Below are 55,589 nucleotides of genomic sequence, written 5' to 3' on the forward strand. Positions count from 1 at the left end.
TCCACCTCGACCATCAGGTGCACGATCCCGGACGGCGTCGGCATCGGCAGGAACGCCAGGCTGTGGTGGCGCGGGTTGCACCCGAAGAACCGCAGCCACGCGGGTGGCCCGTCGGCGGGCCTGCCGACCAGCTGCGGCGGCAGGCGCATCGAATCGCGCAGCCGGAAGCCGAGGACGTCGCGGTAGAACCGCAGCGACGCCTCGTCGTCCTTTGTGGACAAGACCACGTGCCCGAGACCCTGTTCGCCGGTGACGAACTTGTGGCCGTACGGGCTGACCACCCGCCGGTGCTGCAGCGCGACGCCGTGGAACACCTCCTGGGTGTTACCCGACGGGTCGTCGAAGCTGATCAGCTCGTCGACGCTGCGGTCGGCCAGCTCGTCGGGCGTGCCTTCCTTGTACGGCACCGACGCACTGTCCAATCGCGACCGCAGCTCGGCCAGCTCCCCCGCGTGGGCCACCTCCCAGCCGGTGACGGCCAAGCGATCCGCCGAACCGGGTGAGATGACCAAGCGGGCGGGGAAGTCGTCCATGCGCAGGTAGAGCGCGTCCGGGTCGGTGCCGCTGCCTTCGACCATGCCGAGCACCTTGAGCCCGTACTCGCGCCACGCGGCCATGTCGGTGGCTTCGATGCGGAGGTAGCCCAGTGACCGGATGCCCATCAGGAACTCCCGAGGAAGTCGAGGGCCAGCCGGTTGAACTCGTCGAACTTCTCCAGCTGGGCCCAGTGCCCGCAGCCGCCGAACACGTGCAGCTGCGCGCGCGGAATCGTCTTCAAAGCCACCAACGCGCCGTCCAAGGGATTGACGCGGTCCTCGCGGCCCCAGATCAGCAGCACGCGCTGGCGCAGCCGGTGGGCTTCGCGCCAGAGCATGCCTTCTTCGTAGCTGTCGGGCTGCGCGAACGACATCCCCATCGCCCGCATCGCGGCGAGCGACTCGGGGGTGTTCGCCGCCGCGAAGCGGTCGTCGATCAGCTCGTCGGTGATCAGCCCCTGGTCGTGGACCATGATGCGCAGGAAAGCTTCCATGCGTTCGCGCGACGGCTTGGCCGCGAACCGCCCGAGGTTCTTGACGCCTTCGGTCGGGTCCGGCGCGAACAGGTTGACGCTCAGCCCGCCCGGCCCCATCAGCACCAGCCGCCCGGCGCGCTTGCCGTGGTTCAGCGCCAGCCGGACCGCCGCGCCCCCGCCGAGCGAATTGCCGACGAAGTGCGCGCGTTCGATGCCCAGCGCGTCCATCAGCCCGACGACGGCGTCCGCGCTGTGCCGGAAGTACTGCGGGTGCTCGGTCGGCTTGTCCGACCGGCCGAACCCCGGCTGGTCGACGGCGATCGTCCGGTAGTGCTTGGCGAACTCCGGCAGGTTGCGCCCGAAGTTGCTCCACGCCGACGCGCCGGGCCCGCCGCCGTGCAGCAGGATCACCGTCTCGGCGTGCTCGGCGCCGGCTTCGTGGTAGTGCAGCTTCAGCGAGCCGGCCTGGACGTACTTCCCTTCCGGTGCGGCCATCAGTACATCGCGTTCTCGACGGGGAGCCCGAAGGCGCCGGTGCCGAACATGACGTACGCGCGCTCGGCGTCGTTCGCCGCGTGCACCCGGCCCGCGTGCGCGTCGCGCCAGAAGCGCTGGATCGGCGTGCCGCGCTGGATCGCGCGGCCGCCGGAGTTCTCGAAGAGCCGGTCGATCGCCGAGATCGCGCGCTCGGTGCCGCGCACCTGGTCGCGCCGGACGCGCAGCCGCAGGTCCGCCGGGAGCCGTTCCTCGCGCTTGGCAAGTTCGTACAGCTCCTCGATGTTGCGGGTCAGCTGCAGCCAGGCCGCGTCGATTTCGCTGGCCGCTTCGGCGATCCGCACCTTGGCGAACGGATCCTCTTTGGACTGCTCACCGGCGTACGCGGCCCGCACGCGCTTGCGCTGGTGCTCGACGTGGGCGTCGTAGGCGCCTTGCGCCATGCCGATGATCGGCGCGGTGATCGTGGACGGGTGCACCGAGCCGTAGGGCAGCCGGTACAGCGGGCCGGGGTTGACCGCCTGGCCCGGCACCTTGCACTTCGACGTCGCGATGAAGCTCAGCGCCCGGTGCTGCGGGATGAAGACGTCCTCGACCACGATGTCGTTCGACCCAGTGCCGCGCAGGCCGACGGTGTCCCAGACGTCCACGATGGTGTAGTCCGCGATCGGCAGCAGGTAGGTGCAGAAGTCGACCGGTTTCCCGTCCTTGAACGCCGGTCCCCCGAGCAGCACCCACGTGCAGTGGCCGGAGCCGGAGGAAAAGCTCCAGCGGCCGGACAGCCGGTAGCCGCCGTCGACGACCTCCGCCTTGCCCATCGGCGCGTACGACGACGAGATCCGCACGTCTTCGTCTTCGCCCCAGACCTCTTGCTGCGCCTGCGCGTCGAACAGCGCCACGTGCCACGGGTGGACGCCGAGGATGGAGGCGACCCAGCCGGTGGACCCGCACGCGCTCGCGATCAGCTTGACCGCGGTGTAGAAGCTCACCGGGTCGGTTTCGAGGCCGCCGAACGACTTCGGCTGCAGCATCTTGAAGAACCCGGTCTCCTGCAGGGCCTTGACGGACTCCTCGGGGACGTTCCGCGCGTCCTCGGTGTCCTGGGCCCGTTCCCGCAGGACCGGCAGGAGGTCCCGGACCCCGGCGATCACCTGCTCGCTCATGCGCAGTCCTCTCTCTGGCTCACTGCGCCAAGACTAGAACACGTTCTCGTTTTTGTCGAGAACACCCTGCGCCAGGGCGCTGTTGATCCCCGCCCTGCGGCCGGAAAACACGCAGTCGGCCAGCGACAGACCGCTCACGTAGGACCTGGAACAGATTCCCACGGCGGTGCGGCCGGCGGCGTACAGGCCGGGGATCGGCTCCCCCGCCGTGCTCCGGACCGCGCCGGAGTCTTCGTCCACGACCAGGCCGCCGAGGGTGAGCATCGGCGTGGGGTACCCCAGGTTGGGCCGCACCGAGATGTCGATGAGCGAGTACGGCGGCCGCTCGAGCCACCGGCGGAACTCGTCGGGCTTGCCCGCCGGATCGCGGTCGCCGTGGTAGGCCTCGACGCTCGCGCGCAGCCCCTGCGGATCGACGCCGGCCTTGCGCGCGACTTCCTCGACCGTCGCGCCCGTCACGCGGCCGCGGCGCAGCAGGTACCGCAGCTGCAACCCCTGGAACCACTGGCTTTGCGCCTTCGTGTCCCGCCGCGCCTCGGCGACGATCGGCGCGTCGACGAGCAGCCAGCCCTTGCTCCCGTGCTCCTCGATGAGCTTCTCCCCGACGGCGGCGCCGTACCGCGACTCGTCGATGACCCGGCGGCCCGCGGCGTCGACGATGATGCCGCCGAGGAACGCGCTGGGCGGCGTGATGAACCGCCACGCGGAGATCCGGCCCAGTTCGCCGGTCGCGGCCCCGGCCTCGACGCCAAGCCGGATGCCCGAGCCATTGTCGGCGGACGTGCCGAGCGGCAGCCCGCCGCGGTACTTCGGGGCGTGCTCGCGCACCATCTCGCGGTTCGCGATGAACCCGCCCGCGGCGAGCACGACCCCGCGCCGGGCGGAAATCCGCAGCTCACGGCCGTGCGTGCGCTCGAAGCGCTCGACCCGCCGGTGCAGCGACTTGCGCAGCGACGGCACGTAGATCCCGGGTTTCGCGGCGTACCGCGCGAACCGCTGGTGCCGGGCCCGCACCCGCGCGGGCGCGTCGCTCAGCGAGTCGGCGATGAGCCCGGTGACGCGCCCGTCCTCCTGGAGCAGGCTGCGGGCGTGCGTCTGCGTCAGCACCCGGATCCCCCGCTTGCGCACGGCCTCCTTCAGCCGGGTCATCAGCATCTTCCCCGAGGTCCCCGGCCCCTTGACGCGGTGGCCGCGCGGGGCCGGTTTCGCCGCGTCGCGGAAGCCGCCCGCCGCCTCACTGCCGGAGTAGTACAGGTAGTGGGCGTCGCTCGGGTACGACGTCTTGTACGGGCACAGGCTGCCTTCGAACGGCACGCCGTTGCCCTCCAGCCAGGTGATCATCTCGCGGCTGCCTTCGCAGAACCGCCGCAGCGTCTCCTCGGCGACGACGTCCCCGGTCTCGAGCCGCAGGTAGGCGTACATCGCGTCGACCGAGTCGTCGACGCCCGCGTCCAGCTGCTGGGCGGTCCCGCCGCCCGCGTAGACCACGCCCCCGCTGACCGCGCTGGCGCCACCGCCGTCGAACCGCTCGACGATGACGACGTCGGCGCCCGCGTCGGCCGCTTCGAGGGCCGCGCACGCGCCGGCCGCTCCGAACCCCACGATGATGACGTCCGCGACGAGTTCGTCCATGGTCGGTACCCTAGAACTGAAACACGTTCTCGTCTATGGTTGCCGAAGCGGCTCCCAACTGGATACTCATTTCGTGGAACACGTTACCGATTCGGCCCGGAAGAAGGCGGATGCGGGCAGGCGCGGACCCACTCGACGGCACCCGTTCCGCCGTGGCTGACGGCCGGATCGGTAACCATCAGCTCAGTACAGGTGAGGTGGCATGACGGAGCAGTTCGACGTCGTCGTCGTCGGCAGTGGCGCCGCCGGGATGACCGCCGCCTTGGCCGCGGCTCACCACGGTCTCAGCGTCGTCGTCCTCGAAAAGGCGGCCTGTTTCGGTGGCTCGACCGCCCGCTCCGGCGGCGGGGTCTGGCTGCCGGGCAACCACGCGCTGCGCGCCGCCGGGATCGACGAGCCCCCCGAGCGGGCCCGCGAGTACCTGGCCTCGATCGTCGGCGACGTCGTCCCGGCCGTCCGGCGCGACACGTTCCTCGACCACGGGCCCGAGGTGCTGAAGTTCGTCTGCGACCACACGCCGCTGAAGTTCCGGTGGGTCCGCGACTACAGCGACTACCACCCCGAAGCCCCCGGCGGGCGGCCCGGCGGCCGCTCGGTCGAGCCGATGGCCTTCGACGGCAAGCTGCTCGGCGCCGAACTGGCCCACCTCGAACCGCCGTACAGCGCTCCCCCGCTCGGGGTACCGATCACCCAGGCCGACTACCGCTGGCTGAGCCTCCTCGCGCGGCACCCGCGCGGGAGCGTCCGGCTGCTGTCGCTGGGGCTGCAGTGGCTCGCCGGAAAGCTGCGCGGACAGCGGCCGCTCAGCATGGGGCAAGCGCTTGCGGCCGGGCTGCGGGTGGGCCTGGCCGACGCCGGTGTCGAGGTCCGGCTGAACACGCCGCTGGTCGACCTGCGGCTCGAAGGCGACCGCGTCACCGGCGTCGTCACCCCGGACGGGGTCGTCGGGGCCCGGCGCGGGGTGATCCTCGCCAGCGGCGGGTTCGAGCAGAACCTCGAGATGCGCGAGAAGTACCAGCGCGCGCCGATCGGCGTCGACTGGACCGTCGGCGCGGCCGCCAACACCGGCGACGGCATCACCGCCGGCATCCAGCTCGGCGCGGCGCTCGACCTGATGGACGACGCCTGGTGGGGTCCGACGCTGCCGCTCACCGGCGGGCCGTGGTTCGCCCTGGCCGAGCGGTCGCGGCCGCGCTGCATCATGGTCGACGCGCGCGGGCAGCGGTTCGTCAACGAGTCGGCGCCCTACGTCGAGGCCGTGCACGCGATGTACGGCGAGGGCGACGGGCCCGGCGAGCACATCCCGACCTGGCTGGTGTTCGACCAGCGCTACAAGGACCGGTACATGTTCACCGGCATCGGGCCGCGCCAGCCGCTGCCCGGCCGCTGGTTCAAGGCCGGGATCGCGGCGAAGTCGTCGACGCTGGCGGGGCTGGCGCAGAAGATCGAGGTGCCGGCCGACGCGCTCGAAGCGACCGTCCAGCGGTTCAACGGCTTCGCGCGCAAGGGCGTCGACGAGGACTTCCACCGCGGGGTCAGCAAGTACGACCACTACTACGGCGATCCGCGCAACAAACCCAACCCCAGCCTCGGCCCGCTCGACAAAGCGCCGTACTACGCGGTCAAGATCGTGCCGGGCGACCTGGGCACCAAGGGCGGTCTGCGCACCGACGAACACGCGCGCGTGCTGCGCGAGGACGGCTCGGTGGTGCCCGGTCTGTACGCCGCGGGCAACGTCAGCGCGGCCGTGATGGGCCGGACCTACGCCGGGCCGGGCGCGACCATCGGGCCGGCCATGGTGTTCGGCTACCTTGCGGCGACGCGGCTGGCGAACGAAGATCAGGGCACCACGGGAGGCGAACGATGACGCAGGAGTCCGTACGCACGATCTACGCCGGCGAGCCGCCGACCAGGTTCGCCCGCGGCTGGCACTGCCTCGGCCTGGCCGAGCGATTCCGCGACGGGAAACCCCACGCGGTCACGGCGTTCGGCACGAAACTCGTCGTGTTCGCCGACTCGAAGGGCGGGCTGAACGTCCTCGACGGGTACTGCCGGCACATGGGCGGCGACCTCACCCAGGGCAGCGTCAAGGGCGACGAGGTCGCCTGCCCGTTCCACGACTGGCGCTGGAACGGCAAGGGCAAGTGCGTCTCGATCCCCTACGCCAAGCGGGTTCCGCTGCGCGCGCGGACGCGGGCCTGGACGACAGTGGAGCAGAACGGCCAGCTGATGGTCTGGCACGACCCGGAAGGCAACCCGCCGCCCGAAGAGCTGGCCATCCCGCGGATCGAGGCCGCCTACAGCGACGAGTGGAGCAACTGGACCTGGGACGAGATCTTCATCGACGGCTCCAACTGCCGGGAGATCATCGACAACGTCGTCGACATGGCCCACTTCTTCTACATCCACTACGCCTACCCGACGTACTTCAAGAACGTCTTCGAGGGCCACATCGCCACGCAGTACCTCAACACCAAGGGCCGCCCGGACATGGGCATGGCCTCGAACTACGGCGGCGAGGACAACCTGCTGCGCTCGGAGGCGTCGTACTTCGGGCCGTCCTACATGATCAACAAGCTGGTGAACTCGTTCCAGGGCTACGAAATCGAGAGCGTGCTCATCAACTGCCACTACCCCGTGACGCCGACGTCGTTCGTGCTGCAGTACGGCATGAAGGTCAAGAAGCAGCACGGGCTCACCGACGAGCACGCGGACAAGATCGCCGCGAAGCTGGCCCGCGGGATCGGCGCCGGGTTCCTGCAGGACGTCGAGATCTGGAAGCACAAGACGCAGATCGACAACCCGCTGCTGTGCGAAGAGGACGGTCCGGTCTACCAGCTTCGCCGCTGGTACCAGCAGTTCTACGTCGACGCCGCCGACGTCACCGAGGACATGACCCGGCGCTTCGAGTTCGAAGTGGACACCACGAAGGCGAACGAGGCGTGGGCGGCCGAGGTGGCGGAGAACCTGGCGCGGCAGAAGACCGAGGCGGAAGTGTGACCACCGCCGAACAGACCGAGTTCCTGACCGGCGGGCTGCGGCCGCACGAGTGCCGCAGCTGCGGGACGTGCGTGCTGGTCAAGAAGAACAGCATCCAGCACACGAGCATCCAGTGGACGTCCCGGCCCGCCGACACCTGCCCGGTGTTCGCCGACGCGGACGGCCCGTCGGCGCTGCTCGACACGTGCCCGAAGCTGGCCGACAGCATCGGCGACGCGGTGCGGGAGGGCTCGCTGGCGGTGGCCGATGGCTGAGCGGGTCTACACGCTGACGGTCGCCGACGTCGTCGTCGAGACGCCGGACGCGCGGTCGGTGGTCTTCGAGATCCCGCCCGAGCACGCTTCGGCTTTCACCTACCGGGCCGGGCAGTTCCTGACGCTGAAGATCCCCAGCGACCGGACCGGTTCGGTGGCGCGGTGCTACTCGCTCTCGAGCGCGCCGCACGAGAACCGCGTGCAGGTGACGGTCAAGCGCACGGACGGCGGGTACGGGTCCAGCTGGGTCTGCTCGTCGCTGGAGCCGGGCATGCAAGTGGACGTGCTCGCGCCGGCTGGCGTGTTCTGCCCGGCTTCGGTGGACGAGGACTTCCTGCTGTTCGCCGGCGGCAGCGGCATCACGCCGGTGATGGCGATCCTGAAAACGGCGCTGGAGACCGGATCCGGCCGGGTCGTGCTGGTCTACGCGAACCGGGACGAGAATTCGGTGATCTTCGCGGGCGAGCTGGCGTCGCTGGCGAAGCGGTACGGCGACCGCCTGGTCGTCGTGCACTGGCTGGAGAGCGTCCAGGGCCTGCCGGACGTCTCGCAGCTGCGCGGGCTGGCATCGGCGTACACCTCGCACGAGGCTTTCCTGTGCGGGCCGGCGCCGTTCATGGCGGCCGTGCGGGAGGCGCTCGGGCAGCTCGGGGTGCCCCGGGACCGGGTGCACGTCGAGAAGTTCACGTCGCTCACCGGGAACCCGTTCGAGGACGCCCCCGCCGAGGAGGCCCCGGAGTCGGACGCTGCACCGGCGTCGCTGACGGTTTCCCTGGACGGTTCGACGCGGACGATGTCCTGGCCGCGGCAGCGCAAGCTCCTCGACCACCTGCTGGACGCCGGGATGGACGCGCCCTACTCGTGTCGCGAGGGACAATGCAGCGCGTGCGCGTGCCGGGTCGTCTCGGGCGAGGTGAAGATGCTGCACAACGAGGTCCTCGACGCCGAGGACATGGCGGACGGCATCGTGCTGGCCTGCCAGTCGCTCCCGGTCACCGACGACGTCTCGATCAGCTACGAATAGGAGCCCGCGTGCCCATCAACCCCGACGTCGCGATCGGCGCCGAGATCGGCGAGGTGAGCTTCGCCTGGACGTCGTCGGACGTGCTGCTGTACCACCTGGCGCTGGGTGCGGGGCCCGACGAGCTGCGCTACACCTACGAGCAGGACCTGGTGGTGCTGCCGACGTTCGCGACGGTCGCGGCCAACCTGCGCGTGTTCGACCCGCCGGCGGTGTCGTTCCCCGGCGTGGAGATCGATCTGGCGAAGGTGCTGCACGGCAAGCAGGAGATCACCCTGCACGGGCCGATCCCGGCGTCGGGCAAGGCGGTGGCGAAGTCGCGGATCGCGGACGTGTACGACAAGGGCAAGGCCGCCGTGGTGATCCAGGAGGTCTCGGTCACGTCGTCGTCGGGTGATCCACTGTGGACGGCCCGGTCGAGCATCTTCGCCCGCGGCGAAGGCGGGTTCGGCGGCTCGCGGGGCCCGTCGGACCGCGTCGAGTGGCCATCGCGCGACCCGGACTTCGTCTTCGAGACGCCGACGCTGCCGCAGCAGGCGCTGCTGTACCGGCTGTGCGGCGACCGCAACCCGCTGCACGCGGATCCCGCGTTCGCCCGGGCGGCGGGCTTCGACCGGCCGATCCTGCACGGGCTGTGCACGTACGGCATCGTCGCGCGGGTGCTGGTGAACGAGTTCCTCGACGGCGACCCGGCCCGCGTGGCGTCGTTCGCGGCGAAGTTCGCCGGCGTGGTCTTCCCCGGCGAGACGCTGCGGATCCGGGTGTGGCGCGAGGACGGCCGGCTGCTGGTGACGACGTCGGCGGCCGACCGGGACGACGCCCCGGTGCTGGCGGACACGGTGCTGTCCACGCTCTGAACCCCGCCCGCGCGCCCGCTACCGTGGAGGGGAGCGACTCGGGAGGACGAACGCGATGCCGGAATACTTCGTGGTGCGGGGAACGGTCGAATCGGGCGACAAACGCGGCCGTGAGCTGGGCTTTCCCACGGCCAACATCGCACTGAGCGACCAGGACGGCTCCCTCGGCGACGGCGTGTGGGCGGGCTGGGCCGGCCGCCCCGACGGCACCCGCATCCCGGCCGCGATCTCGGTCGGCCGCCGCCCGACGTACTACGGCGCGGACGGCTACCGCCTGCTGGAGGCCCACCTGCTGGACTTCAGCGGCGACCTCTACGGCGAGACGCTGGTGGTGTGGCTGGGGTCGCACCTGCGGGACCAGGAGAAGTACTCCTCGGCGGAGGACCTGATCACGGCGCTGAAGAACGACATCGCGACGGCGACGCAGTGGACGCTCGCGCACCCGGCCGCTTCGCTGCCGGAACCGGGCGAAAGCCCCCTGGGCGAAGTCCGCCGGCTTACGACCTGACCCGCGCTCGGTGTCTTGAATGAGTCATTCAGGACCTCCGGTGACCTGAATGACTCATTCAAGACCTCCGAGCGGGGCGGCGAGCCGCGGCGACACCGATCCGACAGCGCGGAATCGGGGCGAGCGCGGCGGGCGCAGAGGGGAAGGCGCCCGGGCGAGGTCCGCCGCCTCACGAGCTGAAGAGGACGTCAGAGGGCCGAGGCGAGGAGCAGGTAGCCCATCCCGGCACCCATCGCCGCCCGGCAGAGGGCGCGGGACGCCTGGCCGGCGCCCGCCGTCAACGCCGTGCCGCGGAGCACCACGACTCCCGTGCGGGCCGCGTCGACCACGAAATACCCCGCCGCCGCCACCGCGAGCAGCGGCAGAGCCAGCCGGGAGTCCATTGTGGACATCGTCAGCCACGGGCCGTGCGCGCCCGCGTGGGGCATCGCCGTCACCATGTAGAACATCGCCGCCGCCGAGAGGGCGTGGTGGGCGCCGGAGCGGCCCCGCCACCAGGCCAGCGTGAACCAGCCCGCCGTCAGCACCAGCACCGCCTGCCAGCCCGCCGCCGGGATGGGGCCGCCGACCGGGGAGACCATCGCCACCATCGCCACCACCAGCAGCAGCTCGGCCAGGTCGCCGTGGCGGACGCCGTCGCCCAGCCGCGCGTAGTCGAGGCGGACCAGCCGCAGCACGCACGGCAGCGCCAGCGCCGCGAACACGGCCGTCAGCGCCCAGTCGACGACCATCGCCAGTCGGCCTCACTCTCCGTCGCGGGTGGTGCCTCCACCGTGACACCCGCGACGGCCGCGCACCAGCCGTCAATGAGGTGACGCCTCAGTCACCCGTCAGGACGAGCCCGCTCGTCGGCACGCCGGTCCCCGCCGTGACCAGCACCCGGGCCGCGCCGGCGACCTGGTTGACCGCCGTGCCGCGGATCTGCCGCACACCCTCCGCGATGCCGTTCATGCCGTGGATGTAGGCCTCGCCGAGCTGCCCGCCGTGCGGGTTGAGCGGCAGCGAGCCGTCGAGCTCCAGCGCGCCGCCGGCGATGAAGTCCTTCGCCTCGCCGCGGCCGCAGAACCCGAGCTCCTCCAGCTGCATCAGGACGTACGGAGTGAAGTGGTCGTACAGCACCGCGACGTCCACATCGGACGGTCCGAGCCCGGACTGGCCCCACAGCTGCCGCCCGACCACCCCCATCTCGGGCAGCGCGGCCAGGTCGTCGCGGTAGTAGCTGGTCATCACGTACTGGTCCGGCCCGCTCCCCTGCGCCGCCGCGGCGATCACCGCCGGCGCCTGAGCGAGATCCCGCGCCCGTTCCACGCTGGTCACGACCAGCGCGACACCGCCGTCGCTCTCCTGGCAGCAGTCGAGCAGGTGCAGCGGCTCGGCCACCCAGCGCGACGCCTGGTGCTCCTCGAGGGTGATCGGCCGTTCGTGGAACCACGCGTTCGGGTTGGTCGCCGCGTGCTTGCGGTCGAGCACCGCGACGCGGCCGAAGTCTTCGCTCGTCGCGCCGTAGTCGTGCAGGTACCGCCGCGCCACCATCGCCACGGTCGCCGCCGGGGTCGCGATCCCCATCGGGTAGTGGAACGCGTTGTCCACCCCGGACGAGTTCACCTGCCCGGCCGCGGCCGAGGACACCTGGCCGAACCGCATCCCCGAGCGCTCGTTGAACGCCCGGTACGCGACGACGACGTCCGCGACACCGGTCGCCACCGCCATCGCGGCCTGCTGCACGGTCGCCGCCGCCGCGCCACCGCCGTAGTGAATGCGGCTGAAGAACTTCAGCTCGGGGATGCCGAGTTCCCGCGCCACCGCGATTTCCGCGTTGCCATCCATGGTGAACGACACCAATCCGTCCACATCGGACGGCGACAGCCCGGCGTCAGCGAGGGCGTGGGAGACGCATTCGGCCGCCAGCCGCAGCTCGCTGCGCCCGGAGTCCTTCGAAAACTCCGTCGCGCCGATCCCGGCGATGGCCGCTTTTCCCGAGAGCGTCACGGCAACGTCACCTCCACGGTCCCGGCGACGTGCTCACCGAGACTGTCCACTCCGGACACCAACACGACGACGTCGTTGCCGTCGGCGGACACCACGCGGCCGGTGAAGGTCAAGGTGTCATAGGCGTAGCAGGGCACGCCGAGCCGGATCTTGACCGACCGGATGAGTGCCTCCGGCCCGGCCCAGTCCGAGACGAACCGCTGCACCAGGCCGGTGTCGGTGAGGATGTTGAGGAAGATGTCCTTCGAGCCGCGCGCCACCGCCGCGTCCCGGTCGTGGTGCACGTCCTGGAAGTCGCGGGTCGCCAGCGCCGTGCTGACGATGAACGTCGGGGTCGCCTCGATCGTCAGCGGCGGCAGTTCGGTCCCTTCGGCGACGGTCATCGGGCCACCTTCCACGCGGGCAGGGTCAGGTCGTCGTCGACCCGGACGAACGCGGCGGTCACCGGGAGTCCGATGTGGACTTCCTCCGGTGTCGCGTCCAAGAGCTCGGCCATCACCCGGACCCCTTCTTCCAGCTCCACCAGCGCCACGACGAACGGGAGGTCCTTGCCCGGCACGGGCGGGTGGTGGTGCACGACGTAGGAGAACACCGTGCCGCGGCCGCTCGCGACGACGTAGTCCGGCTTGGTGTCCAGCGCGCCGTCCGGCGGCATCGGGCCGGGCGGGTGCCGCAGCGTCTCGCCCCAGCGCTGGATGCGCAGTTCGCCCTGGCGGAGACCTTCCCAGAAGAACTCGGTGTCGCGACTGATCACCGGCCGCAGCACCGGCGCGGGCGGCGGCTTCGGCGCGGGGGGCGCGAACTTCAGCACCCGGAACATCATCTCCGCGACGGCTTCGCCCTCGACGTACCAGGTCATCCGCGTGGTGACGAACCAGCCCTCGCCGAGTGCCGTCCTTTTCGGACCGACGACGCTCTCCAGTTTCGTCCGCGCCTCGACCTGCTCGCCCGGCCGCAGGTAGCGGTGGTAGGTCTGCTCGGAGTTCGTGGCGACGACGGAGGTGAACCCGGCGTCATCGAGGAGTTCCATCATCAGGCCGAGCGGGTCGTCGCCCGCGCGCGGGACGTCGAGCCCGCCCATCGTCCACACCTGCGCCATGGCCGGCGGTGCGACGAGTCCTTTGTGCACACTGCGTGCGGCGAACTCCGGGTCGGTGTAGACGGGGTTGGTGTCCCCGATCGCTTCGACCCAGTTGTTCACCATGGCCTGGTTCACGGGGTCGCGCGCGAGACGCGGTGCGCACTCCCCGCGCGCGGCGATCTCCCGCGCCGTTTCTTCGATGGTCATCGCGGCACCCTCGGCAGGCCCAGGCCGATCGAAGCGATCAGCTCCCGTTGGATTTCGCTGACGCCGCCCCCGAACGTCAGCACGATGTTGCGCTTGGCGCAGACGTCCAGCCATTCGGCCAGCTCGGCGGTGTCCGGGTCGGCCGGATCGCCGTGGCGGGCGACGAGCTCTTCGAGGTTCCGGCCGATCCGCTGGATCACCTCGGAGCTGAACACCTTGGTCGCCGACGCGTCGCCGACCCCGACCGGCGCGGTCGCCGAAGAGACCGCGACCTGCCAGTTCAGCAGCTCGTTGACCCGCGTCACCGCCATCGCTTCGGCCAGCACGGCCCGCACGTCGGCCAGGTCGAGCAGGCCGTGGGCGGCAGCCCAGGCGCGCACGCGGTCGTACAGGCCGCCGACGCGCCCGGCCGGCCCGAGCATCACGCGCTCGTGGTTGAGCTGCGTCGTGATCAGCCGCCAGCCCTCGTTTTCCTTGCCCACCAAGCGGTTCACCGGCACGCGGACGTCCGAATAGTACGTCGCGTTGACGTGGTGGGCGCCGTCGCAGGTGATGATCGGCGTCCACGAATAGCCTGGGTCACTGGTGTCCATGATGAGAATCGAGATGCCCTTGTGCCGCGGCGCGTCGGGCGCGGTCCGGACGGCGAGCCAGATGTAGTCGGCGTCGTGGCCGCCGGTGGTGAAGATCTTCTGGCCGTTGACGACGTACTCGTCGCCGTCGCGAACCGCCGTCGTCCGCAGCGCCGCGAGGTCGGTGCCCGCCTCCGGTTCGGTGTAGCCGATCGCGAAGTGGATCTCCCCGGCCAGGATCTTGGGCAGGAAGAAGGACTTCTGCTCCTCGGTGCCGAACTGCTGCAGCGTCGGCCCGACGGTCTGCAGCGTCACCGACGGCAGCTGGACGTCGGCGCGCGCGGCCTCGTCGACGAACAGGTGCTGCTCGATCTCGCCGAAGCCCTGCCCGCCGAACTCCTTCGGCCAGCCGACGCCGAGCCGGCCGTCCCGGCCCATCCGGCGGACGATCTCGCGGAACACCGGCCCGTGCCGTTCGCGCCGCATTTCCCGGCGTTCTCCGGGGCTGATGAGCCCGGCGAAGTACTCCCGGAGCTCCGCGCGCAGGTCCTTCTGCGCCGCGGTCAGTTCGACGTGCATCCGCCTCACCCCGCCACTCGTTCGCCGAGCCTGCCGAGCCGGTGCGCGGCGCCGCCGAGCGCCCGGCCGAGATCCTTGACCGCCGACGAATACCGGTGCAGCGGGTACGTTTCGTCGACGCCGACGCCGCCGTGCAGGTGGTGGCAGGTCGCGAGCGCCTTCGGGGCTTCCTCGGCGAGCCAGTAGGCGGCGACGTCCAGTTCGGCGTCCGCGTCGAGCCCGGAAGCCAGCCGCCACACCGCGGACGTCACGGCGAGGTGCACGGTCCGCGCGGCGACGTAGACGTCGGCGATCTGGCCCGCCACGGCCTGGAAGGTCGCCAGCGGCCGGCCGAACTGGGTGCGTTCGCCGACGTGCTTGACGGTGAGCGCGAGCGCGCCGGCCAGCAGCCCGTCGCCCAGCGCGAGCGCGCCGGCCACGGCGAACCGGTGCAGCGCCGCGACCGCACCCCGGTCGAAGAGGAGGTCGGTCTCTTCGACGGCGACGTCGTCGAGCCGCACGGTGCACTCCGGCGTCCCGGCCGAGTTCCGCGTGGGGACGAGCGTGACGCCGTCGGCGTGCGGGTCGACCAGGTAGACCGCGGTGCCGTGCGGAGTGGTCACCGGGGTGAGGATCCGGCTGGCTTCGGCGGCGTACGGGACGGCGGTCTTCACGCCGCTGAGCAGCCACTTCCCGTTAGCCGCGCGCGCGGAGGCGGCGGGCTCGGCGGTCAACGGCGCGGATGGCTCGTGCAGCGCCGCGGTGAGCAGCGCTTCCCCGGCCGCGACCGGCGGCAGGAACTCCGCGCGCTGGGCGGGCGTACCGAGCGTCTCGACCGGCAGGACGCCCAGTGCCAGCGCGGCGTACGCGGGCACCGGCGCGGCGGCGCGGCCGGCCTCGGTCAGGACCTGCGCGACTTCGGCGACGCCCAGGCCGTCGCCGTCGAGGTCCGCGGGCAGCGCGAGCGCCAGCAGGCCCGCGTCGGCGAGCGCGCGCCACGGATCGTCTCCCGCGCCGAGCACTTTCGCGGCGAGAGCGGCGATCTCGCTCTGCGTATCGTCAAGGGTGAAGTCCACGCCCGACCTCCGGCTCGGCGCAATACTGAAACATGTTCTAGTCTTAACCGGAAACAACCGGCGCGGCAACCCCGGAGGAGGAGTCGGATGGCGGCGACGCGGCGGCTGATCACCGTGCCGCCGACGGCCGGCGTGCCCGACCCGGTCCCCCTCGACCTGCCCGGCCGCGGGCGGACGGTCGTCACCGACGTCGGCCCGCGCGACGCGCCGGCGCTCCTGCTGCTGCATTCCGTGGCGTGCACCGGCCTGCTGACCTGGTACCCGGCCCTGGCCGGGCTCGCGCGGGACCATCGCGTCGTCGTGTTCGACCAGCGGTGGCACGGCCGGGGCATCCGCTCGCCGGAGTTCCGGCTCGCCGACTGCGCCGGGGACGTGCCCGCGGTGGCGGACGCGCTGGGCATCGAGCGGTTCGCCCTCGCGGGGTACTCGATGGGCGGGATGGTCGCCCAGCTGGTCGCCCGCGCCGAGCCAGAACGTGTTACCGGTTTGGTGCTGTGTTCGACCGCGAGCACCTTCCGCCGCGGGCTGCGGCAGCGCGTCGCGCTCGACGTCTTCGGCCGGACGGTGCGACAGCTGCGCGAGCGCGTGAAGCTGCCCGTCGCACCCGCGGCGCCGCTGCGGCGCGTCGAGGATCACCGGTGGGGGCTGCGGGAGTTCCGGTCGACCCGGCCGTGGGAGATCGCGGTCGCCGTCGACGAGATCGGCCGGTTCGACTCGACGCCGTGGCTCCACACGTTGCGACTGCCGGCGGCGGTCGTCGTGACCGCGCGGGACCGCTTCATCGCGCCCGACCACCAGCGTTCCCTGGCCCGCCGCATCCCGGGCGCGGCGACCTACGAGGTCGACGCCGGGCACGCGGCCTGCGTCCTGGCCGCCGACCGGTGGGTGCCCGCCCTGCTCGCCGCCGTCCACTCCCTCTGAGGAAGGAACCCACGATGGGACGCTTCAGCCTGCCGGAGCAGAAACCCGACGGCCTGGACTCGCCGGTGACGGCGAAGGTCATGAAGTACGGCGCGAAGGCCCAGGTCGCGGTCTTCCGGCTGACCGGCGGCCGGATCGGCAGCACCTGGCGGGTCGGGGCCGGGTTCCGCAAGCCGGTGCCGACGCTGCTGCTGGAGCACCGGGGCCGCAAGTCCGGGCGCCGGTTCACCACGCCGCTGCTGTACCTGCGCTCCGGCGAGGACGTCGTCATCGTCGCTTCGCAGGGCGGGCTGCCGCGGCATCCGCAGTGGTACTTCAACCTACGGGCGCACCCCGAGACGCGCATCCACCTGAAGGGCCGCCGGGACGTCCCGGTGACGGCTCGCGTCGCGGGGCCGGAGGAGCGCGCCGAACTGTGGCCACGGCTGGTCGAGCTGTACGCGGACTTCGCGAAGTACCAGGCGTGGACCGAGCGGGAGATCCCGGTCGTGGTGCTCAGCCCGCGGCTTTGAGCAGCTGGTCGAGGGCCTCCGGCAGCGCGTCGGCCAGCGGCCAGAGGTCCTTGACCAGCTCGCGCGCGCCCAGCAGGCCGACGTGCACCTTGCCCGCGTTGGACAGCACGGTGACGTTCAGGCCCGCGCCGTGGAAGACCGGCCCGAGCGGGTAGAAGCCGGTGACGAGCGCACCGAGGAAGTACAGCGGCATCGGCGGGCCGGGCACGTTCGAGACGACCAGGTTGTGCACCACCGGGTGCTTTTCGGCCAGGCGCAGCGCCGAATACGCGCGGACGGCGAGGCCGAACGCCGTCGCGCCCGAGAACTGCGCCCAGTCCTGCAGCATGTCGGCGTCGATGTCGTAGTGGTGGTCCTTCGAGAGCCGGTTGGCCTCGGCGAGGAAGAACACGCGCGCGGCCGGGTCGGCCAGGTGCGTCGGCAGCGAGGCGAAGAACGCCGAAACCTTGTTGCTGCCGTGCTCGCGCTCGGTCCGGTCGTGGACGGAGACCGGGACGGTCGCGACCAGCGGGTCGTCCGGCAGTTCGCCGCGCGCGCCGAGGAACTCGCGCAGCGCCCCGGCGACGAGCGCGAGGACGACGTCGTTCACCGTGACCCCGAAGGCGTTCTTGACCTCCTTGATCCGGTCGAGGTCCAGCTGGGCGAACGCGACGCTGCGGTGCCCGGTGATCGTGCCGTTCAGCGAAGTCCGCGGCGCGGTGAACGGGACCGGCATCCCCTTGCCCTGCAACGCTTTGCCGACCCAGCGCGGCACCAGTTCCAGCAGGTCGGGCAGCAGCCGCACGACTTCGGCGGGGCGTTTCACGACGGTCTCGACACCCGAGCGCAGCAGGTCCAGCGCCGACGGCACGCCCGGGTTGCCGGGCTGCTCGATCACCGGTGCGGGCGCGTCGGGCTCCAGCCCGGAGAGGTAGGTGATCAGGCTGGCGCCGCTCACCCCGTCGACGCTGGCGTGGTGCATCTTCAGCAGCACGGCGATCTGGCCGTCGGCCAGGCCTTCGATGACGTAGAGCTGCCACAGCGGCCGCGCGCGGTCGAGCTGCTGCCCGGCGATGTGCGCGCACAGCTCCGCCAGCTCGGTGCGGTCGCCGGGCGCGGGCACGCCGATGCGGTGCACGTGGTGGTCGAGGTCGAAGTCCTCGTCTTCGATCCACACGGGATGGCCGAGGTTCCACAGCGGATTGTGCAGTTTGCGGCGGAATGCCGGGATCAGCCGGACCCGTTCGTCGAGCTTTTCCTTGAGCTTCGCGAAGGTGTAGCCACCGGGGACGGTCGAGCCGTCGAGGGTGAGCAGCCCGCAGACGTGCAGGACCTGGGACGGCGTCTCGAGGTACAGGAAGCTCGCGTCGAGGCCGCTCAGTCTCTGCATGCCCGCCAGGGTAAGCCACTTCCGAGGAGCGGCGCGTCACCCTACTCACCGGTATCATCGCGCTGGTGCAGCCGAACTTCCTGATCCGCCGTGCGATCCAGCTCGGCCTGACGGCGAACGCGCTCCGCCCGCTGCGGGCCCGCTCGACGACCATCCCGGTGTTCTTCGCCGGGTGGCTGACCGGCGAGCTGGCGCCCCAGCTGCTGGCCCTGACCGCGGCCGACACCGCGGTCCACCTGGCCCGCCACGGCGTGCGTGACCGCTCGACGCAGGCGGGCCTGGCCATGGCCGCGGCGTCGGCCGCCGGCCTGGGCGCGCTGATCCGCACCGGCCACGGCGCCCGCGACGAGATCGAGGGCGCGCTGACTTCGGCGCTCGGCGAGGACTACGCGGCCGAGCTGGGCCGCTCCGACCTCGGCCTGCCGTGGAGCGAGCTGGCGCTGCCGTTCCGGATGGGCGCCCCGGACGTCCGGGTGGATCGCAACATCGCTTACGCCCCAGGCGGCAAGCGCTTCTTGCTGGACGTCTACCGGCCCGCTTCGCCGGTGTCCGGCGCGCCGGTGCTGCTGCAGGTCCACGGCGGCGCGTGGGTGATCGGCAACAAGGAGGAGCAGGGCCGCCCGCTGATGCGCTACCTCGCCCGCCGCGGCTGGGTGTGCGTGGCGATCAACTACCCACTCTCCCCTGCCCACCGCTGGCCGGCCCACATCGTGGCGGCGAAGCAGTCGCTGGCGTGGATCCGTTCGCAGATCACGTCGTACGGCGGCGACCCCCGTTTCGTCGCGGTGACCGGCGGTTCCGCGGGCGGCCACCTGTCGGCGCTGCTGGCGTTGTCGCAGAACGATCCGGCGCTGCAGCCGGAGTTCGAGGACGCGGACACGAGCGTCCAGGCCTGCGTCCCGCACTACGGCGTGTACGACTTCGCGGCCACTTCGGGCTCCCGGGCCAGCAAGTACCGGCTGGAGAGCCTGATCGCGCGCCGGGTGTTCGCGGCGGACCGGGACCCGGTCAACCACCTGGACGACTACATCGCGGCCTCACCGCTGGACCGGATCAGTTCGGACGCCCCGCCGTTCTTCGTGATCCACGGCCGCGACGATTCCCTGGTCCCGGTCCGCGAGGCGCGGGAGTTCGTGCGGCGGTTGCGGGAGAAGTCCCGGCAGCCGGTGGCGTACGCGGAACTGGCGGGGCGCAGCACGCGTTCGACGTGTTCACGTCGGTGCGGAGCGCGCACGTGGTCCGCGGCGTCGGGCGGTTCCTGGACCACACGTACAACACCTGGAAAGCATCGAACCGGTAGCCGGTCAGTAGGCGAGGTCCACCGGGCTCGCCGAGGGCGGGCCGTCCAAGCGCCACTCCGTTCCGGAGCGGGTGAAGCGGTACCAGCGGGCGTCGCGGCCGTAGCGCAGCTGCAAGCCGCCCTGGGTGAGGCGGTTGCGCCAGATCTTCGGCCGGCCCGGGAGGCCCGCTTCGGCCAGGATCGCTTGCGCCTCCGCCAGGGGGCCGGGGCCGGGTTGCCAGGTGTCGCGCAGGGCCGCCAGGCCGCCGCGGCCGGCTTCGCGCCAGGCTTCGGCCCAGCGGGCCAGGTCGCGGGCTGGTACGCCCGCCGCCGCGGCGAGGGTGGTGATTTCCGGGGCGGTGCGGGCGGCCGCGCGGCGGGCCAAGTCCTCTTCGAACGTCAGCTCGGCCGCCGTCACGCCACCGATCAGGAGGTCGCGGGCCAGGGAAGCCGCGTCCGCCGCGAGTGCCGACAGGCCGGCCGCCGTCCAGCCGGTGGCCGGCGGCGGGTCGAGGTCCAGGACCGCAGGGGGTCCGGCGACGCGCGGCGGGGGCGGCAGGTCCGGGATCGGGCCCGGGCGCCGGGTGTAGGCCGCTCGCGGCGTCAGGCCTTCGTCCACCTTCTTCGGCAGTTTCGGCTTGTCCGCGCGGGCCGGCGACCGGCGGGCACGCAGCTCGGCCAGGACGTCCGCCCGCGGGCGGCCGCGCAGCAGGAACAGCGTGAACGGGTCGCGGTCCACCTCGTCGGCGACCAGGTAGTACACCGCGGCGACGTGCTTGCACGGGTTCGCCGAGTCCGGGCACGAGCACCGCGGCCGCAGGTCGCCGGGCCCCGGCAGGAGGTCGGCGCCCGCCTCGCGGGCCTGCTCGGCGAGCGCGCCGGGCAGCTCGCCGTCGAGCAGCGCCGCCGCGTGCCCGAGCTGCGTGCCGACCACGCCGAGCAGGGTGTCCCACTCGCCGCCGGTGAAGGTGCGCATGGTGATGGTGACTTTGTACGGCTGCGGCCGGCTGCCGCGCACCCGCGCCGTCATCTCCCCGGCACCGAAGTGCAGCTCGGTGACCGTGCCCTGGCGCGCGTACGTGCGGCCGCGGGGCAGCCGGTTCGGATCGAGCTTCGCCCGCTGCTCCAGCGCGTCGACCCAGGCGCGGCCCCACCAGGTGGTGCCGAAGTTCCGCCGCGGCGGCATCACCCGCTCCCGAGCCGGACCAGGTCGGCGAGCGCGTCGTCGGACAGTTCGGTGATCCAGTCCTCCCCCGCGCCGACGATCGACTCGGCCAGCCCGCGCTTCTTCTCGAGCACCTCGGCGATCCGCTCCTCGAGGGTGCCTTCGGCGATCAGCCGGTGCACCTGGACGGGCCGGTCCTGCCCGATGCGGTAGGCGCGGTCGGTGGCCTGGTCTTCGACCGCGGGGTTCCACCAGCGGTCGTAGTGGATGACGTGGGTGGCGCGGGTCAGGTTGAGCCCGACCCCGCCCGCCTTCAGCGAAAGCAGGAACACGGGGATCTCGCCGGCCTGGAACCGGTCGACCATGTCCTGCCGCTTCGCCGGCGAGCTGTCCCCCGAGAGGACTTCGGTGGGCAGGCCGCGGTCCTTGAGGCGGCGTTCGAGCAGGCGGCAGAGCTGGACGTACTGGCTGAAGACGAGGACGCTCTCGCCTTCGTCGAGGATGACGTCCAGGAGTTCTTCGAAGGCGGCGAGCTTGCCGGACCGGCCGGTGAGCGCGCCGTGCGGTTCTTTGAGGAACTGCGCCGGGTGGTTGCAGATCTGCTTGAGTTCGGTGAGCAGCTGGAGCACTTGCCCGCGCCGCTTGATGCCTTGCGACTCCCGGATTTCGGCGAGGTTCTCGCGCACGACGGCTTCGTACAGCGTGGTCTGCTCGGCGGTGAGCGGGACGAACCGGTCGGTCTCGGTCTTGGGCGGCAGCTCCGGGGCGATGTCGGGATCGGTTTTGCGGCGCCGCAGGAGGAACGGCCGGACGGTGGCGGCGAGCCGTTCGGTGACCTCCTTGTCGCGGTCGCGTTCGATCGGCTTCGCGACGGTGCGGCGGAAGCGGTCGAGCGGGCCGAGCAGCCCAGGGGTCGTCCAGTCCACAATGGACCATAGTTCGGTGAGGCGGTTTTCGACTGGGGTGCCGGTCAGGGCGACTTTCGCTCGCGCGGGAACCTTGCGGAGTTCCTTGGCGGTGGCCGACAGCGGGTTCTTGACGTGCTGCGCCTCGTCGGCGGCGACCAGGCCCCAGTCCACTTCGGACAGCGTTTCGCGGTCGCGGCGGAGGACACCGTAGGTGGCGAGGACGACTTCGTCGGGGGCGAGGTCGTCGAGGTGGCGGCTGCCGCCGTGGAACCGGCGGACCGGGATTTCGGGGGCGAAGCGGGCGAACTCGCGCTCCCAGTTGCCGAGGAGCGAGGTGGGGCAGAGAACGAGGGTGGGGCCACCGGCAGCGGGAGATTCACCGTCGGCGAGCGCGAGTTCCGCCACCGGCCGCGGGGCAGACCGGGCAAGGTCGCGCCGATGCAGGTGCAGGGCGATCAGCTGGATCGTCTTCCCCAGCCCCATGTCGTCGGCCAGGCACGCACCCAGCCCCAGCTCCGTCATCGTGGCCAGCCAGGACAGGCCCGCCTGCTGGTACGGCCGCAGCGTCGCCTGCAGCCCCGGTGGCGCCGGGATCTCGACGCCCGCCCGGTCGCGGATGCGGGCAGCCAGGCCGCCCAGCACCGGGGGCGCCGCGAACTCGACGCGCTCGCCGTCCAGTTCCAGCTCGCCCGTCAGGGCCGCCGCCAGTGCCTCGCCCGCCTCCAGTTTGCGGGTGCGGCCGCGGACGCGCGCGAGCAACTGCGGGTCTACCCGCACCCACTGCCCGCGCAGCCGGACCAGCGGGCGCTTCGCCTCGGCGAGCGCGGTCACCTCCGCCTCCGTCAGCTGCTCGCCGCCCAGGCTGAGCTGCCAGCGGAACTCCAGGAGGCTGCGCAGCGCGAACTCCGGGCCGGCCACGCTCGCCGGGGCCTGGGTCGCACTCGCCTTCGCCTTCACCTCGCCCGCGAACAGCCCCTTCGACCAGAGCACCTCGATCCCCGCGCCGCCCAGCTCGCGGGCGCCGTCGGTGAGCAGGTCGACGACCTCTTCGTCGGACAGGACCAGCGAGGACGGCGCGGGCTCGGCCAGCACCTTGCCCAGCGGCGCCCACGCCCGTGCGCCGCGGCGCAAGCCGAGCAGCAGCTGGGTTTCGACCTGGTCGCCGAGGCGGTTCAGGACCGCGTCCGGGGCGTCCCAGAGCGTGGCCGCCTCCACCACCAGGCTCGGCTCGGCCATGCTGCGGACCGCCAGCACCCCGGCGAACGTGTCGTCGTCCAAGCCCTCGACGCGCAGCAGCACCTGCACGCCCCGCGGCTCGCGGGCCTCCAGCTCGGCCAGCCAGGCCGCGCCGTCCGGGCCCAGCAGCGCCGGTTCGCGGGCCGCGAACGCCGGGTCGCCGGCGCCGACCGGGGCGGCCGGGCTGCGGACCAGCAGGTCGGCCGTCGCGTCCCAAAGGGCGCGGACCAGGGAATCCGGCGAGTGCAGCCGGATGCGTTTCAGCCCGGTCAGCGGCAGCGCGTACGCCTCCGGTGGCAACGCGCCGGCGAGCCCGCGCAGCAGCTCCTCGTCCGCGGCGTCGAGCGGGCCGATCCGCCACGCCGCCGCCCCGGCCGGGGACACCGCGGGGCGCAGCCGTCCCCGAGCGACGAGGTTCACCCCCGCGTTGACCGCGGCCGACCACGCCGCCACGGCCGGGCTGGCCTCCTCCCCCACCGCCAGGAGCCGGGGCAGCGCGCGCTCCAGCGGCACCAGCTCCGCGTCGACCTTCGTCCGCGCGAACTTGGCGCCCCGGGGCAGGACGAGCTCGATCGTGGTCCCGCCGGCCACGTCGTCGCCCCACAGGGCCAGCACGCCTTCCCGCGGGGGATCCGCGGGAAGGTAGGTGGCTTGGGTGTCTGCGCTGAACTCCACGACCGCAACGCTAGAACACGCCACCGACACTTTCGGGCCGGGCGGCACGAACGGTCCTTTCGCGCCGCCCGATCGGTCAGCGCGGCAGGCCGAGAAGCCGTTCGGCCGTCAGCGAAAGCAGCACCTGGGTGGTCCCGCCGGCGATCGACAGGCACCGCGTCAGCAGGAACTCGCGCTGCGCCGCCCCCTCCGCCAGCAGCGCCCCGGCCCCGGCCAGCTCGACGGCGAACTCGGCCACGTCCTGCCGGTGCCGCACCCCGAGCAGCTTCCGCACGCTCGACCCGGCACCGGGATCCTGCCCCTCGAGCCGCCGCAACGCCGCCCGCAGGTCCAGCACCGACCCCGCGACCCCGTCCGCCACCAGGGAACCGAGCCGGTCGAGCGCGACGTCGTCGAGCGCCGAAGCATCCACTGTGGACACCAGCGTCTGCACGCTCTCCCCCACCGCGGACCCGCTCCCGAGGGCCACCCGCTCGTTCGCCAGCGTCGTGCGCGCGAGCCGCCAACCACCATCCGGCGGGCCGACCACGTCCGAGTCCGGGACGAACACGTCGTCCAGGAACACCTCGTTGAACACGGCCTCGCCGGTGATCTCGCGCAACGGCCGCGTCGTGATGCCCTCGGCGCGCATGTCGACCAGGAAGTACGTGATGCCCTTGTGCTTGGGCGCGTCCGGGTCGGTGCGGGCCAGGCAGATCCCCCAGTCGGCTTCGCGGGCGAGCGACGTCCACACCTTCTGGCCGGTCAGCCGCCACCCGCCGTCGACGCGCCGGGCCGCCGTCCGCAGCGCGGCCAGGTCGGAGCCCGCGCCGGGCTCGCTGAACAGCTGGCACCACGTGAGCTCACCCCGGAGGGTGGGCCGGGCGAACCGGTCACGCTGCTCGTCATTGCCGTGTTCGAGGATCGTCGGCACCGCCCAGGCGCCGATCACCAGGTCCGGCCGTCGGACGCCGGCTTCGGCGAGCGCGCTGTCGATGCGCAGTTGCTCCGCGGCGTCCGCACCCCGGCCGTAGGGCGCGGGCCAGTGCGGAGTCAGCAGCCCGGCGTCGGCCAGCGCGACCCGCTGCTCGCCCGCGGGCAGCGCCGCGATCCGCGCCACCTCCTCGCGCAGGGCGGGATCGTCGCCGACGTCGATGTCCAGGGTGCGCTCGGACCCCTCCAGCGCCAGCGACGCCGCCCGCCGCCGCCACTTCCCGGCGCCGCCGAGCCACTGCCGCAGCGCGACCGCGCGGCGCAGGTACAGGTGCGCGTCGTGCTCCCAGGTGAACCCGATCCCGCCGAGGACCTGGACGCAGTCCTTCGCGTTGGCGACGGCGGCGTCGAGGGCGACGACGGCCGCGCTCGCCACCGACAGCGGGTGCTGCCCGGACGCCGCGTCCCAGGCCAGCGCTTCGGCCGCTTCGGCGCGGCAGAGCATCTCGGCGCAGAGGTGCTTGACCGCCTGGAACGCGCCGATCGGCTTGCCGAACTGCTCGCGGACCTTGGCGTACTCGACGGCGACGGTCAGGCACCGCCGCGCCACCCCGGCCGCTTCGGCCGCGGCCAGCGTCGCCGCGAGGGGCCCGACCGGTGGCAGGGTGAGGACGTCGGCGCGGACGCCGGAGAAGCGGACGCGCGCGAGCGCACGCGAGAAGTCGAACGGGGCCAGCGGTTCGACCGTGACACCCGGCGTGCCTGGCGCGAGCAGCACGTGCCCGCCGCCGGCGGGCACCAGGAGCCACGTCCCGGCGTCGACGCCGGGCACCGGGCCGGTGACACCGTCGTCGAGCGACGGCGCGTCCAGCAGCACGGCGAGCGTCGCCTCCCCCTCGGCCAGCGCGGGGAGCAGTTCCTTGGCGGCGGGGACCCCGGCGAGCAGGAGGCCGCCGAGCGCGGTGCCGAGCAGCGGGCCCGGAACCAGTTCTTCGGCCGCGGCGGCGAGGCCGGCGGCCAGATCGGCGATACTGCCGTCGGCGCCGCCCGCCTCCCCGGGCAACGCGACCCCGAGCAGGCCGAGCTCGGCGAACCCGGCGGGAAGCCCGGCCCCGGTTTCGGCCGCGCGCACCCCCTCCCGCGGGTGGTGCGCCGCGGACCAGGCGTGGATCGCCTCGGCCAGCGCGGCCTGTTCGTCGGTGAGCGCGACCGGCATCGGGCCTCCTCGCGGGACGGGACACTACTCGCGAGTGTAGAACGTGTTACAGTTTTTCGGCCAGTGGGTCGATTGTTGAACGTTTCGCCAGGACAGGTACGCTATGCGATGAAGTGGAACAAGTTCCGACGGACGGGGGAACTCCGATGCCCGGCAAGACCAAGGCGCGTGGCAACGGCCTGAGCGCGATCGGCGCTGACGAGCTCGGCTCGGCCGCCCAGCGCGACCGGCGCCGCCGGATCATCGACGCGACCCTCGCCCTGGCCTCGAAGGGCGGCTACGACGCCGTCCAGATGCGGGCCGTCGCCGAGAAGGCGGACGTCGCGCTCGGCACGCTGTACCGGTACTTCCCGTCGAAGATCCACCTGCTCGTCTCCGGGCTGGCGCGCGAATTCGAGCGCGCGCAGGAGAAGCTCGAGCGGCAGGCCATCCCGGGCGAGACGCCCGCCGAGCGGCTGATGTTCGTGCTCGGCCGCAACACCCGCCTGATGCAGCGCGACCCGCACCTGACCGAAGCCATGGTGCGGGCCTTCATGTTCGCCGACACGTCCGCGGCCGCCGAGGTCGAGCAGGTCGGGCTGCTGATGGAGAACATGTTCGCCAAGGCGATGGGCATCGACGAGCCCACCGAGGCCGACCGGGACATCTTCCACGTCGTCGCCGACGTCTGGATGGCGAACCTGGTGGCCTGGGTGACCCGCCGCGCCTCGGCGGCCGACGTCGCGAACCGCCTCGAGCTGTCGGTCCACCTGCTGCTGGACAAGTAGCCACGCCTCACCGGTGCGCGGCGGCCACCTCCGCCAGCTCGTCGAGCGCCTTGAGCGTCTCCGCTTCCGGCATCGTGTCGAGCAGGAACGTGTACCGCTCGACGCCGGCCTCGCGGAAGCCGTCGATCACCTTCGGGATCGTCGGTCCGCCGAAGACCGCGAACTGGACGTCTTCCCGGCCCTGCTCGGCCAGCCAGCCGCGGACGCGCTGCGCCTCCTGGTACTTCGTGTAGCCCCGGAGCAGCCAGCCGTCGCCGTACTTGGCGAGCCGGTTCAGCGCCGCCTCGCTCTCGCCGCCGATGTAGATCGGGACGTGCGGCTTCTGCACCGGCTTCGGCCAGCTGAAGATCGGGTCGAGGTCGACGTGCTCGCCGTGGAACTCGGCTTCGTCCTTCGTCCAGATCTCCTTGAGCGCGGCCAGCTGCTCGTCCATGAGCGCGCCGCGGGTCTTCGGGTCGGTGCCGTGGTTGCGCATCTCCTCGCGGTTCCAGCCCACGCCGACGCCGAACAGCGCGCGCCCGTCGGAGAGCAGGTCCAGCGACGCGACCTCCTTCGCGGTGTGGATCAGGTCACGCTGGATCAGCAGCGCGATCCCGGTGCCGAGCAGCAGCTCCGACGTCGCCGTGGCCGCGGCGGTGAGCGCCAGGAACGGGTCGAGGGTGCGGTAGTACACGCGCGGCAGCTCGCCCCCGCCGGGGTAAGGGGTTTCCCGGCTCACGGGGATGTGCGAGTGCTCGGCCAGGAACAGCGAGTCGAAGCCGCGCTCCTCCAGCGCCGCACCCAGCACGTCGGGGCGGATGCCCTCGTCGGTCACGAACGTCGAGATCCCGAATTTCATGCTCCAGGAGTACCACCGCCTTGACACGGGGTGCACGATGGAATCATCTCATCACACGTTGAATAAGGGGGCTGTCATGGACGTACAGGACATCGACTTCGAGGAGCTTTACCAGGGCTCGACGCCGATGGGCCGGAAGATGCCCTGGGACCTCGGCGCGCCGCAGCCCGCGGTCGTCGAGCTGGCCGACGCCGGCGAGTTCCGCGGCGACGTGCTCGACATCGGCTGCGGCCTCGGCGACAACTCCGCGTTCCTCGCCTCACGCGGCTTGCACGTGACCGGGCTGGACGGCGCCCGGTCGGCGATCGAGCAGGCCCGCGCCCGTGCCGCCGAGAAGGGCCTCGACATCGAGTTCGCCGTCGCCGACGCGACGAAGCTCGAAGGGTACGAAGGCCGGTTCGACACGGTTCTCGACAGCGCGCTGTACCACTGCTTGAGCGAGGAGCAGCGGCACCGGTACCTCGCGGCGCTGACCCGCGCGACCCGCCCGGGCGCGACGCTGCACCTGTTCTGCTTCTCGCCGGAGATCCCCGAGGCGTTCCCGGCGCCGTACCTGATCAGCGAGGCCAACCTGCGGGGGACGGTCGGGAAGGACTGGACGATCGAGCTGCTCGAGCCACGGCTGTACACGACGTCCATGACCCCGGAGGAGCTGCGGCAGAGCGTCCGGGTGGTGCTGGACGCGGACCCGGCCGGGCTGACGTCGCTGGAGACCGACACAGACGGGCGCGTGCTGGTCCCGGTCTGGCAGCTGAAGGCGGTCCGTCCGGCCGGGTGATCGGGGCGCGCAACGGATGGGCCTGCCGTCAGCCTGACGCTACGATCGTCGAATGCTTTCGCAGACCAGTGGCCTACTGCGCCAGCTCGCCGACAGCATGGTCGCCGACAATTCCTTGAGCGCGAACGTGCAGCAGCACGAGGACCAGGTTCGCTCGGCCGCCGAAATGGATCACCAGGTACGCGCGGCAAACCTGACTGATCTGCTGGGCGAAAGCGGAAATCCGCTGATCATGGTCACCCGCACGTTCTCGGCTGCTCCGCACATCGCGAACTGGACGCGTGGTCTCGACGCGACGTCCGTGACTTCGGACCTCACCACGGGTCGCTCGGTCGCCGAGGTGGCACTCCGGTACGGATTCGCTTCGATCGAGGCGGCGACCGAGGGACGGCCGGGTTTTCCGATCGAGATGATGACCAAAACACTGCGGGCCGAGCTCTCGCTCCCCCGGGCGTCAGCGGAGCGGGTGGCTGCCCACTTTGTCGCCGCCTACCTGCTTCTTCATTTCATCACGACCGCCAAGGAGAGTTTCTCGGCCGTGGCACTGCGCGAGAGTTGCGCGCAACTGGCGGGCGACGACGACCCGGTCACTCGTCTGGTGACGGCTCTGTGGGCATGATCATCGAATCGGGGCTCGTGCCGCGGTCCGCGGCGGAACCCTGTGCCGATCGGCTGATCGAGGGCCGGTACTTGGTGGGCGTCGCGGACGGAGCCACGCGGAAGTCCTGGGACACCGGCCCCGACGGGGCTACCCTGGCCGAAGCGATCGCAGGGCACCTGGCCGGCATCGCGCGAACCTGCTCCGCTCGTGAAGCCGTCGATTCGGCGACGGAAGTCGTGGAGAAACTGCTGGCCGCCGACGGAGTCGCGCCAGGATCGGGCTCGGCCGTGTCCTTCTGCGTACTGCACACCGAACGCCAGGAGGTGTGGCGAGTCGGCGAGGCGCGGATCATGCTGGATGGCGAGCCGGTGCGACCACGACGTTCCGGCGAGCGGATCGTCGCCGAGGCCCGCGCCCTCGTCCTCAGAGACAGATTGGCCGCAGGCGCCGCCGTAGCCGACCTGTGCGCTGAAGATCCCGGCCGCGCCGCCGTGCAGGAACTGCTCAAGGCACTGACCGGCTTGCGCAACCACCGAGACGACCCCGCGGGCTTCGGAGCGCTGGACGGCCGCCTGGTGCCGGACCGCTTCGTCGAAGTGATCCCCCTCCCGCGGGGCATCCGGGAAGTCGTGCTCACGACCGACGGCTACCCGGCGCCCGCACCCACATTGGCCGAGGCCGAGCGCCTGCTGGCCGAGCGTCTGGCGCGAGACCCGCTGATGATCGATCCGCCGGAGACGAAGGGGCTGCGCCCGGCCGCCAACTCGTTCGACGACCGGGCCTACGTGCGGCTCGGCCGCGTCACCCCAGCTTGAGCCACGCCGCCGCGGCCGGCGCGTCCCGGTGCAACCATTGGCGCAGCAACTGAATGGTGATGTAAAGCGGAAACGCCAGCTCACCATTGCTGCCGTAGCGGCGCTCGACGGCGTCCAGCGCTCTCAAGAGCCCAGGGACGCCGTCTTTCGGGTCGAAGCGTTCAGCTAGCTGGTCGTCGACGTAGCGCCGCTCCATTCCCCTCACCTTGGGCTCGACCGGCCCGAGCGAAGCCACCCCGTAGAACTGGGGTTTGCCACCCCAAGCGGTAACCCGGCAGTAGCCGATGATCTTGATGTTCTCGGGTCCGTGACGCTGGTCGCCACGGAGTCCCATCTCCTCGACCATCTCGCGCCACATCGTGTACTTCACGAAAGAACACAGGTCGCGGCACCGAGGCGGCGGCTCCGGCCGGCTCCGCCGCCGTCCCTCTTCGGCCACCAGGTCCTGCCAGTCGGCCGAACCACTACCGGAACCGATGATCAGGCCCCCGTTCATGATGTTCTTGTTGGCCTGCCGCTGCAGCAACAACCGCCCCTCGGAGATGGCCAAGACATCGGCGCCGATGTGGTTGGAGCAGGTGCTCAGCGGGAGCCGGGGAAGCGGCCCTCGGCCATCCGGGCCCAGATCCGGGAACTCCAGGTACTCGTGCGCCGCGTGGTGCTCGCGGTATTCATAAAGCGCCAGGCGGTTGGTCACGAGAAACGCCGAGTAAGTGGTCCGCCGGACTTTGGCTGTCGTGACGCCCACCTCAAGGTCCGACTCCAGGCGGACCTTGTCCTCGTCGAAGTCGAGGGTGGGAACCTTGAGCTTGCGCACCGTCTCGTGCTCCGCCGAAGGCGGACGCCACATCTTGTGCTGTTTCTCCAGCGTGATGAACGGGTCGGTCGTCAACTCGGCGTCCAGCAAGGGGTCGTGGACCGCTTGAGAACCTTCGCACTCGATCTTCTCCCACGAGTCATAAGGACTCTTGTAAGGGAGCTGCAAAGGTCTCTGCCGGAGCTTCGACTCGATGGTGAGGATCTTCTTGAGGTCCTTGTACACCTTCTCGGAGATGTCAATCAGCTCCTTGGCGGCAACGGCGATGGTCAGCCCGACAAGGATCCAGAACGAAGCCGAGCGCGGCACCAGTATCTCAACAATCAGGAGGAAGATGCCCACCGTCAGTTTCAACGGCCGCTGTTGCACGAAGGCCCATGCTCGCCACAGGCCGATCCGCAGTTGGATCATGCATACCTCCACCCCGCCCTCGCGCAGTTGCCGTCACAGTCGCCGAAACTGTCCAGCACGTTACGCAAAGGCGAACTTCAGGTATACAAACAAGGAATAGTCGCGGTTGTGCGGCGTCTTGGCAGCGGAGCAGCGACGTTCGACGGCCGCACAGCGCTAGACGTTGCGCCGGTACTGGCCCCCGACCTCGAAGAACGCCTCCGTGATCTGCCCCAGCGAGCACACCCGCGCGGCGTCCATCAGCACCCCGAACAAGTTGCCGCCGCGAGTCGCCGCCTCGCGCAGCGCCTTCAGGGCCTGCTGGGCTTCCTCGTGGTGGCGGTGCTGGAAGTCCGCCAGGCGGTCCAGCTGGGACTTCTTCTCGTCCTCCGTGGCCCGCGCGAGCTCGACCTCGACCTCGTCCTCCCCCGAACGCGGGTTGCGGAACGTGTTGACGCCGATGATCGGCAGCGAGCCGTCGTGCTTCTTGCGCTCGTACAGGATGGACTCGTCCTGGATCCTGCCGCGCTGGTAGCCCGTCTCCATCGCGCCGAGGACGCCGCCGCGCTCGGAGATGCGGTCGAACTCCGCCAGGACCGCTTCCTCGACCAGGTCGGTCAGCTCGTCGATGATGAACGAGCCCTGCAGCGGGTTCTCGTTCTTCGACAGGCCCCATTCCTTGTTGATGATCATCTGGATGGCCATCGCGCGGCGCACCGACGACTCCGACGGCGTCGTGATCGCCTCGTCGAACGCGTTGGTGTGCAACGAGTTCGCGTTGTCGTACAGCGCGCAGAGGGCCTGCAGCGTGGTGCGGATGTCGTTGAAGCTCATCTCCTGCGCGTGCAGCGACCGGCCGGACGTCTGCACGTGGTACTTCAGCTTCTGCGACCGCTCGTTCGCGCCGTAGCGGTCGCGCATCGCCACCGACCAGATCCGGCGAGCCACCCGGCCGAGGACCGAGTACTCGGCGTCCATGCCGTTGGAGAAGAAGAACGACAGGTTCGGCGCGAAGCAGTCGACGTCCATGCCGCGGGCGAGGTACGACTCGACGTAGGTGAAGCCGTTCGCCAGCGTGAAAGCCAGCTGCGAGATGGGGTTCGCGCCGGCCTCGGCGATGTGGTAGCCGGAGATCGAGACCGAGTAGAAGTTCCGCAGGTGGTGCTCGATGAACCACTCCTGGATGTCGGCCATCATCCGGAGGCTGAACTCGGTGGAGAAGATGCAGGTGTTCTGCCCCTGGTCTTCCTTGAGGATGTCGGCCTGCACCGTGCCGCGCACGTTCTGCAGCGTCCACGAGCGCAGCTCGGCGGCCTCGGCGTCGGACGGGTCGCGGCCGTGCTCGGCCTTGAACGCGTCGATCTTCTGGTCGATCGCGGTGTTGAGGAAGAAGGCCAGGATCGTCGGCGCGGGGCCGTTGATCGTCATCGACACCGACGTGTTCGGCGCGGTCAGGTCGAACCCGTCGTAGAGGGCCTTCATGTCCTCGACCGTCGCGATGGACACGCCCGAGGTGCCGACCTTGCCGTAGATGTCGGGGCGGGTGTCGGGGTCGTGGCCGTAGAGGGTCACGGAGTCGAACGCCGTCGAGAGCCGCTTGGCCTCGGAGTCGGCCGAGAGCAGTTTGAAGCGGCGGTTGGTGCGGAACGCGTCACCCTCGCCGGCGAACATCCGCGCCGGGTCCTCGCCCTCGCGCTTGAACGGGAAAACGCCCGCGGTGTAGGGGAAGTAGCCCGGCAGGTTCTCGCGGCGCAGGAACGACAGCAGCTCGCCGTCCTCGCCGTAGCGCGGCAGGGCGACGCGCGGGATCCGGTTGCCGGACAGCGTGTCGCGCCACAGCTGCGTGCGCAGCTCCTTGTCGCGGATCTTCACGACCAGCTCGTCCTGGCGGTATTCCTCGGCCAGCTCCCGGAAGCGCTCGAGGAGTTTTGTCGACTCGCCGTCCACATCGGACTCGGCCGCGGCGAGCAGCCCGTCGAGCGCGTCGGTGGACGCGTCTGCCTTGGACAGTTCCTCGCGCGCGAGCGACAGCGCGTTCCGCTTGCGGACCGCGGCGACCTGCTGCTCGGTCTTCGCGTGGTAGCCGCGTACGGTGTCGGAGATCTCGGCCAGGTAGCGGGACCGGTTGCCCGGGATGATCGTCGACGCGTCGGTCGAGACCTTGCCCTCCACCCGCGGCAGCGTCCCCGCGGACACGCCGAGGCCCCGCTCGGCGAGCATGCCGCGCAGGTGCTGGTACAGCGCGGTGACGCCGTCGTCGTTGAACTTCGCCGCGCTCGTGCCGTACACCGGCATGTCTTCCGGCGCCGAAGAGAAGGCCTCGCGGTTGCGCACCAGCTGGCGCGCGACGTCGCGGCGGGCGTCCTCGGCGCCGCGGCGCTCGAACTTGTTGATCGCGACGACGTCGGCGAAGTCGAGCATGTCGATCTTCTCCAGCTGCGACGCGGCGCCGAACTCCGGCGTCATCACGTACAGCGACTCGTCCACGAAGTCGACGATCCCGGCGTCACCCTGGCCGATGCCCGGCGTCTCGACGATCACCAGGTCGTAGCCGGCGGCCTTGCAGGCCAGGATCGATTCGCGCAGCCCGGCCGGGATCTCCCCCGACGTCGTGCGCGTGGCCAGCGAGCGGAAGTACACTGGCGAGCCGTCGAGGCAGTTCATCCGGATGCGGTCGCCGAGCAGCGCGCCGCCGCCCTTGCGCCGCGACGGGTCGACCGCGAGCACCGCGATCCGCAGCTTGTCCTCCTGGTCGAGGCGGAAGCGGCGGACCAGCTCGTCGGTGAGCGACGACTTGCCCGAGCCGCCGGTGCCGGTGATGCCCAGAACCGGCACCGTCCGCCCGCTCGCGGCTTCGGTGATGCCGTCGAGCAGCTCGGCGGGCAGCCGTTCGGCCGCCAGCTGGGTGATGACCCGCGACAGCGCCGGGACGTCCCCGGAGAGCACCTTGTCGAGCGCCGGGCCCTCGGCCGCGAGGTCGGTGTCGCAGGCCTCGATCATCGAGTTGATCATGCCCGGCAGGCCCATCTCGTAGCCGTCCTCGGGCGAGAAGATGCGGGCGACGCCGCGCGAGTGCAGCAGGTCGATCTCCTCGCGCACGATCACCCCGCCCCCGCCGCCGAAGACCTTGATGTGGCCGGCGCCGCGCTCGCGCAGCAGCTCGACCAGGTACGAGAAGTATTCGACGTGCCCGCCCTGGTAGGCGGAGATGGCGACGCCCTGGACGTCCTCGGCGATGGCGGCGGTGGCCACCTCGTCGACCGAGCGGTTGTGCCCGAGGTGGACGACCTCCGCGCCCTGAGACTGGAGGATCCGCCGCATGATGTTGATCGATGCGTCGTGACCGTCGAAGAGGCTCGACGCCGTCACGAACCGGACGGGGTGCACGGGACGGTACAGCTCGCTGCTCATCCCTCAAAAATACTTTGGCTTCCTACTATTGGAAACCCGAGGACCAGTGACACGGCTCTCAGCGCCGCTCGCGACAACCTTGACAGTGCTCAGCTTGGGGCTATATTTAACGGAGAAGTTAATTAACAAGGTGCTGAAATGACGATGCCCGTGGACCACCTGAGCCGCACGTTCGCGGCGCTCGCCGACCCGACCCGGCGGGCCATCCTCGCCCGGCTTTCGGCGGGCGAAGCGACGGTGAACGAACTCGCCGAGCCGTTCCCGATGAGCCTGCCCGCCGTCTCGCGCCACCTGAAGGTGCTGGAGCAGGCCGGGCTCATCACCCGCGGCCGCACCCGCCAGTGGCGGCCCTGCCGGCTGGCGGCGAAACCCCTGGAAGACGTCGCCGACTGGGTGGCGCGCTACCGCCCGTTCTGGGACGACGGGTTCGACCGCCTCGACGAGCACCTGCGCACCCTGCGCGCGGCGGGCGGGGGCGAGGATGCCTGAGCTCACCATCACCCGGGTCTTCGACGCGCCCCGCGAGCTGGTCTTCGCCGCGTGGACCGACCCCGACCAGCTGGCGAGCTGGCTGGGGCCGCACGGCTACACCGGCTCCGCGGTCACCCTCGCCACCCGGCCGGGCGGCGCCTGGCGGGCGTGCATCCGCTCCCCCGAGGGCGACGAGCACTGGATGCACGGCACCTACCGCGAGATCACCGCGCCCGAGCGGCTCGTGTTCACCTTCACCTGGGACACCGAGGGCGACATGCGCGCCGAAACCCTAGTGACGATCGACTTCGCCGATCTGGGCGGCAAGACGGAGATGACCTTCGTCCAGACCGGTTTCCCCACCGTCGCCGACCGCGACGGCCACCGCGGCGGCTGGACCTCCAGCTTCGACGACCTGGCCGGCTTCATCCACCACCGAGGAGAGGAAGACCGATGACCGCGACCCAGCACGCCCTGCCCGAGATCGTCTCGCCCGAGGAATGGCAGGCCGCGCGCGACGCACTGCTCGTCAAGGAGAAGGAGCACATGAAGGCGGCCGACCACCTCGCCGCCGAACGGCGCCGGCTGCCGATGGTGCCCTTCACGAAGCCGTACGTGTTCACCTCGGCCGAGGGCGAGAAGAGCCTGCTGGACCTCTTCGAGGGACGGCCGCAGCTGATCGTCTACCACTTCATGCTGCACCCGGGCGAGGAGGCGGGCTGCCCCGGCTGCTCCCTGCTCGTGGACAACATGCCGCACCTGGCGCACCTGCACGACCGGGACGTGACGCTCCAGGTCGTCGCGCCCGCGACGCTGCCCGAGATCGAGCGGTACAAGACCCGGATGGGCTGGGACGTGCCGTTCGTGTCCTCCTACGGCAGCGACTTCACCGAGGACTGCGGCGTCGGCATGGGCTTCGGCGTCAGCGTGTTCCTCCGCAACGGCGACGACGTCTACCGCACGTACTTCACCACCGGCCGCGGCGGCGAGATGTTCCTCGCTTCGCACCGGTACCTCGACATCACGCCGCTGGGCCGCCAGGAGGCGTGGGAAGAGGAGAGCCGGGGCGACGACGGCCCCGGTGCCTGGTGGCGCCGCCACGACGAGTACTGAAGTTTCCCCGGCGGGCGTGTCCGGTCCGCGAGCGCGGCTCCGACCTGCTGGTGACACGAAGCACGAGGAGGCGGAAATGCGCGAGCTCATCCACATGGTCCACACGTCGCTCGACGGCTGCGTCGAGGGCCCGGACGGCGAATTCGACTGGCCCGTGATGGGCCCCGAGCTGTCCGGGTACTCGCGGGAGCTGAGCGCGCGGTGCGGCGAGTTCGCCTACGGCCGCAAGGTGTGGGACATGATGGCGGGGTTCTGGCCGGACGCCGAGTCGATCTCGGACGACCCGCACGACATCGCCTTCGCGCCCGTCTGGCGCGAGACGCCGAAGGTCGTGTTCTCGCGGACGCTGGAGAAGCCGGGCTGGCACACCCGGGTCGTCGGCGGCGACCTCTCCGCGGCCGTGGCGTCGCTGAAAGCAGAGCCCGGGCGCGACCTGCTGCTCATGGGCGGCGCGGAACTGGCCGCCGCGCTGACCGCGCAGGGCCTGATCGACGAGTACCAGGTGTTCGTGCACCCGGTCGTCCTCGGCGGCGGCAAGCGCCCGTTCGCCGAGGGCACCGCGCGGCTCGGCCTGCAGCTGGCCGGGTCGCGCACCTTCGACGGCCGGGTGGTGCTGCTGCGGTACCGCCGGGCGTGACGGGCGCCGGGCCCGGGGCGTTTCCCGGGCCCGTGCGGCGTCAGCGGGCGTTCGCCGCCCGCAGCGCGATCCACTGCCGCATGGCGTACTCGACCAGCGTGATGAGCGTCTGCTTGGTCGACTCGCGGTCGCGCGCGTCGCAGCGGACGATCGGGATGTTCGGGTCGATCGACAGCGCCTCGCGGACGTCGTTGATGTCGTGCTCCAGCACGCCGTCGAACGTGTTGACGCCGACGATGTACGGCAGCCCGCGGTCCTCGAAGAAGTCGATCGGGGCGAACGAGTCCGCGAGCCGGCGCGTGTCGGCGAGCACCACCGCGCCGATCGCGCCGCGGACGAGGTCGTCCCACATGAACCAGAACCGCTGCTGGCCGGGCGTGCCGAACAGGTAGAGGATCAGGTCCGCGTCCAGCGAGACGCGCCCGAAGTCCATCGCCACCGTGGTCGTCGACTTACCCGGCGTGTGGTCGAGGTTGTCGACGCCGACGCTGGCGTCGGTCATCATCGCCTCGGTGGTCAGCGGCACGATCTCCGACACCGACCCGACGAAGGTCGTCTTCCCCGCTCCGAAACCGCCAGCCACCACGATCTTGGCGGATGTCATGGTCGGGGGCGCGGTGTCCCGCGGTGCCTTATAGCCGACGGAGTCCACTCAAAACCCTTTCCATCAACACCAGATGTGCCTCGGCGCCGTCATTGCCCGTAATCGTCTTGTGCACCGTGACCAGCCCTGCGTCCGCCGCGTCGCTGATCAGCACCCGGGCCACCCCGAGAGGCACCCGCAAGGCCGACACGATCTCGGCGACCGAACGGGGGGTCCGGCACTCTTCCATGATCGAAATGCACTCGATCTGCTCCGCGGCCACTTCGGGGAAGCCACCGGTGGCAGCGTAGTCCTTCGCGGAGATCAGTGTCTCCAGCTCCAGGGCGTAGTTTGCCCGGGTGCGTCCGCCGGTCAGCGCGTAGGGCCGGACAATGGCCGTCAGCTCCTCCGGCGCGGGCGGCTGTTCGAACACCGCGGGCATCACGAACTCGCCGCTGGGCGGCCCGGGGTCGAACAAACCCCCAGGTCGCGGGCTGTCCCCGTCGGTACTGCCGGGTGGAGAGACTAAAGAGGTCACGTGATCTCCTTGGTCGGCCGACGGCGCGGGCGCCGGCGGTTCCGCGGCCGCGTGCGCACCGGCGGCCGGGGGTGGCGGGGACTCCTTGCTCTTCTTGCGCTTCCGGCGGGCACGGCCGGAATCCAGCGTGAACCCGTTGAGGACGTCGGCGAACGTGCCGTCGTCCCCTCGCCCGGCGGGGTACTGCCCCTCGGGTGGTTCGCCGTCGAATCCGGACCCCGTGCTCATCGCGCCATCATCCCACCGGTTCGCCGATCAGCGACCCACCGGAGCCCTGAAGCTGGGCGCGCAGCTCCGGGGTGAGGATCTGGCCGACCCGGTCGACGAGCATCGTCATCTCGTAGGCGACCTGGCCGATGTCGCAGTTGGGGGCGGCGAGGACGGCGAGACAGGACCCGTCGCTGATCGACATCAGCACCATGATCCCGAGCTCCATCTCGACGACGGTCTCGTTGACCGCGCCGGCCTCGAAGCAGCGGGCGGCGCCCTGGGTGAGGCTGACCAGGCCCGAAGCGACCGCGGCGAGCTGGTCGGCCCGGTCCAGCGGGAGCCGGTTCGACGCGGTCAGCAGCAAGCCGTCCGCCGAGACGACCACGGCGTGGGCCACTCCCGGCACCCGCTCCGCGAAGTCGTTCACCAGCCAGCCGAACTGGTTCTGTGTCGGCTGGGCGCTACTCGGCGAGTTCATTCACCCTCCAGTGTCTCGTGGTTGGTCTCGGCCGCCTGCGCGGTGCGGTGGCGTCCACGCTCGATGCCCTGCTGGAAGCTCCGCAGGCGGCCGCGCACGTCGTGCGCATCCCGTTGTGGTCGGGGGGCCGTGGCCCCGGTGGGCGGTCCGGCGCTGCCCGGAAGCAGCTGCTCCCCGCGACGGCGCCGGGGCAATCCTGCCGAAGTGAAAGTGGCGGGTGTCGACTGGGACACCGCTTGCACCGCCCGCCAGCCGTCATCGGTCCCGAAGTTCCACTCGGCGGTGGCTTCGACGGCGGAGGTTTCCTCGCGCGGAGCCGGGGTTTCCGGGGTCTCCGGCGCGGCGCCGCGCCGGGTGGGCAGCGACGACGGCGGTGTGCTCGGACGGCCGTTGGCGGTGACCTCGGGTGCCGGGTTCGGCTGCCCGTTCGGCTGGGGCGCGGCGTCGCCGGACCGCGGCGCGGTCGGGCTGTGCAGCCCGTTCGACGGGGCCGCGGTGCCACCGGACTGCGGCGCGGCCGGGTTCGGCTGGGCCTGGCCCGGGTGGGCGAGACCATTCGGAACCGCGGGTGACTGGCGGCGGGGTTGCGGCAGGCCGTTCGGCTGGGGCTCGCCCGGGTGCGGGAAGGCTCCGGAAGGCCGTTGGCGGCCTGGCAGCGAGGCGGGTGCGCCGTTCGGCCGGGGGGTGCCCGCCTCGGGTGAGCCCGACGGCCGAGGTGCCTCCGGTCCCGCACCCGCCTGCGCGGCCGGGGAACCCGCGACCTGCTGCGGTGTGCCCGGCTGGGTCGCCGTCGGCTCATCCGCACCCGGCTGGTGCGCGGCCGGGGAACCGGCCTGCCGTGCGGCCGAAGACCCCGCCGCCTGCTGCGGTGCAGCCGCCTGCTGAGCCGGGGTACCGGTCTGCTGCGCCGGGGCGCCCGCTGCCTGCCCCGCCGTACCCGGCTGTGCTCCTCCGGTCGTGGGCTGCTCCGCGCCACCCGGTCCCGGCTGGGGCTTGGCCTGGCGGGCCTGCTGGCGGCCGCGGGTGACGCCCTGCTGGAAGCTGCTCAGCCGTCCCCGCACATCGGCCGGGTCGCGGACCGGGAGTTCCGGGCGGGACGGGGCCGGCGTGGGGGCGGCCGGGGGCGGGACCGCGCTGCCCGGCATCAACTGCTCGCCGCGGCGGCGGCGGGGAAGACCCGCCTCCGTGAAGGCCGTCGGGGCCGCCTGGGAACGGGCCTGGACCGTGCGGAAGTTCTCGTCGCTGGCGAAGTCCCAGCTGCGCCGCTCCTGCGGCTCGGCTTCCGCCGGCTCCGCCTCGGCCGGTTCCTCTTCGGTGACCGAGGCGGCCGACGCGGCCGGGGTGGCCGGGGTCGCCGGCTTGTCCTCTCGGAACCACGCCGACAGCATCTCGTCGAAGATCGGCGTCGTCTCGGAACGATCCGGCGCCGGCGTCGGCTCTGGCGCAGGGGCGGGCGGGGTCGCCGTCGCCTGCTGCCACCAGTCGCTCAGCGTCGTTTCGTTGGCGGAGAACAGGTCCTTGCCCGCGGGCAGCTCGTCCGGCTTCGGCGGCTGCGTCGGCACCGGCAGCACCGCGGGCAGCGTCGGGCGCGGCGGCGGCGGGGTGTCGTCGTCCTTCGGGAGGGGCGCGAACAACGCCGTCCCGGAGATCTCCAGATCCGACGGCGGGCGCACGGCCGGGCCGTTGCCGCTCAGGCCCGCGAGGTCGCTCGCGGACGGCCAGCGCTCCTCCCCCATCGCCGGCTGCTGCGGGACGATCGGGCGCGGGCGGGAGTTGCCGTTGACCTGGCGGCGCGGCAGCTGGTTGCCCGCCGCGGGGCTGGCCGGGTGCTGCTGGAGGGCGCCGATCGGGCCGGTGGCCGGGCCGTCGGTCACCGGCATCACCAGGTCCGCCGGGACGACGACCGTGGCGCGGACGCCGACGATGTCCTTGCCGCCGTGCAGCGACACCCCGATGCGGTGCCTGCTGGCCAGCCGGCCGACGACGAACAGGCCCATCCGGCGCGAGGTGGCCAGGTCGACCGACCCCGCCTCGGTCAGCCGGGTGTTCGCCTCGGCGACCTCGGCCTCGTTCATGCCGATGCCCTTGTCGAGGATGTCGATGTTGAGCGAGCCGTCCTCGCCCAGCCGCGACGCCACCGTCACCGAGGTCTCCGGCGCGGAGAACGCCGTGGCGTTGTCCAGCAGCTCGGCGACCAGGCGCATCAGGTCGCTCGCCGCGTAGCCGACGATCCGCGCCGGGGGCGGCGGCTGGACCTGGACCCGCTGGTACTGCTCGATCTCCGACACCGCGGCGCGGAGCATGTCCGTCGTGCCGACCGGCTTCCCCGACCGGCGGCCCGGCTCGGCGCCCGAGAGCACCATCAGGTTCTCGTTGTTGCGCCGCATCCGGGTGGCGAGGTGGTCGAGCTGGAACAGCGTCGCCAGCTGGTCGGCGTCCTCCTCGTCCCGCTCGAGCTGCTCGATCAGCTGCAGCTGCCGCTGGACCAGGCTCTGGCTGCGCCGCGAGAGGTTGACGAAGACGCTGCCGTACCCGGTGCGCATCGCGGCCTGCTCGGTCGCCAGCCGCAGCGCCTGGTGGTGCACCTTGTCGAACGCGCGCGCCACCTCGCCGACCTCGTCGTCGGTCTGCACCGGGACCGGGCGGACGTCGGTGCCCTGCGCGCGGCCCTCCTGGATGTTGCGGACCGCCTCCGGCAGCGCGGTCTCGGCGACGTCGAGGGCGCTGCGGCGCAGCACCTTCAGCGAGCGCAGCAGCTGGCGGGTGATGAGGAAGACGACCGCGACGGCGAGCACCATCGCGGCGAACAGCAGCACGGCGAGCAGGCCGGCGCCGCTGCTGGCGTCGTCGACCAGCTCCTGCGACGTCGCCGACGCCGACGCGCCCAGCCGGTCGGCGACCTGCCCGATCTGCGTGCGCATCGCGCCGGACGCGGCGTTCCAGTCCTGGGCCGACAGCGTGCGGAAGGCGTCGTCGACCGCGCCGCTCGGCGCGTTCAGCACCGACTCGACCATCCGCGCGCGGCTCTGCGCCTGCGCGCCTTCGGCGATGGCCGCGAAGTCGCGCTGCAGCGTGTCGCCCGCCGCGGACCGGAAGTCGACCAGCCGGTCGCCGAGCCGCAGCTCGGCGGCGCGGAGGGTGGCGAGCTCGCTCGGCGACAGCCCGGCGCGGGCGATGCCGAAGGACACCAGCGCCTGGCTGACCGACACCTGCTCGCCCGCGACGAGCAGCTCGTGCAGCCCGGCCGGGGTGCCGCCGAGGGTGCCGTCGCCGGCGCCCGCGGTGGCCGCGGTGTCGAGCGCGATGAGCGGCTTGGCGAGGTCGGAGAACGCCGTGATGGCCTGGCCGGGGTCGAGCTGGCCGCCGTCGACCTGGCGGCGCAGGAAGTCGAGGTTGCCCAGCTGCGAGGTGGCGGCGCCCGCGGCGCCGGCCACACCCGGCTCGATGGCGGCCGCGCGGGCCTGCGCGGCGGTGAACGGGGCGACCGCCGCGTCCGTGGCCTGGCGGGCCTTCGCGAGCTCGGGGGTCCCGCCGACGGTGCCCTCGGTCAGCATCGCCGCGGTGACCGTGCGCTCCTGCTGCAGCGCGCCGGTGAGCGCGCGCACCTGGCCGCCGAGCGCGACGAGCCGGTCGAGCCGCTGGTACTCGTCGGAGCGGCCGACCTGGGCCGCGATCGTCGTGATGCCGAGCACCATCGCGATGACGATGGGGACGACGGTGACGGCCGAAAGCTTGACGGGGAGGCTCCAGTCGCGCCAGTGCACGAGCGCGTGCCAGGCCGCCTTCCCCTTCGACCGCCGGGGTGCTCGGCCGAGCAGCTCCCCCACGGGCACCTGACCTTCTCCTGCAACGGTCACGTGAGTGACTCCCTGTCCGGCGTCATGGATCCGCGTCGGCGGCGCGGCGTGCCGGCTCGAAGCGGGTGCCCGGACGGCCGCGCCGCCCGCACCATGCCACTTCGCCGTCGCCCTCGCTCGCCCCCGGCAGCCCGGCCGTCCGCGCGCCCGTCTCCGGGCAGGCACCGCCCCGACGTCCCGTGCAAGGGACTGTGCACGTGCACGACGCAAGTTGCGTTCTGCACGGTTGTCGAGATCAACTTTATCGGTGCCAATCGATCGCTGCGGTCAGCTGGGCCAAAGAATCGTACCCCCGATGCCGGGCCGGTCAATTTTGTCGTCCACTCGGGCGCTGACCTGCGAAAAGCGGATTCCCGGCCGAGAACCGCGCCTGCGTCGCTCCCAAAGGGGGAATTCCGGTTACCGGGCAGGCCTCACCCAGCCATCCGGCCGTCACCCGGTTAGCCCAAGCAGGGCAGCAGCATACCTCGGACGATCTACACTCAGTACCCCCAACGGGTGGGTCAAGTCTCAAGATGTGCCCGATCTTGTGGCGTTGCGAGCCATCGTCGCCCGACCTGGTGATTTCTTTCGAGAACCCGCGCCGACCAGTGGATCTTCGCCGCCACGCCACCCGCGGTCGACCCTCTTCGGCGCTACGGAACCGTACTGCGACTACGCCGGGTGACGGCCAGTCACCCGCGTCCAGCCGGATTACTTCGTTCGCCGCAGCGTAGGCCGAACGCGACAACGTCGCGTCACAATTTTTCTCATCATTACGGGTGATCTGCCCGTGATCTTGTCACCAAAAGCGTATTCGACACTTTCGACGAGAAACCGAATACCCCGCCTTCCGGGCCCCGGGACCGCCCGGCCGCCTTCGGACTCCGCCGGACGGCGTAGTTACGATGTTCGCCTCGCAGACCGCAAGGGCGGCCGGCGCCCACCGCGGGCACCGGGTCCCGCCGCCACGCCAGGCTCTCTGCCGGAGGCACCCATGTACGACGTCGCGCGACCAGCGACGGGCAACGCCCTCGAGGAGACCGGCCGGATGCCGGCCCTCTTCACCGGGGAGCGCCCGTCCGGCGCCCCGCAGCGGCGGCCCGCCGCCCCCACCGGCCCCGACTACGCCGGGATCCAGGCCAGCCGCGAGTTCGTCGCGCTGCGCCGCCGGTTCCGCGGGTTCGTCTTCCCGATGAGCTTCGCCTTCTTCGCCTGGTACATGACCTACGTGCTGCTGGCCGCCTACGCGCACGACTTCATGAGCCGGAAGGTGTTCGGCCAGGTCAACGTCGGCATCGTGCTCGGCATCGGCCAGTTCGCCAGCACCGCGCTGGTCACCTGGCTCTACCTCCGCTACGCGCGCCGCCAGGTCGACCCGCGCGTGGCCGAGCTGCGCGCCCGCGCGGGCGCGCCGGAAGGGACCCGCCGGTGACCGCCCTCGCCGCGGGCGGGGTGCCCGCCAGCAACCCGATCGTCAACACGGCCGTGTTCGCCCTCTTCGTGGCCATCACGCTGTACGTCGTCTACCGGGCCAGCAGCCGGAACTCGTCGACGTCGGACTACTACGCCGCGGGCAGCGCCTTCACCGGCCGCCAGAACGGCATCGCCCTCTCCGGCGACTTCCTGTCGGCGGCGTCCTTCCTCGGGATCGCCGGCGCCATCGCGATCCACGGCTACGACGGCTTCCTCTACTCGATCGGCTTCCTGGTCGCCTGGCTGGTCGACCTGCTGCTGATCGCCGAGCTACTGCGCAACACCGGGCGCTTCACGATGGGCGACGTGCTCAGCTTCCGGATGAAGCAGCGCCCGGTCCGCGCGGCGGCGGCGACGTCGACGCTCGTCATCTCCTTCTTCTACATGCTGGCGCAGATGGCGGGCGCCGGCGGCCTGGTGGCGCTGCTGCTGAACGTGCACTCCAAGCTCGGCCAGGCGCTGGTGATCGGCGTCGTCGGCCTGGTCATGGTGCTGTACGTGCTGGTCGGCGGGATGAAGGGCACCACGTGGGTGCAGATCATCAAGGCGACGATCCTGCTGCTGTGCGGCGCGCTGCTCACGGTGTTCCTGTTCGGCAAGTTCGGCTTCTCGTTCTCGAACCTGCTCTCCTCGGCGGCCGAAAACAGCCCGCTCGGCGACAAGCTCCTCGAGCCGGGCGGCTCGTACGGCAAGAACGGCACCACCAAGCTGGACTTCGTGTCGCTGGCTTTGGCGCTGGTCCTCGGCGCGGCGGCGCTGCCGCACGTGCTGATGCGCTTCTACACGGTGCCGAACTCCCGCGAGGCGCGGCGGAGCGTCGTCTGGGCGACGGCGTGCATGTTCCTCTTCTACCTGTGCACGCTGGTGATCGGCTTCGGCGCGGCCGCGCTGGTCGGCGCGGACGAGATCAAGGCCGCGCCCGGCGGCGAGAACTCGGCGGCCCCGCTGCTGGCCCTGCACGTCGGCGGGACGCTGCTGCTGGGCATCATCGCCGCGGTCGCCTTCGCGACCATCCTCGCGGTCGTGGCCGGGCTGACGATCACCGCGTCGGCCTCCTTCGCCCACGACGTCTACGCGAACATCTTCAAGCGGGGCAAGGCGGAACCGGCCGACGAGGTCCGGGTGGCGCGGCTGACCGCGATCGTCGTCGGCGTGTTCGCGATCGTCGGCGGCGTGCTGGCGAACGGGCAGAACATCGCGTTCCTGGTGGCGCTGGCGTTCGCGGTGGCGGCGTCGGCGAACCTCTCGACGCTGCTCTACTCCTTGTTCTGGAGGCGGTTCAACACGACCGGCACGCTGTGGGGCATCTACGGCGGCCTGATCGCGTGCCTGCTGCTGGTGCTCTTCTCGCCGGTCGTGTCGGGCTCGCCGGACTCGATCTTCAAGGGCATCGACTTCGCCTGGTTCCCGCTGAAGAACCCGGGCCTGGTCTCGATCCCGTTCTCGTTCCTGTGCGGGTTCGTCGGCACGCTGGTCGGCAAGCCGAAGGCGGACGAGGCCAAGCAGGCCGAGATGGAGGTCCGCTCCCTCACCGGGATCGGCAGCTGAACCCCGCCTGGACGGCCCGCGTCACGCGCGCAGGCCGTCCAGGATCACGGCCAGCACCCGCTTGCCGTCCTCCGGGCTGCAGTTGCGCACGGCCATCCCCGCGCCGTGGCCCAGCCGGAGCACGTCGACGCCTTCGATGTCCGCGCGGATCAGCCCCGCGTCCCGGGCCGCGTCGACCAGCACGCCGGTCGCTTCACGTAGCCGCTTCTGGCAGTACTGGAACGTCTCCGAGCCGGAGTCGATCGACTCCTTGAGGAACGTGGCCAGCTTGTGCCGCTCGACGACCCAGGTGACCTGGGCGGTCAGCCACGCTTCCAGCGCCTCCCACGGCGGCAGCTCGTCGTGCAGCGCGAGCGCGCGATCGGCGAGCACCTCGATCTCGTCGCGGTAGACCGCTTCGAACAGCTTCTCGCGGGTCGGGAAGTGCCGGTAGAGCGTCCCGGCCCCGACCCCCGCCTTCTTCGCGATGTCGTCCAGCGGCACGTCGGGCCCGTGGCCGGCGAAGAGGTCCTTCGCCGTCGCGACGATGCGCTCGTAGTTGCGCCGTGCGTCCGCCCGCATCGGACGCGCCGTGTCCCCGCCCGGCATCCCGGCCTCCTCACCACGTAACCGGAGAGATTCTCCGAATTCCCTTGCGCATCCGGAGACGCTCTCCATATTATCGCGTCATGTCCAAGTGGAGAAGCTCTCCACTTACCTCCGCGCTCCTTTGGGGGAGTATCCCTTGTCGCAGCAAACGCTCCACCCCGCGCCCGTCACGGCCGCTCCACGCCGTAGCGGGCTCATCCTGGCGATCATCCTGACCTGCCAGCTCATGCTCATCCTCGACGCGACCGTGATGAACGTCGCACTGCCGCGCATCCAGGCCGACCTGGGGTTCTCCCCCACCGGCCTGTCCTGGGTGATGACCGCCTACAGCCTCGTCTTCGGCGGCCTGCTGCTGCTCGGCGGCCGCGCGGGCGACCTGTTCGGCCGGCGCCGGATGTTCGTCGCGGGCACCGCCCTGTTCACCCTCGCCTCGCTGGCCGGCGGCCTGGCCGACTCGGCCGCGCTGCTCATCGCCGCCCGCGTCCTCCAGGGCGTCGGCGCCGCGATGGCGGGCCCGAGCACCCTGGCACTGGTCACCACGACGTTCACCGAGGCCAAGGCCCGCGTCCGGGCGCTCGCGCTGTTCTCCGCGATGTCCAGCGGCGGCTTCGCGATCGGCCTGATCGTCGGCGGTCTGCTCACCGAATGGATCTCGTGGCGCGCCGCGCTGTTCATCAACGTCCCGTTCGGCCTCGCGATCGTGCTCCTCGCCCCGCGGTTCGTCCCCGAGCCGCCGCGGCGGCGGGCCCACCTGGACCTGCCCGGCGCGATCACCGGCACCTTCGGCGTCGGCGCGCTCGTGTTCGCCTTCACGCACGCGGCGTCCGACGGCTGGGCGAACCCGGTGACCCTCGGGTCGCTCGCCGGCGGCCTGGCGCTGCTGGCGGCGTTCGTCGCGATCGAAGCCCGGACCGCGTTGCCGCTGGTCCCGCTGCGCCTGTTCGCCGACCGCAACCGCAGCGCGGCCTACGTCAGCTTCTTCCTCGGTCCGATGGCGATGATGTCGATGTTCTTCTTCCTCACCCAGTTCATGCAGGACATCCGGCACTACGCCGCGCTGGCCACCGGGTTCGCGTTCCTGCCCATGGCGGCGCTGATCTTCACCATGAGCCGGCTCGTGCCGCGGCTGCTCCCCCGCTACGGGCCGAAGCCGCTGGCGCTCACCGGCACGCTGCTGATGGTCGCGGGGGTCGGCTGGCTCGCCACGCTCACCACGAGCAGCGCGTACTTCCCGGCGCTGCTGGGTCCGCTGCTGCTCATGGGGCTCGGCGGCGGGCTGGCGTTCGCGCCGCTCAACGTGATCGTGATGGCCACGGTGCCCAGCGAGGACGCGGGCGCCGCGGGCGGCGTGCTGCAGACGATGCAGCAGGTCGGCAGCACGCTGGGACTGGCCGTGCTGATCACGGTGTTCGGCTCGGTGACCCGCGCGGCGGGGACGACCGGGGCCCAGCTCACGGTCGACGGGATGACCGCCGCGTTCGGGACGGCGGCGGTGTTCGCGGCCTGCTCGTTCCTGGTGGCGCTGACGTTCCGCCGCCAGGCCGCGGTTACAGCTTCTGCCCGGCCTTGACCTTGTGCGTCACCCGGCGCTCGACGAGGAACGAGACGAACGGGACGCAGCCGGCCAGCAGCACGAGCACGGTGCCCTTGATCGACCAGCGGGCCTTGATCGCCAGGTCGATGGTCAGCACCAGGTAGATCATGTAGAGGACGCCGTGGATCGGCGAGTACACCGCGGACGGCGTCGGGTTGTCGAAGCCGTAGCGCAGCACCATCACGAAGCACAGGCCGAGCAGCCCGACGCCGGTGACGTAGGCGGCGGTCCGGAACCGGACCAGGGGTCCGGCGAGCGGCACCGCGGTCCGGGCGCCTTCGGTGCTGGTGGTCATCGGGTCGTCCTCACTCTGCGGCCTGCTGGTCGCGGGCGTTCAGCTCGCGCAGGTAACGGTTGTACGCGGCCAGCTCCTCGTCTTCGTCCGTGCGCTGTGCGTCGGGACGGGGACGGGGAGCGGGCACCTCGGCGACGGGCTTTTCGCCGGGCTTCTCGTCCGCGGTGCCGTCGGCTTCGGCCTTCAGGCGGAGCTTGCGGATCCGCCAGAACATGAAGGCCGGGAAGAGCCCGAACAGCGGCCACTGCAGGACGTAGCCGAGGTTCTGGAAGGTGCCGTTCGCCGAGGTGAAGCGGTCCCACTGCCACCAGGCGAGCCCGCAGCAGACGAGCAGGCTCACCAGGCACGTCGCGGCGATCGCGATCCGGCGACCCCAGGGGGAACCCGCCGGGGAGTGGGAAGCTGGCACGCATCGACGCTAGCACCGACCTGCTGAGAGGTGACGGCCGACCGCGTGCCGGGTGGCGCCGCTCTCAGGGACGAAGTCCGTGAATGCCACATCGAGGGACTACTTGTCCGTGAATGTGGCATTCACGGATTTTCAGCCTTGCTTGCGGATCGACTGCGCGCCCTTCGCGTAGCCGTCGGCCAGGCCGAACACCTTCTGCGCGTACTCCGTCGAGTTGTTGTACGACAGGATCCCCGCCCACCAGCCGCTCGGGCCGGCCATGTCGCGGCCGCCCGCGCACAGGTACCGGGCCGCCGCCAGGGCCGCGTCGTCGATCTGCTGGGGGTCGCCGAGGCCGTCGCCGTTGCCGTCCGAGGCCCACTTGCGCCAGGTGCTCGGGATGAACTGCATCGGGCCGACCGCGCGGTCGACGCCCGCGTCACCGTCGTAGCGGCCGCCGTCGGTGTCGCCGATGGCCTGGACACCGGCCGAGCCGTCGAGGGGGACGCCGATGATCGGCTTGGACGGGCGGCCGTCCGCGCCGAGGACCGCGCCCGCGTACTGGCCGTGGTTCGACTCGATGCGGCCGATGCCGGCGAGCGTCGCCCACGAGATCTTGCATTTCGGCTGGTCCGCGCGCATCGCCAGCTCGGCGTTGCCGTAGGCCTGCAGCGCCCGCGCGGGGACGTTCGTGACCGCCGCGACCTGGCTCGCCCACTGCGACAGCGTCGCCGGACCGGTGCTGCGGACCTGCTGGGGAGACGTCTGCTGCTCGGCCCCGCCCGCCACGGCGCCCCCGGCCGGGGCGACCGACCCCGGGCGGACGTCGGCCGCCTTGACCTGCAAAGCGGGGATTTCGGTGGTGAGCGGGCTCGCCTCGGGCGTCGCGACGCGGGTGACGAGCCAGACCCCGCCGCCGGCCACGGCCAGCACGGCGAGGACCACGGTCAGCCGGGTGAGCACCGCGACGCTCGTGGAGCGCGGCGCCGGTGCCGGTGCGGCGGGGGCGGCTTCCTCGACGCTCGCGTCGATCGGGTCGTCCTCGTTCATTCCGGTCCTGGTGCGCACGTAACTCCCGGTACTCCAGTGTGGTGTCGACGAAGTGTCAACGAGCCCGCGCAGGTTAGCGTTACGCGGGTCGTCCCGATCGTCTCACCACACCGGATCACCCGGCCGAGTGAACAGCGTCTCGTCAGGCGGACTTCTGCTGCCGCGCGAGGCGCGCGACGCACCAGGCCGGGGCGCTGCCGCGGCGGAGGTGCTGCAGGACGGTCATCGGCCCGAGCCGGCGGCTCAGGTCGGACGGCGCGAGCCCGGCCGCCCGGTAGTCGAGGGCCCGCTGGTCGAGCGGGCTGAGGCCGGCGTCCCACCACTCTTCGGCCTCGGCGACGCCGCCGACCATCTGCCACCAGCCCGCGGCGGCGGTGAGGAGCTCTTCCGGCACGTCCGGCAGCCGGCTGCGCATCGCGGCGAGGTAGCCGGGGTCGGCCGACTCGACGGGGACGAACCGCGACTGCCCGGTCCGGGCTCGCTGGCCGGGGATGCCCGGGGCCTGCGGTGGCGCGTCGGCCAGCCACGCGTTCGCGATGCGGTCGACCTCCTGCTCTTCGGGGGTCTGCTCGCGCTCGGCGGCCCATTGCCGGATCAGCGCGTCCACTCCGGGATCTCCGGTCATCCCTGCCTCCTTGTAGGTCCCCGACGGACAGGGCCTGACGCCTGTCCCACGCGGTGGTGCCGCACGCACCAACCTGCACCTTGCTGAGTGGAAACTGCCTGCGTACCGGGGTTCTCCGGGGGGATGGCGAACCACCCGATCACGCAATGTGAGCACCGTAGGGCCGGGGTGGTCTCCTTCGCCAGACCCCGGCCCCCACGAATTCGCCGACCTGCGCGTTTTGAGCCGCAATCCACCCGGATGGTCGAGTGCTGGGGTCCGAATTCCGGGATTGGTGACACTGGGTGATTTACCGTCCGCTAACACGCACGGTAGCCACCGGCGCCGCCGATGCGGTGCCGGTGCGCGGTTCGCGAAGATCAGGAGAAGAGCGTCCGGAAGAACGTGACGATCGCTTCGGCGCCGTCCTTGAGCCAGCCGAGCACCCGGTGGACGAAGTCGGCGGACTGCGTGGGCTGGGTGATCAGGAAGAACAGCACGATCGCGACGACTCCGACGATCAGGACCTTCTTCATCCCACCCGACATGCGCTTCCTCCCGGCTCGCCGTCCCCGTCCCGGGAGTGGCCACCCCACTACTCTAGGGAAGGCGTGCCCGGAAGACACGCCGGTCAACCGCGAGGAGCGCCGATGCCCCGGAACGTGCTGGTCGAGCAGGACGGCCCCGTCACCACGATCACCCTCGACCGCCCGGCCGCCCGCAACGCCGTCGACGGGCCCACCGCGGCCGAACTGGCCGACGCGTTCCGCGCGTTCGACGCCGACCCGGACGCCGCCGTCGCGGTCCTGACCGGCACCGGCGGCGTGTTCTGCGCGGGCGCCGACCTCAAGGCCATCGGCACCGACCGGATGAACCGCACTCACCCGGACGGGGACGGGCCGATGGGCCCGACCCGGATGGCGCTCGGCAAGCCGGTGATCGCGGCCGTACACGGGCCCGCCGTCGCGGGCGGGCTGGAGCTGGCGCTGTGGTGTGACCTGCGGGTCGCGGACGCGACGGCGGTGTTCGGCGTGTACTGCCGCCGCTGGGGCGTCCCGCTGATCGACGGCGGGACGGTGCGCCTGCCCCGCCTGATCGGCCAGTCGCGCGCGATGGACCTGATCCTGACCGGACGGCCGGTGGAAGCCGACGAAGCGTTCTCGATCGGCCTGGCCAACCGCCTGGTCCCGGCGGGCGAAGCGGTCTCGGCGGCGCAGGAGCTGGGCCGGCAGCTCGCGGCGTTCCCGCAGGCGTGCCTGCGCGGCGACCGGCGGTCGGCGCTGGCGCAGTGGGGACAGTCCGAAGAGGACGCCCTCACCGCTGAGTTCCGGGCCGCGATGGGCCCGGGGGTGCTGGCGGCGGAGGCGGTCGACGGCGCGGCCCGGTTCGCGGGCGGCGAAGGCCGCCACGGCAGCTTCGGCTGACCACGGTCCGCTGCCACGCATCACCCGAGCGGCTGGATCCCGGTCAGGGGTCCCGGTTCCGGTCAAGCGGCCGATAAGGTCGCCGGATGGACGACGATGTCTCCAGAGTCGTGCTCCGGCCCGTGGCCGAGGCCGATCTCGAGCTGCTCGACCGGCTGACCAACGATCCCGTCGCCGCGGGCGAGCACCAGTGGTTCGGCTGGCACGACCCCGGGTACCTGCGCCGCCGGTGGCACGAGACCGGGATGCTCACCGCCGACAGCGGCACGCTCGTGCCCGCGCTCGGCGGCCGCGTGCTCGGGCTCGTTTCGTGGCACCGCACGCGCACCGGGCCGACGTCCTACTGCTGGAACGTCGGCCTGGTGCTGGCACCCGAAGCACGCGGCCACGGCTACGGCACCGAGGCCCAGCGGCTGCTCGCCGAATACCTCTTCGCGCACACGCAGCTGAACCGCGTCGAAGCGACGACCGAGGTCGGCAACCGCGCCGAACAGCGCTCGCTCGAGAAAGCCGGCTTCGCCCGCGAAGGCGTGCTTCGCGGGTACGGCTTCCGCGACGGCGAGTGGCGCGACCACGTCATCTACTCGGTCGTGCGCTCCGACCTGGCTCGGACCTAGGCGATCGCGCCCGCCGCACGCAGCGCGTCGAGGTCCGTGACGCCCAGTTCCGCGAGCACGGCTTCGGTGTCGGATCCCTTGGCCCGCGGGGCTTCCGGGGTCTCCGGCGGCGTCCGGTCGAAGCGTGGCGCCGGGGCCGGCTGCACCATGCCGCCGATCTCGACGAACGTCCCGCGCGCCGCGTTGTGCGGGTGGGCCGCCGCCTCGCCCGGGGCCAGGACCGGCGTCAGGCACGCGTCGGTGCCTTCGGCGCGCGCGACGAGGTCGTCGCGGGTGTGCTTGCCGATCGCGGCCGCGAGGATCTCGCGCAGCTTCGGCCACTGCGTCTTGTCGACGTGCAGCGGCAGCGAATCCGGGTCCAGTTCGAGGACCTTGACCAGGTCGCCCCAGAACCGCATCTCGATCGCGCCGACGGCAACGTACTTGCCGTCGGCGGTCTCGTAGGTGTCGTAGAACGGGGCGCCGCCGTCGAGCATGTTGTCCCCGCGGGCGCCGCCCCACAACCCGGCCGCGGCCATGCCGTGCAGGCTCGTGGTGAGCAGCGCGGCGCCGTCGACCATCGACGCGTCGACGACCTGCCCCTTCCCGGAGGTGGTCCGTTCGAACAGCGCGGCCAGGATGCCCATCGCGAGCAGCAGCCCGCCGCCGCCGAAGTCGCCGACGAGGTTGAGCGGCGGCACCGGCCGCTCGCCCGCGCGCCCGATGGGCTCGAGCGCGCCGGCGATGCCGATGTAGTTGATGTCGTGCCCGGCGGCCGTGGCCAGCGGCCCGTCCTGGCCCCAGCCGGTCATCCGGCCGTAGACCAGCCGCGGGTTGCGGGCGTGCACGACGTCCGGGCCGAGCCCGATCCGCTCGGCGACCCCGGGCCGGAAGCCCTCGATGAGGACGTCGGCGGTGTCGCACAGCTTGAGCACCAGCTCGACGCCTTCGGGCGTCTTCGTGTTGATCCCGACGGACCGGCGGCCGCGGGCCAGCGGGTCGGTCGGCATGCCGAGCACGTCCTCCCCCGGCTGCGCGCGGTCGACGCGGACGACGTCGGCGCCGAGGTCGGACAGGATCATCGTGGCGAAGGGCCCGGGCGCGAGACCCGCGAGCTCCACCACCTTCAGGCCGCTGAGCGGACCTGCCTTCATGTCGGGTCCTTTCACAGCGAGCGGGAGATGATTTCCTTCATGATCTCGCTGGTGCCGCCGAAGATCCGGGAGATCCGGACGTCGGCCCACGCGCGCGCGATCGGGTACTCGGTCATGTAGCCGTAGCCGCCGAAGAGCTGCACGCAGTCGTCGATGACCTTGTTGACCCGCTCGGTGGTCCACAGCTTCGCCATCGCCGCGCCCTGGACGTCGAGCTCGCCCTTGAGGTGCCGCTCGATGCACTGGTCGAGGAACGCGCGCGAGACGGCGGCTTCCGTGGCGGCCTCGGCGAGGGTGAACTTGGTGTTCTGGAAACCGAAGAGCGGCCGGCCGAACGCCGTGCGCTCCTTGGTGTATTCGAGCGTCAGGTCGACCGCGGCCTCGAGGCCGGCCACCGCGGTGACGGCGATGATCAGCCGTTCCTGCGGCAGCTGCAGCATCAGCTGGAAGAAGCCCTGGCCCTCGGCGTCGCCGAGGAGGTTGGCGGCGGGCACGCGGACGTCGTCGAAGAACAGCTCGGCGGTGTCCTGGCCCTTGAGCCCGACCTTGTCGAGGACGCGGCCGCGGCGGAAGCCCGGCGTGTCCGTCTCGACCACGATCAGCGAGACGCCCTGCGCGCCCGCGTCCGGGTCGGTCTTCACCGCGACGACGACGAGGTCGGCGTGGAACCCGTTGGTGATGAACGTCTTGGCGCCGTTGATGACGTAGTGGTCGCCGTCGCGCACCGCGCGGGTCTTGATGCCCTGCAGGTCGGAGCCGGTGCCCGGCTCGGTCATCGCGATCGCGCCGACCATCTCGCCGCTGGCCATCTTCGGCAGCCACTCGCGCTTCTTCTCTTCGGAGGCGTACGCGCTCAGGTAGTGCGCGACGATTCCGTTGTGGACGGTCACGCCCCACGCGCTGTCGCCGGAGCGGGCCTGCTCCTCGTAGAGGACGGCCTCGTGCGCGAAGGTGCCGCCACCCCCGCCGTACTCCTCGGGGATCGACAGGCAGAGCAGCCCGACCTCGCCGGCCTTGTTCCACAGCTCGCGGTCGACCTTCTTCTCGGCCGCCCAGCGCTCCTGGTGCGGCACGAGCTCCTTCTGCATGAAGGACCGCGAGAGCTCGCGGAGGTCTTCGAGCTCGGTCGTGCTCCACGAGCTCTTCGGCAGTTGCAGCGGCACGGGAAACCCTCCTGCTGGAAAACATGACGGTCAGCATGTAAGTTCTCTGCGGAATGTACATCCGTACCAGCCTGTAGGTAAAGCAGGGAGGCCGAAGTGCCCTCGACGGCGCACCGGACCCAGGCGCAGCGGCGCGAGCAGACCCGCACGGCGCTGCTCGACGCCACCATCGACTGCCTGGTGGACCTCGGCTACGCGCGGACGTCGGTCCAGGAGATCTGCGCCAGGGCCGGCGTCTCGAAGGGCGCGGTGCAGCACCACTTCACCGCGAAGGCCGAGCTGATGGCGGCCGCGGTCGAGCACCTGACGACCAAGCTGCGCCGCCGGCTCGCGGCTTCGCTGGACGAGCTGCCGAGCGGCGGCACCGGTGTCGCCGCGGCGATCGACCTGCTGTGGGCCGGTTACTCGGGCACGCTCTCGACCGCCGTCACCGAGCTGTGGGTCGCCGCCCGCACCGACCCCGAGCTGCGCGCGGCCATCCGCCCGGTCGACCGCGCGCTCGGCCGCGCCACGCTGGAGCACGTCACGCAGGTCGCCGGCGAACTCCCGCCCGAGCGGGCCGAGATGCTGTTCTGGCTCACCGTCAACCTCACCCGCGGGCTGGCGCTGGACGCCGAGCTCGGCGGCGACCCGGACCGCCGGCGGCAGCTCCTCGAGGAGTGGAAGCGCATCGCCGTCCTGCTCTACCAGGACGCCGCCACTGCTCCGAGCTGACGAACCCCTTATCCGCGGCCGTCGAATCGTGGTCCAATCCCCCGGACAGAGGGGAGTCACCATGACCGCCGCTCCGCCCCCGTACCCCTACGGCCCGCCGCCCGCGCGGCCGCCCGCCGATCCCGGCGGCTTCTTCCGGCTGCTCGCCGGGATGTTCGGCGCCGTGGCCGCGGCCCTCGTGGTGGCCGGGTCCTTCCTGCCGCAGACGTCGTTCGAGCAGGTCGTCGACGGCAAGAGCGAAAGCAGCCAGACGATCACCGCCTGGTCGCGTTCGTTCTCCGTCGAACCCGGCGAGGACGCGAAGAAGTTCTACGAGAACACCCACGTCGCGCGCTACGGGATCCCGCTCAGCGCCGGCGCCGTGGTGCTGCTGGCCGGAGCCGGGCTGGCCTTCGCGGGCCGGCGCCGCTCGGCGGGCGCGGGCGTCCGCGACGGCGCCCGGACGGCGCTGGTCGCCGGCGGTGCCGGAGTGGCCGCGGCGGTGTGGATGCTCGGCATGGACGTCTCGGCGACGTTGAGCTACGAGTCCGGCGAGGGCGCGGTCCAGTCGCACTACTCGACCGGGACCGGGTTCTGGCTGCTGCTCGGCGGCGGGGCGGTCGCGGTGGTGGCGCTGGCGTTCGCGGTGCTGGCCGGACGCCGGGCACCCGCACCCGCGCCGGGCGGTCCAGGCGGGCCGCCGGGGCCGTACCAGCAGCAGTCGCGGCCGTACCCGGTGCCACCGCAGCAGCAGTACGGTGCGCCGCAGTTCCCGAGGCAGGCGTACGGCGGCCAGGGGTACGGGGCACCGCCGTCCCAGCCCTTCCCGGCGCAGCCCCAAGCCGGGCCGTACGGCGCACCGCAGTCCCAGCCGTTCCCGGCCCAGCCGCAAGCCGGGCCGCCCACCCCGGCGCACGGCATACCGCGCTCCCAGCCCTTCGGCGCCCAGCCGTACGGCGGCGCACCCGGGCAGCCGGCTCCCGAACGGACCGACGACGAACCGGTGTCCGGCGACCTGTCGTCGCGGCTCGACGATTCCTACGGCGGCGCCACCCAGGCCCACCCGCCGCCGAAGCAGGAGCCGACCGAGCCGAACTACCAGCTCCCGCCGTTGA

General features: G+C 71.6%; 52 protein-coding genes and 1 pseudogene (2 of these 53 cut by a window edge). 24 read left to right on the forward strand and 29 right to left on the reverse strand.

Translation table 11 applies throughout. From position 1 onward, the window contains the following. The 4 genes in view from hsaC to H4696_RS20750 are tightly spaced (at most 33 nt apart) and all read right to left on the reverse strand, a layout consistent with a single transcriptional unit that may run on beyond the window. Positions 1–662, reverse strand: partial view of an iron-dependent extradiol dioxygenase HsaC gene (gene hsaC / locus H4696_RS20735; protein ID WP_086857483.1) — the 5' portion only. The gene continues 250 nt to the left of window position 1, outside the view; the window shows 662 of its 912 coding nt (coding positions 1–662); the start codon lies at positions 660–662; its stop codon lies off the left edge, out of view. After that, positions 662–1,507 (reverse strand): 4,5:9,10-diseco-3-hydroxy-5,9,17-trioxoandrosta-1(10),2-diene-4-oate hydrolase, encoded by an 846-nt coding sequence (gene hsaD, locus H4696_RS20740; protein ID WP_086857482.1) that lies wholly within the window; start codon positions 1,505–1,507, stop codon positions 662–664. Before hsaD ends, hsaC begins: the two co-directional genes overlap by 1 nt. Next, positions 1,507–2,670, reverse strand: coding sequence for a 3-hydroxy-9,10-secoandrosta-1,3,5(10)-triene-9,17-dione monooxygenase oxygenase subunit (gene hsaA, locus H4696_RS20745; protein ID WP_086857481.1), 1,164 nt, complete (start codon positions 2,668–2,670; stop codon positions 1,507–1,509). The genes hsaD and hsaA overlap by 1 nt, the downstream gene beginning before the upstream one ends. A 33-nt stretch (positions 2,671–2,703) precedes the next feature. After that, positions 2,704–4,302, reverse strand: a complete 1,599-nt coding sequence (locus H4696_RS20750; RefSeq protein ID WP_086857480.1) for an FAD-binding protein — start codon at positions 4,300–4,302, stop codon at positions 2,704–2,706. A gap of 202 nt (positions 4,303–4,504) precedes the next feature. Between H4696_RS20750 and kstD the strand changes: the two genes are divergently transcribed. The 6 genes from kstD to H4696_RS20780 are packed head-to-tail and all read left to right on the forward strand — an operon-like array spanning position 4,505 to position 9,942. After that, entirely contained in the window at positions 4,505–6,169 is a 1,665-nt protein-coding gene (kstD, locus tag H4696_RS20755; protein WP_086857479.1) for a 3-oxosteroid 1-dehydrogenase, read from the forward strand. After that, entirely contained in the window at positions 6,166–7,302 is a 1,137-nt protein-coding gene (locus H4696_RS20760; RefSeq protein WP_086857478.1) for a 3-ketosteroid-9-alpha-monooxygenase, oxygenase component, read from the forward strand. The genes kstD and H4696_RS20760 overlap by 4 nt, the downstream gene beginning before the upstream one ends. Beyond that, on the forward strand, positions 7,299–7,556 hold the full coding sequence (locus H4696_RS20765; protein WP_086857477.1) for a hypothetical protein: 258 nt from the start codon (positions 7,299–7,301) through the stop codon (positions 7,554–7,556). The genes H4696_RS20760 and H4696_RS20765 overlap by 4 nt, the downstream gene beginning before the upstream one ends. Then, positions 7,549–8,580 (forward strand): ferredoxin--NADP reductase, encoded by a 1,032-nt coding sequence (locus H4696_RS20770; protein ID WP_086857476.1) that lies wholly within the window; start codon positions 7,549–7,551, stop codon positions 8,578–8,580. Before H4696_RS20765 ends, H4696_RS20770 begins: the two co-directional genes overlap by 8 nt. An 8-nt stretch (positions 8,581–8,588) precedes the next feature. After that, the gene (locus H4696_RS20775) at positions 8,589–9,434 is read left to right on the forward strand and encodes a MaoC/PaaZ C-terminal domain-containing protein (protein ID WP_086857475.1); all 846 of its coding nucleotides are present in this window, start codon (positions 8,589–8,591) and stop codon (positions 9,432–9,434) included. A 55-nt stretch (positions 9,435–9,489) separates the two neighbouring features. After that, a complete protein-coding gene (locus tag H4696_RS20780; protein ID WP_086857474.1) occupies positions 9,490–9,942 on the forward strand; it encodes a riboflavin kinase in 453 nt (150 codons plus the stop codon). Positions 9,943–10,130: 188 nt separating this feature from the next. Here H4696_RS20780 and H4696_RS20785 read toward each other — a convergent pair whose 3' ends face one another. From H4696_RS20785 to H4696_RS20810, 6 genes are all read right to left on the reverse strand, one after another. After that, positions 10,131–10,673 (reverse strand): DUF5134 domain-containing protein, encoded by a 543-nt coding sequence (locus H4696_RS20785; RefSeq protein ID WP_086857473.1) that lies wholly within the window; start codon positions 10,671–10,673, stop codon positions 10,131–10,133. An 88-nt stretch (positions 10,674–10,761) separates the two neighbouring features. Continuing rightward, the gene (locus tag H4696_RS20790) at positions 10,762–11,931 is read right to left on the reverse strand and encodes a lipid-transfer protein (RefSeq protein ID WP_086857472.1); all 1,170 of its coding nucleotides are present in this window, start codon (positions 11,929–11,931) and stop codon (positions 10,762–10,764) included. Beyond that, on the reverse strand, positions 11,928–12,314 hold the full coding sequence (locus tag H4696_RS20795) for a MaoC family dehydratase (protein ID WP_086857471.1): 387 nt from the start codon (positions 12,312–12,314) through the stop codon (positions 11,928–11,930). The genes H4696_RS20790 and H4696_RS20795 overlap by 4 nt, the downstream gene beginning before the upstream one ends. After that, complete coding sequence (locus H4696_RS20800; protein WP_086857470.1) at positions 12,311–13,219, reverse strand: bifunctional MaoC family dehydratase N-terminal/OB-fold nucleic acid binding domain-containing protein; 909 nt, start codon at positions 13,217–13,219, stop codon at positions 12,311–12,313. The genes H4696_RS20795 and H4696_RS20800 overlap by 4 nt, the downstream gene beginning before the upstream one ends. Then, on the reverse strand, positions 13,216–14,370 hold the full coding sequence (locus H4696_RS20805) for an acyl-CoA dehydrogenase family protein (protein ID WP_169734879.1): 1,155 nt from the start codon (positions 14,368–14,370) through the stop codon (positions 13,216–13,218). The genes H4696_RS20800 and H4696_RS20805 overlap by 4 nt, the downstream gene beginning before the upstream one ends. Before the next feature lie 5 nt (positions 14,371–14,375). Continuing rightward, complete coding sequence (locus H4696_RS20810; RefSeq protein ID WP_086857468.1) at positions 14,376–15,425, reverse strand: acyl-CoA dehydrogenase family protein; 1,050 nt, start codon at positions 15,423–15,425, stop codon at positions 14,376–14,378. A gap of 87 nt (positions 15,426–15,512) precedes the next feature. Here H4696_RS20810 and H4696_RS20815 point away from each other — a divergent pair, with 87 nt between their 5' ends. Together H4696_RS20815 and H4696_RS20820 are read left to right on the forward strand one after the other, a co-directional pair. Next, on the forward strand, positions 15,513–16,346 hold the full coding sequence (locus H4696_RS20815) for an alpha/beta fold hydrolase (protein ID WP_086857467.1): 834 nt from the start codon (positions 15,513–15,515) through the stop codon (positions 16,344–16,346). 14 nt (positions 16,347–16,360) lie between these two features. Next, positions 16,361–16,858: a nitroreductase family deazaflavin-dependent oxidoreductase gene (locus H4696_RS20820; protein WP_086857466.1), complete on the forward strand. Its 498-nt coding sequence runs from the start codon at positions 16,361–16,363 to the stop codon at positions 16,856–16,858. Here H4696_RS20820 and H4696_RS20825 read toward each other — a convergent pair. Continuing rightward, positions 16,842–18,227 (reverse strand): WS/DGAT/MGAT family O-acyltransferase, encoded by a 1,386-nt coding sequence (locus H4696_RS20825; protein WP_086857465.1) that lies wholly within the window; start codon positions 18,225–18,227, stop codon positions 16,842–16,844. The two genes, H4696_RS20820 and H4696_RS20825, sit on opposite strands and share 17 nt — an antisense overlap. 65 nt (positions 18,228–18,292) lie before the next feature. Here H4696_RS20825 and H4696_RS20830 point away from each other — a divergent pair. Next, positions 18,293–19,527 (forward strand): annotated as a pseudogene (locus H4696_RS20830) (alpha/beta hydrolase). A 4-nt stretch (positions 19,528–19,531) separates the two neighbouring features. On the opposite strand, the gene H4696_RS20835 reads toward H4696_RS20830, so the two are convergent. The 3 genes from H4696_RS20835 to H4696_RS20845 form a co-directional block, all read right to left on the reverse strand. Then, on the reverse strand, positions 19,532–20,692 hold the full coding sequence (locus H4696_RS20835; protein WP_086857464.1) for an SWIM zinc finger family protein: 1,161 nt from the start codon (positions 20,690–20,692) through the stop codon (positions 19,532–19,534). Continuing rightward, complete coding sequence (locus H4696_RS20840) at positions 20,692–23,490, reverse strand: DEAD/DEAH box helicase (protein ID WP_086857463.1); 2,799 nt, start codon at positions 23,488–23,490, stop codon at positions 20,692–20,694. The genes H4696_RS20835 and H4696_RS20840 overlap by 1 nt, the downstream gene beginning before the upstream one ends. Positions 23,491–23,566: 76 nt before the next feature. Next, positions 23,567–25,618 (reverse strand): acyl-CoA dehydrogenase family protein, encoded by a 2,052-nt coding sequence (locus H4696_RS20845; RefSeq protein WP_086857462.1) that lies wholly within the window; start codon positions 25,616–25,618, stop codon positions 23,567–23,569. A gap of 146 nt (positions 25,619–25,764) precedes the next feature. On the opposite strand from H4696_RS20845, the gene kstR reads away from it, so the two are divergent. Then, positions 25,765–26,385 (forward strand): cholesterol catabolism transcriptional regulator KstR, encoded by a 621-nt coding sequence (gene kstR / locus H4696_RS20850; protein ID WP_125315661.1) that lies wholly within the window; start codon positions 25,765–25,767, stop codon positions 26,383–26,385. Positions 26,386–26,392: 7 nt separating this feature from the next. Here the strand turns inward: kstR and H4696_RS20855 are convergent, their stop codons facing one another. Next, positions 26,393–27,223: an LLM class F420-dependent oxidoreductase gene (locus H4696_RS20855; RefSeq protein WP_086861530.1), complete on the reverse strand. Its 831-nt coding sequence runs from the start codon at positions 27,221–27,223 to the stop codon at positions 26,393–26,395. 76 nt (positions 27,224–27,299) lie between these two features. On the opposite strand from H4696_RS20855, the gene H4696_RS20860 reads away from it, so the two are divergent. The 3 genes from H4696_RS20860 to H4696_RS20870 are packed head-to-tail and all read left to right on the forward strand — an operon-like array spanning position 27,300 to position 29,417. Next, the gene (locus tag H4696_RS20860; protein ID WP_086861529.1) at positions 27,300–28,001 is read left to right on the forward strand and encodes a class I SAM-dependent methyltransferase; all 702 of its coding nucleotides are present in this window, start codon (positions 27,300–27,302) and stop codon (positions 27,999–28,001) included. A 52-nt stretch (positions 28,002–28,053) separates the two neighbouring features. Next, positions 28,054–28,620 (forward strand): hypothetical protein, encoded by a 567-nt coding sequence (locus H4696_RS20865; protein ID WP_086861528.1) that lies wholly within the window; start codon positions 28,054–28,056, stop codon positions 28,618–28,620. Next, positions 28,611–29,417: a hypothetical protein gene (locus H4696_RS20870; RefSeq protein ID WP_086861527.1), complete on the forward strand. Its 807-nt coding sequence runs from the start codon at positions 28,611–28,613 to the stop codon at positions 29,415–29,417. Before H4696_RS20865 ends, H4696_RS20870 begins: the two co-directional genes overlap by 10 nt. Here the strand turns inward: H4696_RS20870 and H4696_RS20875 are convergent. Then, a complete protein-coding gene (locus tag H4696_RS20875; RefSeq protein ID WP_086861526.1) occupies positions 29,404–30,645 on the reverse strand; it encodes a hypothetical protein in 1,242 nt (413 codons plus the stop codon). The two genes, H4696_RS20870 and H4696_RS20875, sit on opposite strands and share 14 nt — an antisense overlap. Positions 30,646–30,801: 156 nt before the next feature. Beyond that, a complete protein-coding gene (icmF, locus tag H4696_RS20880; protein WP_086861525.1) occupies positions 30,802–34,035 on the reverse strand; it encodes a fused isobutyryl-CoA mutase/GTPase IcmF in 3,234 nt (1,077 codons plus the stop codon). Between the two features lie 144 nt (positions 34,036–34,179). On the opposite strand from icmF, the gene H4696_RS20885 reads away from it, so the two are divergent. The 4 genes from H4696_RS20885 (at position 34,180) to H4696_RS20900 (ending at position 36,256) form a co-directional block, all read left to right on the forward strand. Further along, on the forward strand, positions 34,180–34,524 hold the full coding sequence (locus tag H4696_RS20885) for an ArsR/SmtB family transcription factor (protein WP_086861531.1): 345 nt from the start codon (positions 34,180–34,182) through the stop codon (positions 34,522–34,524). Next, the gene (locus H4696_RS20890; protein WP_086861524.1) at positions 34,517–34,963 is read left to right on the forward strand and encodes an SRPBCC family protein; all 447 of its coding nucleotides are present in this window, start codon (positions 34,517–34,519) and stop codon (positions 34,961–34,963) included. Before H4696_RS20885 ends, H4696_RS20890 begins: the two co-directional genes overlap by 8 nt. After that, entirely contained in the window at positions 34,960–35,619 is a 660-nt protein-coding gene (locus H4696_RS20895) for a DUF899 domain-containing protein (protein ID WP_086861523.1), read from the forward strand. Before H4696_RS20890 ends, H4696_RS20895 begins: the two co-directional genes overlap by 4 nt. A gap of 76 nt (positions 35,620–35,695) precedes the next feature. Then, entirely contained in the window at positions 35,696–36,256 is a 561-nt protein-coding gene (locus tag H4696_RS20900) for a dihydrofolate reductase family protein (RefSeq protein WP_086861522.1), read from the forward strand. A gap of 40 nt (positions 36,257–36,296) precedes the next feature. Here H4696_RS20900 and H4696_RS20905 read toward each other — a convergent pair whose 3' ends face one another. Genes H4696_RS20905 through H4696_RS20920 form a run of 4 tightly spaced genes read right to left on the reverse strand, consistent with a single transcriptional unit; the run spans position 36,297 to position 41,898 of the window. Continuing rightward, positions 36,297–36,860 carry a GTP-binding protein gene (locus H4696_RS20905; protein ID WP_086861521.1) on the reverse strand — a complete coding sequence of 188 codons (564 nt, stop codon included), beginning with the start codon at positions 36,858–36,860 and terminating at the stop codon, positions 36,297–36,299. 28 nt (positions 36,861–36,888) lie between these two features. Next, positions 36,889–37,605, reverse strand: a complete 717-nt coding sequence (locus H4696_RS50245) for a DUF742 domain-containing protein (protein WP_225955758.1) — start codon at positions 37,603–37,605, stop codon at positions 36,889–36,891. Between the two features lie 7 nt (positions 37,606–37,612). Beyond that, positions 37,613–38,065, reverse strand: a complete 453-nt coding sequence (locus H4696_RS20915; RefSeq protein WP_086861520.1) for a roadblock/LC7 domain-containing protein — start codon at positions 38,063–38,065, stop codon at positions 37,613–37,615. Continuing rightward, entirely contained in the window at positions 38,062–41,898 is a 3,837-nt protein-coding gene (locus H4696_RS20920) for a nitrate- and nitrite sensing domain-containing protein (protein WP_192783053.1), read from the reverse strand. Before H4696_RS20920 ends, H4696_RS20915 begins: the two co-directional genes overlap by 4 nt. Positions 41,899–42,898: 1,000 nt before the next feature. On the opposite strand from H4696_RS20920, the gene H4696_RS20925 reads away from it, so the two are divergent. Beyond that, complete coding sequence (locus tag H4696_RS20925; protein WP_192782449.1) at positions 42,899–43,336, forward strand: DUF485 domain-containing protein; 438 nt, start codon at positions 42,899–42,901, stop codon at positions 43,334–43,336. Further along, complete coding sequence (locus H4696_RS20930; RefSeq protein ID WP_086865406.1) at positions 43,333–44,925, forward strand: solute symporter family protein; 1,593 nt, start codon at positions 43,333–43,335, stop codon at positions 44,923–44,925. Before H4696_RS20925 ends, H4696_RS20930 begins: the two co-directional genes overlap by 4 nt. A 21-nt stretch (positions 44,926–44,946) precedes the next feature. Here H4696_RS20930 and H4696_RS20935 read toward each other — a convergent pair whose 3' ends face one another. Then, positions 44,947–45,513 carry a TetR/AcrR family transcriptional regulator gene (locus tag H4696_RS20935; RefSeq protein ID WP_086865405.1) on the reverse strand — a complete coding sequence of 189 codons (567 nt, stop codon included), beginning with the start codon at positions 45,511–45,513 and terminating at the stop codon, positions 44,947–44,949. 136 nt (positions 45,514–45,649) lie between these two features. On the opposite strand from H4696_RS20935, the gene H4696_RS20940 reads away from it, so the two are divergent. Continuing rightward, positions 45,650–47,083 (forward strand): MFS transporter, encoded by a 1,434-nt coding sequence (locus H4696_RS20940; protein WP_192782450.1) that lies wholly within the window; start codon positions 45,650–45,652, stop codon positions 47,081–47,083. On the opposite strand, the gene H4696_RS20945 is transcribed toward H4696_RS20940, so the two are convergent. The 5 genes from H4696_RS20945 to H4696_RS20965 all read right to left on the reverse strand — a co-directional run bounded on the left by H4696_RS20945 (position 47,061) and on the right by H4696_RS20965 (position 49,992). Then, positions 47,061–47,402, reverse strand: a complete 342-nt coding sequence (locus tag H4696_RS20945; protein ID WP_086857625.1) for a DUF3817 domain-containing protein — start codon at positions 47,400–47,402, stop codon at positions 47,061–47,063. The two genes, H4696_RS20940 and H4696_RS20945, sit on opposite strands and share 23 nt — an antisense overlap. A gap of 10 nt (positions 47,403–47,412) precedes the next feature. Continuing rightward, positions 47,413–47,811, reverse strand: coding sequence for a hypothetical protein (locus H4696_RS20950; protein WP_192782451.1), 399 nt, complete (start codon positions 47,809–47,811; stop codon positions 47,413–47,415). Between the two features lie 132 nt (positions 47,812–47,943). Further along, positions 47,944–48,840 (reverse strand): lytic transglycosylase domain-containing protein, encoded by an 897-nt coding sequence (locus tag H4696_RS20955; RefSeq protein ID WP_225955759.1) that lies wholly within the window; start codon positions 48,838–48,840, stop codon positions 47,944–47,946. A gap of 142 nt (positions 48,841–48,982) precedes the next feature. Beyond that, entirely contained in the window at positions 48,983–49,465 is a 483-nt protein-coding gene (locus H4696_RS20960; protein WP_086857622.1) for a transcriptional regulator, read from the reverse strand. 359 nt (positions 49,466–49,824) lie between these two features. After that, positions 49,825–49,992 (reverse strand): hypothetical protein, encoded by a 168-nt coding sequence (locus H4696_RS20965; protein ID WP_166641399.1) that lies wholly within the window; start codon positions 49,990–49,992, stop codon positions 49,825–49,827. 102 nt (positions 49,993–50,094) lie between these two features. Here H4696_RS20965 and H4696_RS20970 point away from each other — a divergent pair, with 102 nt between their 5' ends. Beyond that, on the forward strand, positions 50,095–50,868 hold the full coding sequence (locus H4696_RS20970; protein ID WP_086857621.1) for a crotonase/enoyl-CoA hydratase family protein: 774 nt from the start codon (positions 50,095–50,097) through the stop codon (positions 50,866–50,868). An 86-nt stretch (positions 50,869–50,954) separates the two neighbouring features. Continuing rightward, positions 50,955–51,485 carry a GNAT family N-acetyltransferase gene (locus H4696_RS20975; RefSeq protein ID WP_086857620.1) on the forward strand — a complete coding sequence of 177 codons (531 nt, stop codon included), beginning with the start codon at positions 50,955–50,957 and terminating at the stop codon, positions 51,483–51,485. Here the strand turns inward: H4696_RS20975 and H4696_RS20980 are convergent. Beyond that, positions 51,482–52,618, reverse strand: coding sequence for a CaiB/BaiF CoA transferase family protein (locus H4696_RS20980; RefSeq protein WP_086857619.1), 1,137 nt, complete (start codon positions 52,616–52,618; stop codon positions 51,482–51,484). The two genes, H4696_RS20975 and H4696_RS20980, sit on opposite strands and share 4 nt — an antisense overlap. An 11-nt stretch (positions 52,619–52,629) precedes the next feature. After that, the gene (locus tag H4696_RS20985) at positions 52,630–53,781 is read right to left on the reverse strand and encodes an acyl-CoA dehydrogenase family protein (RefSeq protein ID WP_086857618.1); all 1,152 of its coding nucleotides are present in this window, start codon (positions 53,779–53,781) and stop codon (positions 52,630–52,632) included. Between the two features lie 96 nt (positions 53,782–53,877). On the opposite strand from H4696_RS20985, the gene H4696_RS20990 reads away from it, so the two are divergent. Beyond that, positions 53,878–54,495, forward strand: coding sequence for a TetR/AcrR family transcriptional regulator (locus H4696_RS20990; RefSeq protein WP_086857617.1), 618 nt, complete (start codon positions 53,878–53,880; stop codon positions 54,493–54,495). 61 nt (positions 54,496–54,556) lie between these two features. Then, positions 54,557–55,589: the 5' portion of a hypothetical protein gene (locus H4696_RS20995; protein WP_086857616.1), read on the forward strand. Its footprint extends 17 nt past the window's final position; only the first 1,033 of its 1,050 coding nucleotides appear in the window; it begins with the start codon at positions 54,557–54,559; its stop codon lies off the right edge, out of view.

This window comes from Amycolatopsis lexingtonensis (genome assembly GCF_014873755.1).
In the GTDB taxonomy this organism is placed as follows: Bacteria; Actinomycetota; Actinomycetes; order Mycobacteriales; family Pseudonocardiaceae; genus Amycolatopsis; species Amycolatopsis lexingtonensis.

Bases quoted from the DNA above. Each gene is read 5' to 3' on its own strand.
- H4696_RS20960 (WP_086857622.1), bottom strand. From the start codon at position 49,465: ATGACCGGAGATCCCGGAGTGGACGCGCTGATCCGGCAATGGGCCGCC.
- H4696_RS20750 (WP_086857480.1), bottom strand. From the start codon at position 4,302: ATGGACGAACTCGTCGCGGACGTCATCATCGTGGGGTTCGGAGCGGCC.
- H4696_RS20835 (WP_086857464.1), bottom strand. From the start codon at position 20,692: ATGCCGCCGCGGCGGAACTTCGGCACCACCTGGTGGGGCCGCGCCTGG.
- H4696_RS20895 (WP_086861523.1), top strand. From the start codon at position 34,960: ATGACCGCGACCCAGCACGCCCTGCCCGAGATCGTCTCGCCCGAGGAA.
- H4696_RS20925 (WP_192782449.1), top strand. From the start codon at position 42,899: ATGTACGACGTCGCGCGACCAGCGACGGGCAACGCCCTCGAGGAGACC.
- H4696_RS20770 (WP_086857476.1), top strand. From the start codon at position 7,549: ATGGCTGAGCGGGTCTACACGCTGACGGTCGCCGACGTCGTCGTCGAG.
- H4696_RS20760 (WP_086857478.1), top strand. From the start codon at position 6,166: ATGACGCAGGAGTCCGTACGCACGATCTACGCCGGCGAGCCGCCGACC.
- H4696_RS20890 (WP_086861524.1), top strand. From the start codon at position 34,517: ATGCCTGAGCTCACCATCACCCGGGTCTTCGACGCGCCCCGCGAGCTG.
- H4696_RS20945 (WP_086857625.1), bottom strand. From the start codon at position 47,402: ATGACCACCAGCACCGAAGGCGCCCGGACCGCGGTGCCGCTCGCCGGA.
- H4696_RS20955 (WP_225955759.1), bottom strand. From the start codon at position 48,840: ATGAACGAGGACGACCCGATCGACGCGAGCGTCGAGGAAGCCGCCCCC.
- H4696_RS20805 (WP_169734879.1), bottom strand. From the start codon at position 14,370: ATGCACGTCGAACTGACCGCGGCGCAGAAGGACCTGCGCGCGGAGCTC.
- H4696_RS20905 (WP_086861521.1), bottom strand. From the start codon at position 36,860: ATGACATCCGCCAAGATCGTGGTGGCTGGCGGTTTCGGAGCGGGGAAG.
- H4696_RS20860 (WP_086861529.1), top strand. From the start codon at position 27,300: ATGGACGTACAGGACATCGACTTCGAGGAGCTTTACCAGGGCTCGACG.
- H4696_RS20915 (WP_086861520.1), bottom strand. From the start codon at position 38,065: ATGAACTCGCCGAGTAGCGCCCAGCCGACACAGAACCAGTTCGGCTGG.
- kstR (WP_125315661.1), top strand. From the start codon at position 25,765: ATGCCCGGCAAGACCAAGGCGCGTGGCAACGGCCTGAGCGCGATCGGC.
- H4696_RS50245 (WP_225955758.1), bottom strand. From the start codon at position 37,605: ATGAGCACGGGGTCCGGATTCGACGGCGAACCACCCGAGGGGCAGTAC.
- H4696_RS20825 (WP_086857465.1), bottom strand. From the start codon at position 18,227: ATGCAGAGACTGAGCGGCCTCGACGCGAGCTTCCTGTACCTCGAGACG.
- H4696_RS20800 (WP_086857470.1), bottom strand. From the start codon at position 13,219: ATGACCATCGAAGAAACGGCGCGGGAGATCGCCGCGCGCGGGGAGTGC.
- H4696_RS20885 (WP_086861531.1), top strand. From the start codon at position 34,180: ATGCCCGTGGACCACCTGAGCCGCACGTTCGCGGCGCTCGCCGACCCG.
- H4696_RS20935 (WP_086865405.1), bottom strand. From the start codon at position 45,513: ATGCCGGGCGGGGACACGGCGCGTCCGATGCGGGCGGACGCACGGCGC.
- H4696_RS20965 (WP_166641399.1), bottom strand. From the start codon at position 49,992: ATGTCGGGTGGGATGAAGAAGGTCCTGATCGTCGGAGTCGTCGCGATC.
- H4696_RS20820 (WP_086857466.1), top strand. From the start codon at position 16,361: ATGGGACGCTTCAGCCTGCCGGAGCAGAAACCCGACGGCCTGGACTCG.
- H4696_RS20975 (WP_086857620.1), top strand. From the start codon at position 50,955: ATGGACGACGATGTCTCCAGAGTCGTGCTCCGGCCCGTGGCCGAGGCC.
- H4696_RS20845 (WP_086857462.1), bottom strand. From the start codon at position 25,618: ATGCCGGTCGCGCTCACCGACGAACAGGCCGCGCTGGCCGAGGCGATC.
- H4696_RS20875 (WP_086861526.1), bottom strand. From the start codon at position 30,645: ATGATCCAACTGCGGATCGGCCTGTGGCGAGCATGGGCCTTCGTGCAA.
- H4696_RS20855 (WP_086861530.1), bottom strand. From the start codon at position 27,223: ATGAAATTCGGGATCTCGACGTTCGTGACCGACGAGGGCATCCGCCCC.
- hsaA (WP_086857481.1), bottom strand. From the start codon at position 2,670: ATGAGCGAGCAGGTGATCGCCGGGGTCCGGGACCTCCTGCCGGTCCTG.
- H4696_RS20795 (WP_086857471.1), bottom strand. From the start codon at position 12,314: ATGACCGTCGCCGAAGGGACCGAACTGCCGCCGCTGACGATCGAGGCG.
- H4696_RS20785 (WP_086857473.1), bottom strand. From the start codon at position 10,673: ATGGTCGTCGACTGGGCGCTGACGGCCGTGTTCGCGGCGCTGGCGCTG.
- hsaD (WP_086857482.1), bottom strand. From the start codon at position 1,507: ATGGCCGCACCGGAAGGGAAGTACGTCCAGGCCGGCTCGCTGAAGCTG.
- H4696_RS20970 (WP_086857621.1), top strand. From the start codon at position 50,095: ATGCCCCGGAACGTGCTGGTCGAGCAGGACGGCCCCGTCACCACGATC.
- H4696_RS20865 (WP_086861528.1), top strand. From the start codon at position 28,054: ATGCTTTCGCAGACCAGTGGCCTACTGCGCCAGCTCGCCGACAGCATG.
- H4696_RS20980 (WP_086857619.1), bottom strand. From the start codon at position 52,618: ATGAAGGCAGGTCCGCTCAGCGGCCTGAAGGTGGTGGAGCTCGCGGGT.
- H4696_RS20815 (WP_086857467.1), top strand. From the start codon at position 15,513: ATGGCGGCGACGCGGCGGCTGATCACCGTGCCGCCGACGGCCGGCGTG.
- icmF (WP_086861525.1), bottom strand. From the start codon at position 34,035: ATGAGCAGCGAGCTGTACCGTCCCGTGCACCCCGTCCGGTTCGTGACG.
- H4696_RS20780 (WP_086857474.1), top strand. From the start codon at position 9,490: ATGCCGGAATACTTCGTGGTGCGGGGAACGGTCGAATCGGGCGACAAA.
- kstD (WP_086857479.1), top strand. From the start codon at position 4,505: ATGACGGAGCAGTTCGACGTCGTCGTCGTCGGCAGTGGCGCCGCCGGG.
- H4696_RS20900 (WP_086861522.1), top strand. From the start codon at position 35,696: ATGCGCGAGCTCATCCACATGGTCCACACGTCGCTCGACGGCTGCGTC.